The 55,868-nt window shown below is 73.6% G+C and carries 55 protein-coding genes, 2 pseudogenes and 2 riboswitches (2 of these 59 cut by a window edge); of the genes and pseudogenes, 24 read left to right on the forward strand and 33 right to left on the reverse strand.

Features of this window, described 5'->3' with window-relative positions:
• On the reverse strand, window positions 1-98 hold the 5' end (the start) of the coding sequence (locus OP18_RS38165) for an ABC transporter ATP-binding protein (RefSeq protein WP_033364030.1). Its footprint begins 835 nt before the window's first position; the window shows 98 of its 933 coding nt (coding positions 1-98); the start codon lies at window positions 96-98; its stop codon lies beyond the left edge, outside the window.
• A 90-nt stretch (window positions 99-188) separates the two neighbouring features.
• On the opposite strand from OP18_RS38165, the gene mptB reads away from it, so the two are divergent.
• Complete coding sequence (gene mptB / locus OP18_RS53635) at window positions 189-1,847, forward strand: polyprenol phosphomannose-dependent alpha 1,6 mannosyltransferase MptB (protein ID WP_052387946.1); 1,659 nt, start codon at window positions 189-191, stop codon at window positions 1,845-1,847.
• Window positions 1,848-2,387: 540 nt separating this feature from the next.
• Here the strand turns inward: mptB and OP18_RS38175 are convergent.
• Both OP18_RS38175 and dnaG read right to left on the reverse strand, forming a co-directional pair.
• Window positions 2,388-2,927, reverse strand: a complete 540-nt coding sequence (locus tag OP18_RS38175; RefSeq protein WP_211273800.1) for a hypothetical protein — start codon at window positions 2,925-2,927, stop codon at window positions 2,388-2,390.
• A gap of 151 nt (window positions 2,928-3,078) precedes the next feature.
• Window positions 3,079-4,926 carry a DNA primase gene (gene dnaG / locus OP18_RS38180; RefSeq protein WP_033364031.1) on the reverse strand — a complete coding sequence of 616 codons (1,848 nt, stop codon included), beginning with the start codon at window positions 4,924-4,926 and terminating at the stop codon, window positions 3,079-3,081.
• Window positions 4,927-5,047: 121 nt separating this feature from the next.
• Here dnaG and OP18_RS38185 point away from each other — a divergent pair, with 121 nt between their 5' ends.
• Together OP18_RS38185 and OP18_RS61200 are read left to right on the forward strand one after the other, a co-directional pair.
• Window positions 5,048-6,034, forward strand: a complete 987-nt coding sequence (locus OP18_RS38185) for a SanA/YdcF family protein (RefSeq protein WP_245635665.1) — start codon at window positions 5,048-5,050, stop codon at window positions 6,032-6,034.
• A gap of 156 nt (window positions 6,035-6,190) precedes the next feature.
• Window positions 6,191-7,663 (forward strand): polyprenyl synthetase family protein, encoded by a 1,473-nt coding sequence (locus OP18_RS61200; protein WP_052387947.1) that lies wholly within the window; start codon window positions 6,191-6,193, stop codon window positions 7,661-7,663.
• Window positions 7,664-7,683: 20 nt separating this feature from the next.
• Here OP18_RS61200 and OP18_RS53645 read toward each other — a convergent pair whose 3' ends face one another.
• Window positions 7,684-8,394 (reverse strand): hypothetical protein, encoded by a 711-nt coding sequence (locus OP18_RS53645; RefSeq protein ID WP_052387948.1) that lies wholly within the window; start codon window positions 8,392-8,394, stop codon window positions 7,684-7,686.
• A gap of 128 nt (window positions 8,395-8,522) precedes the next feature.
• Window positions 8,523-8,665, reverse strand: a riboswitch (cyclic di-AMP (ydaO/yuaA leader).
• Between the two features lie 46 nt (window positions 8,666-8,711).
• The gene (locus tag OP18_RS38205) at window positions 8,712-10,232 is read right to left on the reverse strand and encodes a diguanylate cyclase (RefSeq protein ID WP_081971457.1); all 1,521 of its coding nucleotides are present in this window, start codon (window positions 10,230-10,232) and stop codon (window positions 8,712-8,714) included.
• Window positions 10,233-10,427: 195 nt separating this feature from the next.
• Between OP18_RS38205 and OP18_RS55965 the strand changes: the two are divergent.
• Together OP18_RS55965 and OP18_RS38215 are read left to right on the forward strand one after the other, a co-directional pair.
• Window positions 10,428-10,619: pseudogene (locus tag OP18_RS55965) on the forward strand (response regulator); the annotation flags it as partial.
• An 88-nt stretch (window positions 10,620-10,707) separates the two neighbouring features.
• The gene (locus tag OP18_RS38215) at window positions 10,708-11,358 is read left to right on the forward strand and encodes a sensor histidine kinase (protein ID WP_052387950.1); all 651 of its coding nucleotides are present in this window, start codon (window positions 10,708-10,710) and stop codon (window positions 11,356-11,358) included.
• On the opposite strand, the gene OP18_RS38220 is transcribed toward OP18_RS38215, so the two are convergent.
• Both OP18_RS38220 and OP18_RS38225 read right to left on the reverse strand, forming a co-directional pair.
• Entirely contained in the window at window positions 11,316-11,978 is a 663-nt protein-coding gene (locus tag OP18_RS38220; protein ID WP_033364033.1) for a hypothetical protein, read from the reverse strand. The two genes, OP18_RS38215 and OP18_RS38220, sit on opposite strands and share 43 nt — an antisense overlap.
• 120 nt (window positions 11,979-12,098) lie before the next feature.
• Window positions 12,099-12,449 (reverse strand): winged helix-turn-helix transcriptional regulator, encoded by a 351-nt coding sequence (locus OP18_RS38225; RefSeq protein ID WP_211273801.1) that lies wholly within the window; start codon window positions 12,447-12,449, stop codon window positions 12,099-12,101.
• 65 nt (window positions 12,450-12,514) lie between these two features.
• On the opposite strand from OP18_RS38225, the gene OP18_RS53650 reads away from it, so the two are divergent.
• A complete protein-coding gene (locus OP18_RS53650) occupies window positions 12,515-13,018 on the forward strand; it encodes a hemerythrin domain-containing protein (protein ID WP_052387951.1) in 504 nt (167 codons plus the stop codon).
• Between the two features lie 55 nt (window positions 13,019-13,073).
• On the opposite strand, the gene OP18_RS38235 is transcribed toward OP18_RS53650, so the two are convergent.
• The 4 genes from OP18_RS38235 to OP18_RS38250 form a co-directional block, all read right to left on the reverse strand.
• Entirely contained in the window at window positions 13,074-14,318 is a 1,245-nt protein-coding gene (locus tag OP18_RS38235) for an NAD(P)/FAD-dependent oxidoreductase (protein ID WP_033364035.1), read from the reverse strand.
• Between the two features lie 40 nt (window positions 14,319-14,358).
• Window positions 14,359-15,612 carry a deoxyguanosinetriphosphate triphosphohydrolase gene (locus tag OP18_RS38240; RefSeq protein WP_033364036.1) on the reverse strand — a complete coding sequence of 418 codons (1,254 nt, stop codon included), beginning with the start codon at window positions 15,610-15,612 and terminating at the stop codon, window positions 14,359-14,361.
• Window positions 15,609-16,766: an AI-2E family transporter gene (locus OP18_RS38245; protein WP_063745704.1), complete on the reverse strand. Its 1,158-nt coding sequence runs from the start codon at window positions 16,764-16,766 to the stop codon at window positions 15,609-15,611. Before OP18_RS38245 ends, OP18_RS38240 begins: the two co-directional genes overlap by 4 nt.
• A 185-nt stretch (window positions 16,767-16,951) precedes the next feature.
• The gene (locus OP18_RS38250) at window positions 16,952-17,305 is read right to left on the reverse strand and encodes a VOC family protein (protein ID WP_033364037.1); all 354 of its coding nucleotides are present in this window, start codon (window positions 17,303-17,305) and stop codon (window positions 16,952-16,954) included.
• A gap of 323 nt (window positions 17,306-17,628) precedes the next feature.
• On the opposite strand from OP18_RS38250, the gene OP18_RS38255 reads away from it, so the two are divergent.
• The 4 genes from OP18_RS38255 (at window position 17,629) to OP18_RS38270 (ending at window position 19,929) form a co-directional block, all read left to right on the forward strand.
• A complete protein-coding gene (locus tag OP18_RS38255; protein ID WP_245635666.1) occupies window positions 17,629-17,982 on the forward strand; it encodes a hypothetical protein in 354 nt (117 codons plus the stop codon).
• Window positions 17,979-18,998 carry a hypothetical protein gene (locus OP18_RS38260; RefSeq protein WP_052387952.1) on the forward strand — a complete coding sequence of 340 codons (1,020 nt, stop codon included), beginning with the start codon at window positions 17,979-17,981 and terminating at the stop codon, window positions 18,996-18,998. The genes OP18_RS38255 and OP18_RS38260 overlap by 4 nt, the downstream gene beginning before the upstream one ends.
• Before the next feature lie 32 nt (window positions 18,999-19,030).
• Complete coding sequence (locus tag OP18_RS38265) at window positions 19,031-19,456, forward strand: roadblock/LC7 domain-containing protein (protein ID WP_052387953.1); 426 nt, start codon at window positions 19,031-19,033, stop codon at window positions 19,454-19,456.
• Window positions 19,457-19,557: 101 nt separating this feature from the next.
• The gene (locus OP18_RS38270) at window positions 19,558-19,929 is read left to right on the forward strand and encodes a hypothetical protein (protein WP_033364039.1); all 372 of its coding nucleotides are present in this window, start codon (window positions 19,558-19,560) and stop codon (window positions 19,927-19,929) included.
• 48 nt (window positions 19,930-19,977) lie between these two features.
• On the opposite strand, the pseudogene OP18_RS51595 reads toward OP18_RS38270, so the two are convergent.
• Window positions 19,978-22,194 (reverse strand): annotated as a pseudogene (locus OP18_RS51595) (putative PEP-binding protein).
• A 327-nt stretch (window positions 22,195-22,521) separates the two neighbouring features.
• Here OP18_RS51595 and dusB point away from each other — a divergent pair.
• On the forward strand, window positions 22,522-23,637 hold the full coding sequence (gene dusB, locus OP18_RS38280) for a tRNA dihydrouridine synthase DusB (RefSeq protein ID WP_033364040.1): 1,116 nt from the start codon (window positions 22,522-22,524) through the stop codon (window positions 23,635-23,637).
• Between the two features lie 103 nt (window positions 23,638-23,740).
• Here dusB and OP18_RS38285 read toward each other — a convergent pair whose 3' ends face one another.
• The 8 genes from OP18_RS38285 to OP18_RS38320 all read right to left on the reverse strand — a co-directional run bounded on the left by OP18_RS38285 (window position 23,741) and on the right by OP18_RS38320 (window position 30,215).
• Window positions 23,741-24,076 (reverse strand): XRE family transcriptional regulator, encoded by a 336-nt coding sequence (locus OP18_RS38285; RefSeq protein ID WP_033364160.1) that lies wholly within the window; start codon window positions 24,074-24,076, stop codon window positions 23,741-23,743.
• Window positions 24,076-24,453, reverse strand: coding sequence for a type II toxin-antitoxin system RelE/ParE family toxin (locus OP18_RS38290; protein WP_033364041.1), 378 nt, complete (start codon window positions 24,451-24,453; stop codon window positions 24,076-24,078). The genes OP18_RS38285 and OP18_RS38290 overlap by 1 nt, the downstream gene beginning before the upstream one ends.
• 424 nt (window positions 24,454-24,877) lie before the next feature.
• Complete coding sequence (locus OP18_RS38295; RefSeq protein WP_033364042.1) at window positions 24,878-25,783, reverse strand: NmrA family NAD(P)-binding protein; 906 nt, start codon at window positions 25,781-25,783, stop codon at window positions 24,878-24,880.
• A 61-nt stretch (window positions 25,784-25,844) separates the two neighbouring features.
• The gene (locus OP18_RS38300; protein WP_052387954.1) at window positions 25,845-26,627 is read right to left on the reverse strand and encodes a metallophosphoesterase family protein; all 783 of its coding nucleotides are present in this window, start codon (window positions 26,625-26,627) and stop codon (window positions 25,845-25,847) included.
• Complete coding sequence (locus tag OP18_RS38305; RefSeq protein ID WP_033364043.1) at window positions 26,624-27,421, reverse strand: SAM-dependent methyltransferase; 798 nt, start codon at window positions 27,419-27,421, stop codon at window positions 26,624-26,626. Before OP18_RS38305 ends, OP18_RS38300 begins: the two co-directional genes overlap by 4 nt.
• A gap of 71 nt (window positions 27,422-27,492) precedes the next feature.
• Entirely contained in the window at window positions 27,493-28,530 is a 1,038-nt protein-coding gene (locus tag OP18_RS38310) for a CU044_5270 family protein (RefSeq protein ID WP_245635673.1), read from the reverse strand.
• 5 nt (window positions 28,531-28,535) lie between these two features.
• On the reverse strand, window positions 28,536-29,114 hold the full coding sequence (locus OP18_RS38315) for an RNA polymerase sigma factor (RefSeq protein ID WP_033364045.1): 579 nt from the start codon (window positions 29,112-29,114) through the stop codon (window positions 28,536-28,538).
• Between the two features lie 96 nt (window positions 29,115-29,210).
• Window positions 29,211-30,215 carry an aldo/keto reductase gene (locus OP18_RS38320; protein ID WP_033364046.1) on the reverse strand — a complete coding sequence of 335 codons (1,005 nt, stop codon included), beginning with the start codon at window positions 30,213-30,215 and terminating at the stop codon, window positions 29,211-29,213.
• 92 nt (window positions 30,216-30,307) lie between these two features.
• Here OP18_RS38320 and OP18_RS38325 point away from each other — a divergent pair, with 92 nt between their 5' ends.
• Window positions 30,308-31,138: a zf-HC2 domain-containing protein gene (locus OP18_RS38325; RefSeq protein ID WP_052387956.1), complete on the forward strand. Its 831-nt coding sequence runs from the start codon at window positions 30,308-30,310 to the stop codon at window positions 31,136-31,138.
• Between the two features lie 7 nt (window positions 31,139-31,145).
• Here OP18_RS38325 and cobF read toward each other — a convergent pair whose 3' ends face one another.
• Entirely contained in the window at window positions 31,146-31,901 is a 756-nt protein-coding gene (gene cobF / locus OP18_RS38330; RefSeq protein ID WP_033364048.1) for a precorrin-6A synthase (deacetylating), read from the reverse strand.
• 63 nt (window positions 31,902-31,964) lie between these two features.
• On the opposite strand from cobF, the gene OP18_RS59975 reads away from it, so the two are divergent.
• Window positions 31,965-33,050, forward strand: a complete 1,086-nt coding sequence (locus OP18_RS59975) for a methyltransferase domain-containing protein (RefSeq protein ID WP_245635667.1) — start codon at window positions 31,965-31,967, stop codon at window positions 33,048-33,050.
• A gap of 58 nt (window positions 33,051-33,108) precedes the next feature.
• Here the strand turns inward: OP18_RS59975 and OP18_RS38340 are convergent, their stop codons facing one another.
• From OP18_RS38340 to OP18_RS38355, 4 genes are all read right to left on the reverse strand, one after another.
• Window positions 33,109-33,603: a YcxB family protein gene (locus OP18_RS38340; RefSeq protein ID WP_033364049.1), complete on the reverse strand. Its 495-nt coding sequence runs from the start codon at window positions 33,601-33,603 to the stop codon at window positions 33,109-33,111.
• Between the two features lie 360 nt (window positions 33,604-33,963).
• The gene (locus OP18_RS38345) at window positions 33,964-34,695 is read right to left on the reverse strand and encodes a histidine phosphatase family protein (RefSeq protein ID WP_081971460.1); all 732 of its coding nucleotides are present in this window, start codon (window positions 34,693-34,695) and stop codon (window positions 33,964-33,966) included.
• Complete coding sequence (locus OP18_RS38350) at window positions 34,696-35,652, reverse strand: TIGR03943 family putative permease subunit (protein WP_033364051.1); 957 nt, start codon at window positions 35,650-35,652, stop codon at window positions 34,696-34,698.
• Window positions 35,649-36,644, reverse strand: a complete 996-nt coding sequence (locus tag OP18_RS38355; protein ID WP_033364052.1) for a permease — start codon at window positions 36,642-36,644, stop codon at window positions 35,649-35,651. The genes OP18_RS38350 and OP18_RS38355 overlap by 4 nt, the downstream gene beginning before the upstream one ends.
• Window positions 36,645-36,686: 42 nt before the next feature.
• Here OP18_RS38355 and OP18_RS38360 point away from each other — a divergent pair, with 42 nt between their 5' ends.
• Window positions 36,687-37,157: an XdhC family protein gene (locus OP18_RS38360; protein WP_033364053.1), complete on the forward strand. Its 471-nt coding sequence runs from the start codon at window positions 36,687-36,689 to the stop codon at window positions 37,155-37,157.
• 28 nt (window positions 37,158-37,185) lie between these two features.
• On the opposite strand, the gene OP18_RS38365 is transcribed toward OP18_RS38360, so the two are convergent.
• The 3 genes from OP18_RS38365 to OP18_RS38375 form a co-directional block, all read right to left on the reverse strand.
• On the reverse strand, window positions 37,186-38,568 hold the full coding sequence (locus OP18_RS38365) for a glycine--tRNA ligase (RefSeq protein WP_033364054.1): 1,383 nt from the start codon (window positions 38,566-38,568) through the stop codon (window positions 37,186-37,188).
• Window positions 38,569-38,724: 156 nt separating this feature from the next.
• Complete coding sequence (locus tag OP18_RS38370) at window positions 38,725-39,219, reverse strand: Rv0361 family membrane protein (RefSeq protein WP_052387957.1); 495 nt, start codon at window positions 39,217-39,219, stop codon at window positions 38,725-38,727.
• Between the two features lie 18 nt (window positions 39,220-39,237).
• Complete coding sequence (locus OP18_RS38375) at window positions 39,238-39,561, reverse strand: antibiotic biosynthesis monooxygenase family protein (RefSeq protein ID WP_033364055.1); 324 nt, start codon at window positions 39,559-39,561, stop codon at window positions 39,238-39,240.
• Window positions 39,562-39,596: 35 nt separating this feature from the next.
• On the opposite strand from OP18_RS38375, the gene OP18_RS38380 reads away from it, so the two are divergent.
• The 5 genes from OP18_RS38380 to OP18_RS38400 all read left to right on the forward strand — a co-directional run bounded on the left by OP18_RS38380 (window position 39,597) and on the right by OP18_RS38400 (window position 42,680).
• Window positions 39,597-39,845, forward strand: a complete 249-nt coding sequence (locus OP18_RS38380) for a DUF6703 family protein (protein WP_033364056.1) — start codon at window positions 39,597-39,599, stop codon at window positions 39,843-39,845.
• A 39-nt stretch (window positions 39,846-39,884) separates the two neighbouring features.
• Window positions 39,885-40,640 carry a metal ABC transporter ATP-binding protein gene (locus OP18_RS38385; RefSeq protein WP_033364057.1) on the forward strand — a complete coding sequence of 252 codons (756 nt, stop codon included), beginning with the start codon at window positions 39,885-39,887 and terminating at the stop codon, window positions 40,638-40,640.
• Window positions 40,641-40,814: 174 nt separating this feature from the next.
• Window positions 40,815-41,708 (forward strand): metal ABC transporter permease, encoded by an 894-nt coding sequence (locus OP18_RS38390; RefSeq protein ID WP_033364058.1) that lies wholly within the window; start codon window positions 40,815-40,817, stop codon window positions 41,706-41,708.
• 20 nt (window positions 41,709-41,728) lie between these two features.
• Window positions 41,729-42,025: an ArsR/SmtB family transcription factor gene (locus OP18_RS38395; protein WP_033364059.1), complete on the forward strand. Its 297-nt coding sequence runs from the start codon at window positions 41,729-41,731 to the stop codon at window positions 42,023-42,025.
• 58 nt (window positions 42,026-42,083) lie between these two features.
• The gene (locus OP18_RS38400; protein ID WP_033364060.1) at window positions 42,084-42,680 is read left to right on the forward strand and encodes a hypothetical protein; all 597 of its coding nucleotides are present in this window, start codon (window positions 42,084-42,086) and stop codon (window positions 42,678-42,680) included.
• 90 nt (window positions 42,681-42,770) lie between these two features.
• On the opposite strand, the gene OP18_RS38405 is transcribed toward OP18_RS38400, so the two are convergent.
• On the reverse strand, window positions 42,771-44,723 hold the full coding sequence (locus tag OP18_RS38405; protein WP_033364061.1) for an acyl-CoA dehydrogenase family protein: 1,953 nt from the start codon (window positions 44,721-44,723) through the stop codon (window positions 42,771-42,773).
• 151 nt (window positions 44,724-44,874) lie between these two features.
• Window positions 44,875-44,984: riboswitch (TPP riboswitch) on the forward strand.
• Between the two features lie 75 nt (window positions 44,985-45,059).
• Between OP18_RS38405 and OP18_RS38410 the strand changes: the two genes are divergently transcribed.
• The 5 genes from OP18_RS38410 (at window position 45,060) to OP18_RS38430 (ending at window position 49,886) form a co-directional block, all read left to right on the forward strand.
• Complete coding sequence (locus OP18_RS38410; protein ID WP_033364062.1) at window positions 45,060-45,626, forward strand: ECF transporter S component; 567 nt, start codon at window positions 45,060-45,062, stop codon at window positions 45,624-45,626.
• A 6-nt stretch (window positions 45,627-45,632) separates the two neighbouring features.
• Window positions 45,633-46,934, forward strand: coding sequence for an ABC transporter ATP-binding protein (locus OP18_RS38415; protein WP_033364063.1), 1,302 nt, complete (start codon window positions 45,633-45,635; stop codon window positions 46,932-46,934).
• Window positions 46,931-47,725: an energy-coupling factor transporter transmembrane component T family protein gene (locus OP18_RS38420; protein ID WP_081971462.1), complete on the forward strand. Its 795-nt coding sequence runs from the start codon at window positions 46,931-46,933 to the stop codon at window positions 47,723-47,725. Before OP18_RS38415 ends, OP18_RS38420 begins: the two co-directional genes overlap by 4 nt.
• A 74-nt stretch (window positions 47,726-47,799) precedes the next feature.
• Window positions 47,800-49,506 (forward strand): PHP domain-containing protein, encoded by a 1,707-nt coding sequence (locus tag OP18_RS38425; RefSeq protein ID WP_033364064.1) that lies wholly within the window; start codon window positions 47,800-47,802, stop codon window positions 49,504-49,506.
• A complete protein-coding gene (locus tag OP18_RS38430; protein WP_052387958.1) occupies window positions 49,503-49,886 on the forward strand; it encodes a hypothetical protein in 384 nt (127 codons plus the stop codon). Before OP18_RS38425 ends, OP18_RS38430 begins: the two co-directional genes overlap by 4 nt.
• A gap of 492 nt (window positions 49,887-50,378) precedes the next feature.
• Here the strand turns inward: OP18_RS38430 and OP18_RS38435 are convergent, their stop codons facing one another.
• The 4 genes in view from OP18_RS38435 to OP18_RS38450 are tightly spaced (at most 15 nt apart) and all read right to left on the reverse strand, a layout consistent with a single transcriptional unit that may run on beyond the window.
• Complete coding sequence (locus OP18_RS38435) at window positions 50,379-51,173, reverse strand: isoprenyl transferase (RefSeq protein ID WP_033364065.1); 795 nt, start codon at window positions 51,171-51,173, stop codon at window positions 50,379-50,381.
• Window positions 51,170-51,952, reverse strand: a complete 783-nt coding sequence (recO, locus tag OP18_RS38440; protein ID WP_033364066.1) for a DNA repair protein RecO — start codon at window positions 51,950-51,952, stop codon at window positions 51,170-51,172. The genes OP18_RS38435 and recO overlap by 4 nt, the downstream gene beginning before the upstream one ends.
• A gap of 11 nt (window positions 51,953-51,963) precedes the next feature.
• Entirely contained in the window at window positions 51,964-52,848 is an 885-nt protein-coding gene (gene era / locus OP18_RS38445) for a GTPase Era (RefSeq protein WP_033364067.1), read from the reverse strand.
• A gap of 15 nt (window positions 52,849-52,863) precedes the next feature.
• Window positions 52,864-55,868 carry the 3' portion of a type VII secretion EssC family protein gene (locus tag OP18_RS38450; protein WP_033364068.1) on the reverse strand. Its footprint extends 337 nt past the window's final position, so the window shows 3,005 of its 3,342 coding nt (coding positions 338-3,342); the start codon falls outside the window, past its right edge; its stop codon occupies window positions 52,864-52,866.

Raw genomic sequence — 55,868 nt, forward strand, 5'->3', positions numbered from 1 at the left:
CCCGCCCGCACCCGCACGTCGATGCCATTGACCGCAGTGAATTCGCCGAACTGTTTGACCAGTGCGGTCGCCGCGATCAATGCTTCGTTTTCTGCCACGGTGCGACACTAACGCGGGGGTACGACACTTTCCGCGGACACGACCGGGCCGGTTTGCGGTCGCCGGTCGGCGGTTGGCACCATGTGCGGGTGAGCGTCAACCCGCGCTGGCTCGGGCTGGCCGCCACCGTCCTGCTCGCCGCCAGCGGTTTCCTGGCCGGCAAGCCACAGCCGCGCGACGGCGCGTGGCTGCTCGGGCTCCTCGTGTGGTTCGTCGCCCTCGCGCTGCTGATCCGTGCCTGGTGGGCGCTGCGGGAGGACACCCGCCAGCGCAGTGTCCTGGTCACGGCCGCGATCTGGAGCGTGCCGCTGCTGTTCGCGCCCTCACTCGGCAGCCACGACGTCTATGCGTACGCCTGCCAGGGCCAGCTCTTCAACGCCGGCCTCAACCTCTACGAGGTCGGCCCGGCGGCGCTGCCCTGCACGTGGCTGTCCGACGTGCCGGAGCTGTGGCGGGACACCCCGACGCCATACGGTCCACTGTGGATCGCCGTGGAGGGCGCCGCCGCCTGGCTCGCACACGGCAGCCTGCCTGTCGCCGTACTGCTGCTGCGCGTCGCCGCCATCCTCGGCCTGCTGCTGTGCGTGGCCGCCGTGCGGCACCTCTCCCGCGGCAACGCGCTGCTGGCCGCGAGCCCGCTCGTGCTGGTCCACGTCGTATCGGGCGCCCACAACGACGTCGTGCTGGCGGGGCTGCTGCTGGCCGGGTTCGTCGCCGCCCGCCGCCCGGGCCCCGCGGCCGGCGCCGCGTCCGGGATCGCCGTCGGCCTCGCCGTCGCGGTGAAGGTGACCGCTCTGGTCGCCGCCCCGTTCGCGGTGTTGTTGCTCTTCTTCGCCGGTACGCCCAGATCCCGCTGGACCGCCCCACTCGCGTTCACCGGGGCGATCGGCGCGACGTACGCCATCCTCGCCCTGCTCACCGGGCACGGCCTCGGCTTCCTGCACGCCCTCGGCTCGACCAGCACGATGGTGCAGTGGCTGTCCATCCCCACCGGCGTCGGCATGGCGGTTGATTACGTGCTGCGCGTTGCCGGCCACTCGGAGTGGGGTTCGACGACGGTCGCGGTCGCGCGGGCCGTGGGGCTGCTAGCGTTGGCCGTGGTGCTGCTGGTGCTGTGGTGGCGGGCCGCGAGGACGTTGGCCGCCCTCGCCCGCGGCGGCGCGCAGGACGCTGACCTGCACACCGACCGCGCGGCACAGGGTGCGGTCGCGACGGGCCACGACGGCCACGACACCGGCGCGGCCCGGGACGCCGCGCCGCTGGCGCGAGCCGGGCAGGGCGGCAGCGTGGCAGACGGCGTTGCGGGCCGTGGTCTCGCGGGCCTTGGTCTGGCGGGCGGCGGCCTGGCGGGCGGCGGTCTGCTGGAAGACGGCATGGTCGGCCGCCGTGGGCAGGATGTCGTGCTCACCGCCGCCGGGTGCGGGATGCTGGCCGCGGCGGTGCTCGGGCCGGTCTTCTACGCCTGGTACGCGCTCGCCGGCATCGCCCTGCTGGCCGGCACCACGCTCAGCGGCCGGCTGCGCACCGTCGTGCACGTCGCCGCGGCCGGGTTGCCGCTGCTCACGTTGCCCGACAGCCTCGGCCTGGCCACGAAGACGAAGGCCCCTGGCGCGTTCCTCGACGTCGCCCTCGTCACGGCCGCCGCCGTCCACCTCGTCCGCCGCCGGCGCCGGGCCCGGTCAGCGCTTCCTGCGGCACCCGCACCGGCCACCAGCGGCAGCCTCGACGACGGCAACACCCACGCCTGACCGGCCCGATCAGCGCCTCCTGCGGCACCGCCACCACCACCGGCAAACCACCGGGCATCAGCCACCACCCGCACCCGCAACCACCGGGCATCAGCCACCACCGGCACCGCCACCGTCACCACCACCCGGCATCACCACCCGGCATCAGCCACCACCCGCACCGCCACCGGGCATCGGCCGCCACCGGCACCGCCACCGGGCATCAGCCACCACCGGCACCGCCACCGTCACCGCCACCGGGCATCAGCCACCACCGGCACCGCCACCAGCTACCACCGGCACCGGCACCGGCACCCGGCAGCCTCGGCTACGGCAACACCCGTGCCTGACCGACGGGATGGCCGCACGCCCTGCTCGACGGACGCCGTGTGGGCGGCCGGCTGAGGTGCCGCCCCGAGGCTCGTCGCGCCGACCGCTGACCCGCCGACCGCCGCGGACCGCGTCGCACCACGCATCATCGCGTCGCACCGTGCATCAAGGGCGGCGGCGCGGCGCGGCGGTCACCGGAGGCTGTGACGACCGGGGAGCGCGGCGGACCCGTCAAGCCGTGGCCGGGGTGCCCATCGACTGGCGGGCCTGCTCGACCAGGGCGGCCGTCTCCTCCGCCACGCCGGGGTACGTCCGGTCGGCGCCTTCGTCGTAGCGGACCGTCCACCGCAGGCCGTCGACGCCGCTGACGCGGCGGGCCACCACGCGGACGCCGAAGCCGCCCGGCAGGGCGTGGTGGGAGGTGTGCGCGATCGACTTGTTGACGCGGGTGCGGACCTGCTCGGGCACCCGGTCGGGGTCGAGCAGCGTGAGCACCAGCGGCGGCAGGTCCTCCATGACGGTGTAGTCGCCGGGGGTGTCGGCGGGCAGCTCGCGGGCGGCGACGAGGGCCAGCTGCCGGCCGGACCACGTGGCCTTGTGGATCTCGTGCCAGCCGAGGCGTTCACCGGCGCCGGGGAGCCAGAGGCCGAGGTTGGTGACGACCACGACGTTGTCGCCGGTCGAGCCCGCCCAGGACAGGACCCGCTCGTCGGCGGCGAGGGCGGGCCGCTTGCCGGCCGGCAGGCGGCGCTTCTTCAGGAAGCCGAACACGACAACGCACTCCTTCTGATCGGACCGGAAGCGACCGGCCCGGAAGCGACCGGCCCGGAAGCGACCGGCCCCGAACCGCCCGGACCGGAACCGCCCGGCCCCGAACCGCCCGGACCGGAAGCGACCGGCCCCGAACCGCCGCCCATCGTCGTCACCACCGGCTGGCGCCGCGGTCGCGCAGGGCCCTGGCGTGCTGCTCCAGGGACACCAGCTCGCTGAACAGGCGCAGGTACTCGTCGGCGTTGGTGACCGGGTTGATGCGCTGCTGCTTGGACTTCAGGTCGGCGATGCGCCGGTTGAGCGCGGGCAGCTGCAGCCGCACCACGGTCGCCTCGACGTAGCGCGGGTCGGGCTCGCCGTCGAGGCGCAGCGGCTCGACGGCCAGCTCGGTGACGAGGGCGGCGGCGGCCGGGTCGGTGCAGGTCTCGCGGACCCGCTCGATCCAGACGACGCCGCCGGACGCGGTGGAGGCGCCGCCCGCGTCGGCGATCGCGGCGCGCAGGGCCGCATACGTGGGGTGTGCGTAGACCTCGGCGCCGACGGCGTCGAACATGGGGCCGGCCAGGGCGGGCTGCTGCAGCGCCAGCTTCAGGGCCTCCCGCTCGACGAGGGCCTCGGCGCTGTCGGGTGCCAGGATCTTGCGGGCCGGGGCGGGGGGTGGCTCGACGACGCCCTTCGCGGCGGCGCCGACCGCGCGCTGGACCGTCTCGAGCTCCATGCCGAGGTCGCCGGCGAGCTTGCGCGCGTACTCCGGCCGCAGGGTGCGGTCCTTGATCTTCGCGACGAGCGGGGCGGTGGCCTTGAGGGCGCCGACGCGGCCCTCGGCGGTGTCGAGGTTGAAGCGCTGGATGACGGAGCGCAGCGCGAAGTCGAGCAGCGGCTGCCGGTCGGCGACGAGGTCGCGCACCGCGACCGGGCCCTTCGCCATGCGCAGCTCGCAGGGGTCCATGCCGTCGGGGCCGACGGCGATGAACGTCTGCGCCACGAAGCGCTGGTCGTCCTCGAACGCCCGCAGCGCCGCCTTCTGCCCGGCGGCGTCGCCGTCGAACGTGAAGATGATCTCCCCGCCGTAGCCGTCGGCGTCGAGCAGGAGCCGGCGCAGCACCGCGATGTGGTCCGCGCCGAACGCGGTGCCGCAGGTGGCGACCGCGACGGGCACGTCGGACAGGTGGCAGGCCATGACGTCGGTGTACCCCTCGACGATGACCACCTTGCTCTGCTTCGCGATCTCCCGTTTGGCCTGGTCGACCCCGTACAGGACGTGGGACTTCTTGTAGAGCGGGGTCTCCGGGGTGTTCAGGTACTTGGGGCCGTCGTCGTCGTCGAACAGCTTGCGCGCGCCGAACCCGATCACGTCGCCGGAGATGTCCTTGATCGGCCACAGCAGGCGGCGGCGGAACCGGTCGATGAGGCTGCCGGAGCGCGCCTCCCGCGACAGCCCGGCGGTGATCAGCTCCTGCGCCGTGAACCCCTTGAGCCGCAGGTGTTTGCTCAGCGGGTCCCAGCCCTCGGGCGCGAAACCACAGCCGTAGCGCTCCGCCTCCTCGCGGCCGAAGCCGCGCTGGGCGAGGAACTCGCGGGCCAGGCGGGCGCCGGGCGAGCCGAGCTGCTCGGCGTAGAACCGGGCGGCCTCGGCGTGCGCGGCGATGAGCCGCTGCTTCTGCCCGGTCTGGCGGACCGGCGCGCTGCCCGCCTCGACATACTGCAGCTGCAGGCCGGCCCGGCCGGCGAGCCGCTCGACCGACTCGACGAACGTCAGGTGGTCGTGGTCCATCAGGAACTTGATGGCGTCGCCGCCGGCGCCGCAGCCGTGGCAGAAATACACGTTGCGCGCGGGCGACACGTTGAACGAGGCGGTCTTCTCGTCGTGGAACGGGCACAGACCCTTGAGGTTGCCACCGCCGGCCGACTTGAGCGTCACGTGCTCGGAGATCACGTCCGCGATCGCGGTGCGCTCGCGCACCAGGGCGATGTCCTCGTCCTTGATCTTGCCGGCCAACCGAAGCCACCTCCCCTACCCGAGGGATACATCCTGCCTCGCGCCACCGACAATTTACGACTTCACACTTCCCACATCACATGCGCACCACCACATCACCACGCCGTGCGATGCTGCCGCCATGCCGAAACTGCGTGACGAGCGCGTCGCCTGGCTCGCCGTACAGGACCGGTTGCGCCGTCGCAGCCAGCGCCTGGGGCCGCTGGGGTGGCTGATGACCATCGCCACGCTGGGCGCGTGGGCGGTGCTGCGCTCGCGGGGGCGGGGCGCGGCGCGCATGGCGGCGTACTCGGTCGCCGTGGACCACGTCGCCGGCTACCTCGACGACGACGAGCGCGAGACGCTGCGCAGCCACCGGCGGGTGCCGCCGTGGTTCCTGTTCGAGGTCGAGCGGGCCAGGTGGGCGGCGCGCGCCGGGCAGCGGCTGCCGGCCGGGCGGGAGACGCGGCTGGAGCGTCGCCGGCGGATCCTGCTGCGCGTCGTGCTCACCGGCTCCGTCACCGCCGCGCTGGTACTGGCACCGACGGCCTGGGTGCGGGCCGGCTCCATGGGTCGCATCGGACCGGCCGCCGGGGCGCCCGCCGCCGACGTGGCGATCGTGTTCGGCGCGCAGGTCGCGCCGGGCGGGCAGGTGCCGATGCCGTTCCTCAAGGGCCGGCTGGACACCGCCGCCCGGCTGCTGGCCACCCGCAAGGTCAAGGCGCTGCTCATCTCCGGCGACGCGCAGGGCGGCTCCGGCGACGAGGTCCGGGTCATGCGCGACTACCTCGCCGGGCAGGGCGTCGACCCGGCCAGGATGGTCGTCGACCCGTACGGCCTCGACACCTACGACACGTGCCGCCGCGCCCACGACGTGTACGGCGTGACCCGGGCCCTCCTGGTGAGCCAGGAGCTGCACCTGCACCGCGCGGTCACGCTGTGCCGGCGGCTGGGGGTCGACGCGTACGGCGTACCGGCGCTGTGCGAGGGCTGCCAGCGGGTGACGATCTGGTACAACACGGCCAGGGACGTCGCCGCGGGCCCGAAGGCGGCATGGGAGGCGCTGCGGCACCGGCCGGCCGCGGTGGTCTCACCACCGGACCGTTCGCTGCTGGAGGCGACGCGCTGACCCGCCCACCATCGTGGGGTTTTGGGCGTGTCCGACGGGCACCGGCGGCATACTTGACCAGTCCACGGCGCCGGCACCGATCGGCGCCTGTCCATGCTCGGATCCGATGGGTGGTGCGTTTCCGGTGAGTGTCGTGTGCCTGGCGGTGTCCGGCTGATGGTCACCGTGCTGCGCTCCGTCGACGACGTCCTCGCCTGGGCCGGCCTGCTGGTCGAGCCGCCGCTGCGCACCGCCGTCGGGCGCCTGCCGGCACCGTCGCGCGACGTGGCGGAGCTGCAGCTGGGCGGCCTCGACGAGGACCCGCCGGGGGTGCGCACGCGGGCCGCCCTCAGCCTCGTCTGCGCCGGCGCGGTCGGCGGCGACCCGCACGACGCGGTGCCCGGCGCCGTCGCGGTCGAGCTGGTGCACCACTGGGCGGCGCTGCAACGAGACCTGTTCGACGGCGACCTGACCCGCCGGCACCGCCCGACCGCGTGGAGCGTGGTCGGCCCGCACCCGGCGACCCTGGGCGGGGAGGCGATGCTGGCGCTCGCGTTCGACGTGGCCGCCACCGGCGACCCGACCCGGCGGGTGCCGCGCCCGCTGCGCCAGGCGAGCCGCGACCGCCAGCCCACGATCGGCACCGCGACCGCCACCGGCATCAGCCCCGCGACCGGCCGGAACACCGCGACCGGCACCAGCACCGCGACCGGCCAGAGCACCGCGACCGGCCAGAGCACCACGACCGGAGCCGCGACCGGCCAGCGCACCGCAACCGGCACCAGCACCACGACCCGCCAGAGCACCACGACCGGCACCACGACCGGCACCACGACCGGCACCAGCACCACGACCGGCAACAACGCCCCGACCCGCGGCAACACCCCGACCGGTAACGGCGCCGCGGCCGGCGGCCGGCACGCCGGCGTGCCCGGGTACGCCCACCGCGCCGACCCGGCCACCCGCGACAGGTTCGTCGAGCGGGACGGCCCCGGCGACCCGTGCGGCGACGGCGGCCGGCGGCCGGCCGCGGCGCCCGTGGACCGGGCCGGGGTGCGCATCCTCGGCGACACCGTCCAGCAGCTGCTGCACGGCCAGTACACCGTGCTCGGCGCGACCCTCGGCCCGGACGCCACCGGACGCTCCGGCAGCGACCTGCTGCGCGACTGCATCACCGCGGTCGAGCGGCGCAGCGGCGCCCTGCTCGGCTGCGCGTGCGCGCTCGGCGCGGTCGCGGGCGGCGGCGACCCGGGGACGGTGGAGCAGCTGCGGCTGTTCGGCGTGCGCCTCGGCCTGGCCGTGCAGTTCGCCGAGGACCTGCTCGGCATCTGGGGCGACCCGGCGGTCACGGGCCGCCCGACGTTCCCGGACCTGCGCCGCCGGCGGTGGTCGCTGCCGGTCGCCGCGGCGCTCGCGGCGGGCGCCGACGAGCTGGCGGACCTGCTGCGCCGCGAGGGCCGGCTCAGCGACGCCGAGCTCGAACGCGCCGCCAAGGTCATCGAACGCTCCGGTGCCCGCGCCTGGTGCGTCCAGCAGGGCGAGGACCTGCTGGCCCAGGCGCTGCTCGCGCTCGACCTGGCGATCCCCGAGCCGGCGGCGGTCGCCGAGCTCGTGGCCCTGGCCCGCTGGGCCACCCGCCACCCCGCCTGAGCCGCCCACCGGGGCGCCGGTCAGGTCAGCGCGGCGACCACCTGCTCCGCGCGCGCGGCGTGCTTCTGGTACGCCCCCGGGAACGCCGAGCGCTGCACCGCCTGCGCGGCGGCGGTGACGCTCATCCGCTGCCAGCCCTGCACCCGCGACAGCGCGGAGTAGAACAGCATCGCGGCGTGCGACGGGTCCATCAGGTCCGCCACGGTGCCCCAGCCCTGGCTGGCCCGCTGCTGGAAGAGCCCGACCGAGTCGTGGTCGGACCCGACGCCCTGGTGCGGCAGCCGCAGCGAGGACGGCACGGCCGGGCTGGCGATGTTGTACAGGTCGCTCTCCTGCATGGCGGTCGCGACCGCGATGACCAGGGCCTGGTCGGGCATGCCCTGCGCCCGGCCCTGCTTGACGATCAGCGCGGCGTTGTCCATCTGCGTCTGGTCGAGCCCGGCGACGGGCCGCACGACCGGCGGCAAGGGCGGCACCGGCGGCGCGACCGGCACCGCGACGGCGAGCGGCACCGGCAGCGCGGCGACCGCAGGTGCGGCGGCGGGGGGCACGGCGGCCGCGACGGCGCCCGGCTCGGCATACGCGGAACCGACGAACACCGACGTCGGCGAGTCCGCCGGCACGGTGGCCAGCAGCGTCGCGGACAGCACGGCGACCGAGACGGTGCCGGGCCGGCCGCCGAACGCGGGACGGCGATGTCGTGGGTGGAACTGGCGTGGCAACGGCTTCACTACTGAGCAGTCCTTCGTGACAGGCAGCAGACGGCATGCGGCATCGGCACGGCGCCGGGCGGCGGCGTGCTGGAAGGGGGAATCAGTGGTGAGGCGCTACGACGGCGAGCGGGCGGCCATCATCGGCAGACTCCTTCCGGTGCCGCCTACCGGGTTAGCTGACGGGTTCGGGCGGGAAGTTTCGCCCTACCGTGGCTCGGCCACGGATACACCCCAGAGGACGACGTGGGTCCCCGGCTCGCGAAGTCTCGCGACTCGACGGCGCCTGCCCGGCAGCGCCGATGCGGCGCAGGTCGACCGGAGCAGACATCCCGACACTACTGGGCGGCTTCCGGGCGGGCCAACCGCAGCACCGGCATACCACCCGGAGCACCCGAACGATCACCGAACGCTGTCACCCGTCTGGTCACCTCGCCGGCGTGGCGGTTGCCCTTGACCAGGTACATCTCCCGATCGGCGGCCCGCAGCGCGGCGCCCGCGTCCTCGATCGTGTCATCGATCACGGCCACGCCGACGCTGACCCGTACCCGCATGATGTGGCCGTCGTGCGGGACCGGCATGGAGATCGACCGTTCGAGCCGGTCGACGAGCGCGCCGAGGTCGGGGACGCTCACGTTGCCGGTCAGGACGACGAACTCGTCGCCGCCGAGCCGCGCGACGGTGTCGGTGGGGCGGACCAGCGACTGCAGGCGGTGCGCGGCGGCGACGAGGACCGCGTCGCCGGCGTCGTGGCCGAGGGTGTCGTTGACCACCTTGAAGTCGTCGAGGTCGCAGAACAGCAGCGCGCTGAGCACGCCCTCGGTGCGGGCGAGCCGGATCGCGGCGGTGAGCGCCTCGGTGAACGCCTCGCGGTTGACCAGGCCGGTCAGCGGGTCCCGGGAGGCCCGGCGGACCAGGTCGGCCTCGGTCGCCTTGCGGCCGGTGATGTCCTGCACCTGCGTGATCGCGAACGAGGGCGAGCCGGCGACCACGGACATGGTGGCGGAGACCCAGATCGTCTCGCCGTCGCCGCGCACGCAGCGGACCTCGTAGTCGCGGATGGATCCGGTGCCGCCGGCGAAGATCTCCCGGCTGTGGTCGAGGTCGTCGGGGTGGATGACGTCGCCGAAGCGCATCGAGACGAGCACGTCGGCGTCCCGGCCGAGCAGCTCGCACATGGCGGGGTTGACCCGCACGATGCGGGCCAGGTCGGCGCCCTCCAGGCCGATCATGCACATGCCGGTGCCGGCGCCGTTGAACGCGAGCCGGAATGCAGCCTCGCTGGCCGCCAGGTGCTGGCGCTCCCGGCGCAGCGCCTCGACCAGGTTGGCATTGTTGATCGCGATGCCGGCCTGCGCGGCGAGCATCTCCAGCAGCTCCCGCTGGAACGCGCCGGGCCGCCTGCCGTCCGCGGGCAGGTCGACGCTGAGCACCCCGACGAGCGAGCCGTCGGGCGCGCGCAGCGGCGCGAACAATGCGTCGAGGGGGTGCCACCGCTCCCCGTCGGGGACGCCGTCGGGAAGGTCGGCGGCGTCGGGGACCCAGGACTGGATGCCGGCGTTGTGCCGCTCGTGCGGCAGGTACAGCAGCTGCCCCCACCGGTCGGCGGCGGCGAGGTGCGCGTCGAACTCGGCCGCCGGGTACCGCGCACCGAGCAGCTCGGCGCGGGCCTCCTCGGAGCCGGCGATGGCGACGGCCTCGTACACGCCGTCGGGGTGCAGGTAGTTGACCACGGCGGCACCGAAGCCGACGCCCTCGACGACGGCCTCCGCGATGCGGTCGAGGGTCTCGGTCACGGTGTCGCCGGTGTTGATCCGCCCCGTGATGGTGTAGACGGAGCGGATCGCGGCCATTGCCATGTCCCGGTCACGATCCACGGCTCGCCTACCCCGCTCCGGCCGACCCTGCACCTCTACATCGACGCATCAGCTCCGATCCTAAGCAAACGTGCGCTGCCGCACGACCAAGAACCGCAACCCTGGCCCCGTCGCGGCGGTGGCTATCCTGCATGCATGTCAGAGCAGGTCAGGCTGCTGATCGCCGATGACCAGGCGATGATCCGGGCCGGCCTGCGGCTGGTCCTGGAGACCGCGGCGGCCGGATCCGTCACCGTCGTCGGGGAGGCGGCCGACGGGGTGGAGGCGGTCGCGGCCGCCCGCCGGCTGCGGCCCGACGTGCTCGTCATGGACATCGCCATGCCGCGGCTGGACGGTCTCGGCGCGGCCCGGCAGCTGCTCGCCGACCCGCGGCCGCCGAAGATCGTGCTGCTCACCATGTTCGACACCGACGAGCACCGGCATCCTGCTGCACCGCCAGACGCAGCGCACGATCCGGATGGCCGAGCGCGCCGCGGTCGCCGCCGCCGAGGAACGCACCCGCATCGCCCGCGAGCTGCACGACGTCATCTCCCACCACGTCAGCCTGATGACGTTGCAGGCCGCCGGGGTACGGCTGCTGCTGGCCGACGACCCCGCCCGCGAGCGGGAGCGCGACCTGCTGCACGGCGTCGAACGGGCCGGCCGCGACACGGTCGAGGAGCTGCGGATGCTGCTCGGCGTGCTGCGCGACGGGCGGGCCCCGGCCGGCCTGGACAGCCTGGAGGACCTGGCCGCGCCGCTGCGGGCGGCGGGGCTCGACGTGCGGGTCGCCACCACGGGCACGCCTCGCCCGCTGCCGCCGGCGCTGGGCCTGGCGGTGTACCGGGTCGTGCAGGAGGCGCTCACCAACACCCTCAAGCACGCGGGGGCGGCGGGCGTCGAGGTCGCGGTCGGCTGGACGGCGCACGCCGTCACCGTCGAGGTGCGCGACGACGGCCGGGCCGGCGCGGCACCCGACCCGGCCGGCGACGGGAACCGGGCGGCCGGGCACGGGCTGGCCGGCATGCGGGAGCGCGTCGCGCAGCACGGCGGCACCCTGCGCACCGGGGCCGGCCCGGGCGGCGGCTACACGGTCGCGGCGACGTTCCCGCTGGGCGCGGGCGCCTGAGCCCAGTCGGCGTCGCTCATCCGCAGCATCCGTACGCCGATGACGCCCGCACCGGCCAGGTACAGCAGGCTCCCGACGACCATGCCGATCGGGTACACCGGCGCGGCGAGCATCCCGGCCACCATCGCGGGCGGCGCCCACCACGGGACCTGCCGGTCGTACGCGAGCGCCAGGCCGAGCAGGAGCACCCCGAGCAGCCCGAGGAACCCGGGCACCTGGAACCCCCACACCGCCCCGCCCGCGCCGAGCGACGCGTCGGCGAGCCGGTCGCCCTCCGCGGTGCCCAGGTCGGCCTCCAGCCGGGCGTAGAAGAAGTCGCCGAGCATGAGCGAGGAGAAGTTGACCACGCCGAGCAGCGCGACCGCGCCGGCGATGTGCCCGAACAGCACCGCCCGCCGCCGGACCAGGTGGATCATCCCGAGGATGCCGGGCACCAGCAGCACCCAGCTCCAGTGCAGCAGCGCGGCGCTCACCGACACCTGCCCGGGGTGCCGGCCGTAGGCGCCGTCGGCGGCGTCCCCGGCGCGCAGGGCAGGGTCGACGACCAGCCCGGCCACGTAGACCAGCGGCGCGGCGACCAGGCAGGCCCCGGCCAGGAGACGTCGAAGCGTGTGTGGCATGACGACCTTTCGGCTCGAACGGATGTGTCGAGCCGGAACCGTAGGCCGGGACCCGCCGCGGCGTCGTCAGCCGCGGCACCGACCGGGGTCAGCGTCGCGGCTGACCCGGCGCGGGCCCGCTCAGCCGACCTCGGGGTGGCGCATCGACCACGCGATGAGCGGCTCGAGCGTGGCGACCAGCTCGGCGGCCGCGGCCGTCGGCGCGTAGAGCACCTGCACCGGGGTGCTCGGGATCACGGACCGCTCGATCAGGCCCCGCTGCTCGAGCTCCTTGAGCCGCTGCGCCAGCACCCGGTCGGAGATGCCGTCGGCGAACGCCCGGTAGTGCCCGAAGCGGCGGGCGCCGCGCAGGCCGGCGAGCAGGATCATGCCGATCCAGCGGCGGCCGACGAACTCCAGCGTCGGCTGGAACGCCCGGCAGGCGGCGTCGCTGGGGGTCCGGTCGAGCGGGGCGGGCACCACGGCAGTCACTTACCAAAGGTTAGTAGCTAACCCCGTGATTGCCCAGCGCGGCGGCGCTGCGGAGGGTGGAGGGCATGACGCAGACACAGGCCGCCCACAACCCGCTCCTCGCGGAGCTGCGCTGGGTGCACGACATGGTCCGCCGCGACCTCGCCACGGTGCGCAGGCTCGCCGCCGACGCCGCGCGGGGCGCGCCGGCACCGGCGATCGAGGAGGGGCTGCGCGGGCTGCGCACCCAGGGCGGGCTCTTCCAGCTGCGGGTCAACTGCCTGCGGTACTGCCGCTTCGTCCACGAGCACCACACGAACGAGGACGTGGCGCTGTTCCCCGCGGTGCGCCGCGCGGCGCCGCAGCTCGCCGCGACCGTCGACCGCCTGGAGGCCGACCACCGCGCCGTCGCCGGCCTGCTCGACGAGATCGAAGCGGCGGCCGGTGACCTCGCCGCGGCGGGCGCCCGCACCCGCCTGGTCGAGGCCCTCGACACGCTGTCGGCGCACCTGCTGGCGCACCTCGCCTTCGAGGAGGAGGCCCTCGCCCCGGTCCTCGCCACCTGGACGGCGTGGCCGTTCCACGGCTGAGCCTCCGCCGGCGGGCAGGGGCTCAGTGTGAGCGCTCGGTGTGAGGGACCGGCGGTCAGCCGAGCAGCTCGCCCAGCGGCGCCTTCGGGTCGGCGAGGCGGTCCAGGTCCACGGTGGTGCCCGCCCAGCCGGCGCGGACCAGGGCCTGGATGTCGTCGGTGACGTCCCAGACGTTGACGTTCATGCCGGCCAGGACCCGGCCGTCCTTGACCCAGAAGGCGACGAACCCGTCCGGCACCGACGTGCCGCCGCGGAACACGACGCGGTCGTAGCCGCCGGGCTCGGCCAGGCCGGAGTACTCCATGCCCAGGTCGTACTGGTCGGAGAAGAAGTACGGCACCCGGTCGTACACGGCCTCACCGAGCAGCGACTTCGCCGCGACCTTGCCGCCGTTGAGGGCGTTGGTCCAGTGCTCGACGCGGACCCGGCGGCGCAGGCCCGGGTGCTCGAGGTTGACCACGTCGCCGGCGGCGTAGATGTCGGGGTCGGAGGTGCGCAGGGCGGCGTCCACGACGATGCCGTTGTCGACCTCGAGGCCCGCGTCGACGGCCAGCTCGGTGTTGGGCTGGATGCCGACGCCGACGACGGCGACGTCCGCGGGCAGCTGCGTGCCGTCGGCGAGCACGACGCCGGTCAGCTTGCCGTCCGTGCCGCGGAACTCGGCGACGGACGCGCCGAAGCGGAACTCGACGCCGTTGGCCCGGTGCAGGTCGGCGAAGATCGTCGCGACCTCGTCGCCGAGGACGCGCTGCAGGGGCAGGCCGGCGACCTCGACGACGGTGACGCTCGCGCCGTGCTTGCGGGCCGCGGCGGCGGTCTCCAGGCCGATCCAGCCGGCCCCGACGACGACCACGTGCGCGGCGGTGCGCAGGTGCGCCAGCAGCGCGTCGGACTCGTCGACGGTGCGCAGGTAGCGCACTCCGGTCAGGTCGGCGCCGGGCACGTCGAGGGTCCGCACCCGCGAGCCGGTGGTGAGCAGCAGCTTGTCGTAGCGCAGCTCGTCGACGCCGTCGAGGGTGACGGTGTGCGCGGCCGGGTCGACGCGGGTGACCCGGGTGGCGAGGCGCAGGTCGACGTCGTGCTCGGAGTACCAGCCCTCGGGGTGGACGAAGGCCTTGCCGCGGGCGTCCTCGTCACCCTGCAGGTAGCCCTTGGACAGCGGGGGCCGCTCGTACGGCCGCTCCGTCTCCTCGCCGATCAGCACGATCCGGCCGGTGAAGCCCTCGGCGCGCAGCGTCTCCGCCGCCTTCGCCCCGGCGAGGCTCGCGCCCACGATCACAAATGTCCGCTCGTCAGCCATAGGTTCCAGCCTTCCCTACCGGTCCGCGATCTGCCACAGGTCAGACACCCGCGGTGGCCGCCGGGTGCAGTCGCTGGTGCCAGGCCGTCGCGGACAGGTCGGTGAGGCTGGCGACCTGGTCGATGACGACCCGCAGCCGGGCCGCGTCGTCGGGGGCGGCCCGCCACATCGGGGCGAAGACCGCGTCGAGGCCGTCGGGGGCGCGGTCGGCGAGCGCCGCGACGAGCTCCGTCAGGATGGTGATCTCCTGCGCGTAGCGCTGTTCCGAGCCCGGGCGGCGCATCACGTACCGCAGCGCCATGCCCTTCAGCAGCGCGCACTGCGCCCGCACGGCCGGCGGGACGAGCAGGTCCGCCGCGTAGCGCCGCACGGGCGCGCCGCCGTGCACGGCCCGGGTCGCGGACACGGCCGCCGCGGCGAACCGGCCGGTGAGCACGCTCGTCACCCGCTTCAGGGCGACCTGCGCGGCGTGGCTGCCGTCGTAGTGGTCCAGCGGCGCCAGGACCGGGTCGGCGAGCAGGTCGAGCAGCACCGCCTCCAGGTCGGCGGCGGACTCGGTGGAGTAGGCGGCGGCGACGTCCCGGCACAGCGCGGCCCGCTCGCCGGCGTCGGCGCGCAGCGCGGCCAGGTGCACGTAGCCGCCGTGGATGCCGTCCTCGACGTCGTGCACGGAGTACGCCACGTCGTCGGCCCAGTCCATGACCTGCGCCTCCAGGCACCGCGCGTCGTCGGCGCGCCCGTCGCGCAGCCAGGCGAAGACGGCGGCGTCGTCGTCGTACACGCCGAACTTGCGGCTGCCGGCGCGGCGCGGCCAGGGGTACTTCGACACGGCGTCCAGCGACGCGCGGGTGAGGTTGAGCCCGGCGGAGGTGCCGTCCTCCGCCAGGACCTTCGCCTCCAGCCGGGTCAGCACCCGCAGGGTCTGCGCGTTGCCCTCGAAGCCGCCGCACGGCTGGGCGACCGCGTCGAGCGCGTCCTCGCCGTTGTGCCCGAACGGCGGGTGGCCGAGGTCGTGGGCGAGCCCGGCGGTGTCCACGACGTCGGGGTCGCAGCCGAGGCGGGCGCCCATCTCCCGGCTGAGCTGCGCCACCTCCAGCGAGTGGGTGAGCCGGGTGCGCAGGAACGCGTCGGCGCCGGCGGTGTGCACCTGGGTCTTGGCGGCCAGGCGGCGGAAACCGGCGGAGTGCAGGACCCGGGCCCGGTCGCGCTGGAACGGGGTGCGGCCGTTGTCGGCGGTGGTCGTGGTGCGGTCCTTCTGCGGCTCGTGCACGAAGCGTTCCGCGTCCGGGTTCACGCTTCGAGCTTAGAGGTCTCGCCCGGCTCCAGATCCCGTGGCGCGGGAAGATCCCGCGCCGCGGGCGGGATCGGCACCGGCGGCTCGGCGGGCGGGTCCCGCTCCGCGGGTGGCTCGTTGAGCGCCTCGACCATCGGGGTCATGAGCACCTTGACCGCCGCCACGACCGGGATCGCCATGAGCGCGCCGACGACGCCGAGGATCGCGCCGCCGACGAGCGCGGCGAGCAGCACCGCGATCGAGGACAGGTCGACGGTGTTGCGCAGCACGCGCGGGGCGATCAGGTAGTTCTCCAGCTGCTGGTACAGCAGGAAGAACACGGCCACGACGACGGCGGTGGGCCACAGGTCGCCGGTCACCAGCGCCACGACGGTGCAGCCGACCGCGCCGACGGTCGCGCCGATGAGCGGGATGAGGTCGGTGACCGCGACGAAGAACGCCAGCGGCAGCGCGAACGGCACGTCCAGCAGGAAGAGGCAGACGAACGACGACACGCCGGCGAACAGCGAGATGATCAGGTTGCCGATCATGTACCCGCCGACCTTGTCGACGACCACGTTGATCGCCTGCGCGGCGCGGGGCCGGCCCTGGCGGGGCACCAGCCGCACGATGCCGCGGCGGACGCGGGGCAGGTCCGCCATGAAGTAGATCGTGAGCACGGTGACCAGCAGGACGTTGAGCAAGGCGCTGAAGATGCCGGTGAGGACGCCGAGCGCGCCGCCACCGACCTTGGCCGGCAGGGTCTTGGCGTACTCGGTGAGCTTCTCCGTCAGCCCGTAGCGGTCGGCCACCTCGCGGTAGGTCTGCGAGCGTTCGGGCAGCTCCTGCAGGTACTGCGGGATGTTGCGCAGCAGGTCGCCGCCCTGGCCGACCAGCGGCGGGACCATCGACCAGACGAACCCGGCGAGCACCAGCAGGGCGAGGACCACGATCACGGCGACCGCGACCGAACGGCGCACCCCGCGGCGGATCAGCAGCCGCACCGCGGGGTCGAGGCTGACCGCGACGAAGACGGCGATGATCACCTGCACGAGGATCTGCCGGACGGTGTACAGCGCGAACGCGCCGGCGGCGACGGTGAGCAGGCCCAGCCCGGCGGCGACGGCCCACCGGTACGCCCGCCCGAAGTCGGTGCCACCCCCCGGACTGGTCATGCCGTCGCCTCCGCTGCGCTCCGGCGCCGTCCTGACCTGAACCCTGCGCCCATGATGACCGGCCCTCCGCTGCGCTCCGGACCGGTCATGCCGTCGCCTCCGCTGCGCTCCGGCGCCGTCCCGACCTGAACCCTGCGCCCATGATGACCGGCCCTCCGCTGCGCTCCGGACCGGTCATGCCGGCGTCATTCGCGGGTCCGCAGGATGCAGAACTCGTTGCCCTCCGGGTCGGCGAGGACGACCCAGGCGGCGTCGTCAGGCTGGCCGACGTCCACGTGGCGGGCGCCCATGTTGACCAGACGCTCCAGCTCGGCGTCCAGGTCGTCGGGGCGCAGGTCGAGGTGGAGGCGGTTCTTGGCGTGCTTGGCGTCGGCGTGGCGCAGGAAGATCAGCCGCGGCTGACCCTCGAGGCCGGAGCCGACCACGACCTCCTGCGGCGACACGCGCTCCACCCGGTGGTCGAGCACCTCCGCCCACCACCGGCCGAGCCGCTCGGGGTCGAGCGCGTCGACGATCAAGGCATCCCACCGGCTCCCCATGCGTACCTCCGTGGTCGGCGTGGGGACTCACCATACGCCGCGTCGTCAGGCGTCGCACCGCGCCGACGCGCGAGGGGACGCCACCCTAGCGCTTCTCCAGCGCCACCGTGCCGTAAACGTGCATTTTGCAAAAACCGCTGACTGATCAGCTTCTTGTTATCACCCGAACGCACGGAGTAGCTGATCAAGAGGCGCGGGGTAATTTGCCCCAAGCGCATCGTTACGGCCGCTCCCCCACGTCTGGCCGTCGTGTGCCACTTCTCCGTGCCCGCCCGCGAACGGGAGACTCAGTGCCTGCGATCGATGACTGCCTGCGGCGTGCCATGACCATTCGCGGTGCCATCGGCGCAAGCCTCATCGACTACACGACGGGGCAGTCCCTGGGCCTGCAGGGCGGCCGGGAGTCGGTGGCGCCGCACGCGGACGCGACCGCGGCGGCGCTGGGCACCGCGAGCGTCGTGCACGCCGCGATGCAGACCGCCGCGTACGCCCCGGCGGTCCCCGGCGACACGGTCGAGGACGTCATCATCAGCACCTCGGCGGCGTACCACCTGATCCGCCCCGTGCGCACCGGCTTCGACTCGCGGCTGGTGCTCTACGTGTGGCTCGACCGCGCCGAGGGCAACCTGGCGATCGCCCGGCGCCGGATCCGCTCGCTCGCCGAAGACCTCGCGTGAACAGCGGCACGCGGCACCCCGGCAAGTCCACCCGGCAGCAACCGAAGTTCGGCAAGGGCGTCACCCCGGCGAAGGCCCTCGAGCAGCTCGCCGCGCTCGGCGCGACCGGCGCGCTGACCGTGCTCGGCGAGCCCGGCGGCGTCATCTTCCTGCGCGACGGGCTGGTCAACGGCGTCGAGTCGCCGGCCGCGCCGAGCGTCGACCGGCTGCTCACCGCCGCCGGCGTGGTCGAGGAGCGGGTGTGGGAGACCATCCCGTCCCGGCCGGCCCGGGCCCTGGTCGAGGGCGGGCACGTCACCGCCGCCCAGATCGAGCTGTGCGCGCTCAACGCCCTGTACGACGCCGCGTTCTTCGTCCTGTCGACCGGGCGGGCCGAGCTGCGCTTCGCCCCGGACATCGAGCACTGGCTCGGCGCCGACTGCACCGTGACGGCGGACCAGGTGTGCGACCACGTCGCCCGGCAACGGCGCATCCTCGACGAGGTGCACCCTTCTGACGTCACAGACACCGCCCCGGTCAGGCCTGTCCTGCGGCCGGGCCTCGACCGTGTGCTGGTGTCGGGGCTGCAGTGGGAGATCGTGCTGCACGCCGACGGCGAGCGGACCCCGCAGGAGCTGGCCGGCCTGCTGGGGCGGTCCGCGTACGCGGTGACCCTCGACGTGCGGCGGCTCGCGGCGGCGGGACTGATCGAGTCGCCGCCCGCGCCGGCGCCCGCCCCGCCCGAGGCCGCCCCGGCCGACGCCGAACCGGCCGACGCCGAACCGGCCGCGGAACACCCGGACCCCGCTCCGGAACCGGACCCGCACCCGGTGGCGGCGAACGGCACCGTACCGGCGACGGAGCTGCTGCCGCAGCGGGTGCCGGGGACGTTCACGTTCGAGGACCCGCCGGCCGACACCCGGCGGCACCTGCCGGCGGGCGTCAGCGCCCTCGCCGTGCTGCCGGGCGCGATCGACAAGGTGCCGGACGACTCGCTGCTCAAACGCATCCGCTCGGCGCTGCAGTCCCTGCGGTGAGACCCGCCGGAGGAAAGGGAGGTAAAACACCGATGACCACCGACACGCAACTGCGCGGCGAACTGCTCGCGGAGCTGCACCGGCTGCGCCGGACCGTGCCGGAGCTCACCGGCTGCCTGGTCGCCAGCACGGACGGGCTGCTCATCGTGGACGACGCCGACATGGTCGTCGCCGAGGGGGTCGCCGCCCTCGCCGCCGCGTGCCTGGGGGTCAGCCAGCGCATCGCCGACAGCGCCGGCCACCAGGACTTCCAGGAGGTGCTGATCAGCAGTACCGGTGGCCACGTCGCCATGTACATGGCCGGCAACGGCGCCGTGCTGGTCCTGCTCGCCGACCACCGGGCGAACGTCGCGCGGCTGCACCACGAGGCGCGCCGGGCGATCACGGTGGTGGCCCGGGTCGTGGCCGCCGCCGCGCTCACCTTCTCCCAGGCGATCCCGGAGCCGGCCCGATGGTAGGCCGCAACGGCGGGGTCCACCGCAGGCCGAGACGAACGAACGACCCTGCCCCGAAACCCAGCAGTGACACTCCCCCCACCCACCAGCTCACGGAGGTAGCCATGGCGGACATGGAAACGGCGCTCAAGGAACTCATGACCATCGACGGCGCGGTCGGCGTCGCGCTGGTGGACTACAACAGCGGGATGGCGCTCGGCGTCCTCGGCGGTTCGAAGGACCTGGACCTCACCGTGGCGGCGGCCGGCAACACCGACGTGGTCCGCGCCAAGATGCGCACCATCGAGATGCTCAACCTCAAGGACGGCATCGAGGACATCCTGATCACGCTGAACAACCAGTACCACCTGATCCGGCCGGTCACGGGCCGCTCCGGCAAGGGCCTGTTCCTCTACCTGGCGCTGCTGCGGTCCCGGGCCAACCTGGCGCTGGCCCGGCACCACCTGTCCCGCATCGAGGAGGACCTGGACGTCTGATCCTCCTGACGGGCGTCCTGTCGGACGGACGCCCGTCAGGGACACCGCCTAACGGGTGTCGGAGGTCGACTGCTCGGCCACGGCCGCGCGGCCGGCCTCCAACCGTGCCACGGGCACGCGGAACGGTGAGCACGACACGTAGTCCAGGCCCACCTCGTGGAAGAAGTGCACCGACTCCGGGTCGCCGCCGTGCTCGCCGCAGACGCCGAAGTGCAGCTCCGGCCGGGCCGCCCGGCCCTCGTCCACCGCGATGCGCACCAGCCGGCCGACGCCGTCCCGGTCGATGGACTCGAACGGCGACACGCCGAAGATGCCCAGCTCCAGGTACCGCCAGAAGAACGCCCCCTCGACGTCGTCGCGGGAGAAACCCCAGCCCATCTGGGTCAGGTCGTTGGTCCCGAACGAGAAGAAGTCGGCGGCCTGGGCGATGTCGCCCGCGGTGAGCGCCGCCCGGGGCACCTCGATCATCGTGCCGATCTTCACGTCCACGTCGTGCTCGCCGATGATCTTCTCCGCCTCCGCGCGGATCGTCTCCAGCTCCTGCACCGCGCCGACGAGCGGCACCATGATCTCCGGCCGCGCGCCGTCGACCTGCGCCGCGGCCTCCACGATCGCCCGTACCTGCATCGCGAACAGCCCGGGGATGACCAGCCCGAGGCGCACCCCGCGCAGGCCCAGCATCGGGTTCTCCTCGTGCATGCGGCGCACCGCGTCCAGCAGGTCCTTGTCGTGGCCCGGGTCCTGCCCGCGCTCCTCGGCGACGGCGACCTTCACCGCGAGGTCCTCCAGCGGCGGCAGGAACTCGTGCAGCGGCGGGTCGATCAGCCGTACGGTCACCGGCAGGTCCCGCATCTGGCGGAACAGCTCGACGAAGTCGTCCCGCTGCAGGGGCAGCAGCTCGGCCAGGGCCGCGTCGCGCTCCTGCGGGGTGCCGGCCAGGATCAGCCGCTCGACCAGGGCGCGGCGCTCGCCGAGGAACATGTGCTCGGTGCGGCACAGCCCGATGCCCTGCGCGCCGAACCGGCGGGCCCGCGCCGCGTCCTCGCCGGTGTCGGCGTTGGTGCGGACCTTCAGCCGCCGGGTGGCGTCGGCGTGGGTGAGGATCCGGTGCACCGCCGACACGAGCGGGTCCGCCGCCGCGTCGAGGGTGCCCTCGAAGTACTGCACGACCGGCGACGGCTGGACGGGCACCGCGCCGAGGTACACCCGGCCGGTGGTGCCGTCGACGGAGATGACATCGCCCTCGGACACCACGTGGCCGTCCACCGTGAACTGCCCCTTGTGGAGGTTCACGTCGAGGTCGTCGGCGCCGCACACGCACGTCTTGCCCATGCCGCGGGCGACCACGGCGGCGTGCGAGGTCTTGCCGCCGCGGCTGGTCAGGATGCCCTGCGCGGCGATCGCGACGCGCCGACACCCCGGGTCAGCTGCTCGGGCTCCTGCGACAGGTCGAACGTCGGGAACATCAGCTGCGCCAGCTGTGCGCCGTTGACCCGCCGCAGCGCCTCGTCCAGGTCGATGACGCCCTCGTCGACGAGGTGCGTGGCGATGACGAACGCGGCCGCCGCGGTCCGCTTGCCGACCCGGGTCTGCAGCATCCACAGCTTGCCGCGCTCGATGGTGAACTCGATGTCGCACAGGTCCGAGCTGCTCGCGCGGGTCCTGCGGGAAGTCGCGGCCCGTGTGCTCGCGGAAGATCTCCTTGTACCGGCCGACGAGGCCCCGCAGCGCGGCCGCGTCGAGCCCCAGGTCGTCCCGGGTGCCCGCGGCGAGCTTCGCGTCGTCGAGCGCGTGCTCGAACTCCTCGCCGGGCACGTCGCACACGGTCTTGCCGAACATCTGGATCAGCCGGCGGTAGGAGTCCCAGGCGAACCGCTCGTCGCCGCCGGCCTGCGCGGCGAGGCCGGCGACGCTGCTGTCGGTGAGCCCGACGTTGAGCACCGTCTCCATCATGCCCGGCATCGAGAACTTGGCCCCCGACCGGACGGACACGAGCAGCGGGTCGCCGCTGTCGCCGAGCCGGCGGCCCATCTTGGCCTCCAGCGTGGCCAGGTGCTCGCCGACCTGCCGGTCCAGGCCACCTGGCAGTTCGCCGGTGCGCAGGTACTCCCGGCACGCGTCGGTGGTGATGGTGAACCCGGGCGGCACCGGCAGGCCGAGGTTGGTCATCTCGGCGAGGTTGGCTCCCTTACCCCCGAGGAGGTCCTTGAGATCCCGGTTTCCCTCTTCGAAGTCATAGACGAACTTTCCCACTGACGCCTCCACTACCCTTACCTGGTGCGGGCTTAGCCATCGTTAGGGTTCCCGTGTGCGGCACACCGTAAAGCGGTGCACTGCCCTTTGGCAGCGCGATATGACAAGTCGCACAAGGAACGGCACAAGTGGCTCGTACGGGTGCATTTGGGAGCGCTCCACCAAGCAACTTCGCGCATCGTTCCGTATCGCGCCCGGTTTGCCGCATTTCCGTTCCCGCACTTCGGGATGCGTGTACCTGCATTCAGTCGATACTTTTCGAGCACCAGCGAGCATCGTTTCTGCGCGCTGTTGATCGCCGCGTCAGCCTTCGCGACGCCGGCATGGCATGCTTTTTGCGTGACCCTGAAGCTCGGCCCCTACGTCGTCGACCCGCCCGTCGTGCTCGCCCCGATGGCCGGGATCACCAACGTGGCGTACCGGCAGCTGTGCCGCGAACAGGGCGCCGGCCTCTACGTCTGCGAGATGATCACCACCCGCGCCCTGGTCGAGCGCAACCCGAAGACCATGAGCATGATCCAGTTCGGCGCCGACGAGAAGCCGCGCAGCCTGCAGCTGTACGGCGTCGACCCCGCCACCATCCGCAAGGCCGTCGAGATGGTGGTCGAGCAGGACCTCGCGGACCACATCGACATGAACTTCGGCTGCTCGGTGCCGAAGGTGACCCGCCGCGGCGGCGGCTCGGCCCTGCCGTGGAAGCGCCGCCTGTTCCGGGACATCGTCACGTCCGCGGTGCAGGGCGCCCAAGGGCTCCCGGTCACCGTCAAGATGCGCATCGGCATCGACGAGGACCACCAGACCATGCTGGACGCCGGCCGCATCGCCCAGGACGCGGGCGTGGCCTGGGTCGCCCTGCACGCCCGCACCGCCGCCCAACGCTACTCAGGGACGGCCTCCTGGGACGCCATCGCCCACCTGAAGTCCACATTGGACATCCCGGTCCTCGGCAACGGCGACATCTGGGAAGCCGAGGACGCCCTGCGCATGATGGCCTCGACCGGCTGCGACGGCGTCGTCATCGGCCGCGGCTGCCTCGGCCGCCCCTGGCTCTTCGCCGACCTCGCCGCCGCCTTCGCCGGCTCCTCCGCCCGCGCCCTGCCCACCCTGGGCGAGGTCGCCACCCTCATGCACCGCCACGCCACGCTGCTGGTCGAGTGGTGGGGCAAGGAGAAGGAAGGCGTGACGGACTTCCGCAAGCACGTCGCCTGGTACCTCAAGGGCTTCCCCGTCGGCGGCGAGCTGCGCGCCGCCATGGCCACCTCGTCGTCGCTGGCCGAGCTCGGCGCCCTCCTCGCCCAGCTCGACCCGTCCGTGCCCTTCCCCCGCGAGATCCTCGGCCAGCCCCGCGGCCGCACCGGCACCCCGGCCAAGGTCGTCCTCCCGCAGAACTGGCTCGACGACCGCGACGACGACACCATCCCCGAGGGCGCCGAGCTCGACGACAGCGGCGGCTGACGGCGGAGGGGTCATGCTCAATACAGCCGTCCGGAAGCCATGACCGGAAGGCCAAGGATCGGACCAAGTCACCTCAACCACGGAGCCGCACGGCGAACAGGTCTCAGCCGAGTACGTACGACTCGTCGCCGAAGTCAGCGATGATCTTCAGCTTTCCACCAAGGGCCTGGACGTAGGCGGCAAGCGTGTCCACCTCGCTGCGCGAGATCTCACCCTTTTCGATCCGGGAGACTCGCGCTTGCGTCACTCCCATCACCTTGGCGATGTCGGTCTGCGTCGCGTGTTGGCGGCGGCGGACCTCGGCCAAGCGGTAGGCACGCGCCTGGGCGATCAACTCTTGCGCGCCCATCCGGATCTCGTCGCGCTCGGCGTCAGTGAAGCCGAGCTCGGCCTTCATGTCATCCCAAGCAATGGCCTGCGGATCCTTGAGGTGGTCCATCACTGCTCACCGTCCTTCTCTTGCAGCCGCCGCAGATGCTCGGCATACGCCGTCTCAGCGATCGGTATCGCCGTCCTGTACCAACCCTGCCAGTTGCCGGCCTTGTCACCGCCGACCAGCAGCACCGCCTGCCGGACCGGATCGAACACGAACAACAACCGCACCTCGCTGGAGCCCGCCGAGCCGGGTCGCGACTCCTTCAGGTTCGCCAGCTTCGAACCCCGCACCGTATCGACCAGCGGTCTGCCCAGCGCGGGTCCCTCCGCCGCGAGCGCATCGACCGCCGCGCTGATCAGCACCAAGGTGCGCCGATCGGAATGTCGCAGATCATGCAGCCACGAGCGCACCGGCTCGACAATCACGATCGTCCACGCCACGTCGCGCCTCCGAACATGCCGCTGACAGCATATGTCACGAGTGTTATGTCGGCCAGATATTACGATCAGTAGCCGCTGGATCGCAAAGTCGGGCAGCTCGGCCCCTGCCCTGGAAGCCGCGACATCGTCACGTCCGCGGCGCTCGGGCGCTCAGGGATGCCGGTCACTGTCAAATATGCGCATCAACTTCGACCACGTGACCATGCTCGATCCGGCCCGCGCCGCCCGGGACGCGGGTGTGCGTAGGTCGCCGTACACTCCCCACCGCTGCCCAACGCTATTCCCGCACTGCATGCTCGGGCAGGCTCGCGCCCCGAAGTCCAGGTTGAACCTTTGTATTCGGCAACGGCGACGTCCGGGGAGAAGCCTCAGCTGACCGTGCTCTTCCCTGGCGAGATCCTCGGCCAGCCGCGAGCTCGTGGGCTCACCGTGGTGTCATGGCCGCCGCGACGAAGTCGCGCACGCTGGTGGGCGGGTGGCCGGTGACGGTCTCGACGTCGTGGGTGAGGCGGTCGTAGCGGCCCTCGCGGTGCAGGCGGGCCATCGTGGCGAGGTGGTCGCGCAGGTGCTCGGGCAGGCCGAGTGGGGCGAGGTCCTCGTCGAGCCACTGGCGCAGGGGCACGTCGACGTACGTGATCGGCCGGCCCAGGGCGGCGGAGAACTCGGCCGCCGTGGCGGTCATGTCCTGCGAGCGGGGGCCGGTGAGCTCGTACACCTTGCCGAGGTGCGGGGCCGGGTCGGTGAGCACCGCGGCGACCACGCCAGCGACGTCGCGGGCCGCGACCGGGGCGGTGCGGCCGGAGCCGAACGGCAGCCGGATCGTGCCGTCGGCGGCGATCGACCCGGCGGCGAACGTCGTGAAGATCGGGTTGTCGAGGAAGATCGTCGGCCGTACGTGCACGACCGGCAGGCCGGACCAGTTCAGGACCTGTTCGCTGAGCCAGTGCAGGCGGTGCTGCTTCGACTCGGTGGTGCTGGTGAGCGTCATCTGCGACACCGTCATCTGTGACATGTTGACCACCACCGCGAGGTCGGCCTGCGACCGGGCGGCGGCTGCGACGGTGACGGTCGCCTGCAGGTACCGCGACGACACGCTCATGCCGAAGTACATGCGGCCGCAGCCGTCCAGGGCGCGCACGACGTCGCCGGCCTCGGTGAGGTCCCCGGCCACGACCTCGGCGCCGGTGGCGCGCAGCGCGTCGGCCCGGTCGTCGTCGTGGTGGACGAGGGCCCGCACCGGCACATCCTGCCGCCGCAGCAGCTCCACGACGGTACGGCCGACCGACCCTACGCCGCCCGCCGCACCGGTCACCAGCACAGGCGCCGCCATGGCCGCAATCCTCGCCCGCGGCGGACACCGCCTGCCCCACCCGGTCCGGGGGACGCGGCGGTCAGTCGGAGAACTCCAGGCCCTCCGCGTGCGCGGTCAGCCCGGCCACCGACGGCGGGCTGGTGAGCAGGTCCGTGATCGTGTCGGCCTTCGGGTCGCCCGCGTCGGCGGTGGCGGCGAGGGCCAGGCGCACGTCGTACCGGCTGCGACGCAACGACACGTCCGGGCCCAGCAGTGCCCAGTAGGCGGTGCCCGGGGCGCCGTCGTGGTAGGGCAGGCCGACGCTGCCCGGGTTGACGCTGCGCAGGCCGCCGACGGTGCGATCGAACTGCAGGTGGGTGTGGCCGCCGACCAGGATCCGCTCGGGGACGCCGGCGCTCAGGGCGGCCATCCGCGCGGCGGGCGTGGCGGGGGTGACGAGCTCGGTGTCCGCACGGGGCGAACCGTGGCAGCAGCGCACCGGACCGAGGCCGGCGACCTCGACGACGACGCCGAAGTGGAAGCCGGCGAGGAACGCGACCGCGTCGACAGGGTGCCGGGCGAGCATCCACGCCTCGCGCGGGGTAGCGGCGGCGCGGTCGCCGGCGGCGAGCTCCAGCACGGCGCGGTCGGCGTTTCCGCGGACGAAGACGGCGCGCGGGCCCAGAGCGCGGACCAGCTCGACGGTGCGGACCGGTTCGGGACCCCAGGTCAGGTCGCCGCAGAAGAGGACAAGGTCGGCGGCGTGGACGTCGGGCTCGGCGAGGACGGCTTCCAGCGCCGGTACGTTGGCGTGCACGTCGGACAGCACGGCGAGCCGTTCGACGGGTTCACCGATGCGCAGGACCGAACCCCGGACGGTCACGGCTTGCGGCCGACGGCGGCGTACATCGCCACGTCCGCCGGGGTGGCCTCCGGGTACGACCCGCGCCAGTCGCAGACCGCCACGATCCCCGGCGGCACCAGGTCCAGGCCGTCGAAGAAGGCGCCGAACTGGGCGGCGGTGCGGGCGTACCCGTCGGTGCGGCCGGCGGCGAACATCGCCCGGTACGCGGCGGCGCCCGCCTCGTCGGTGAAGTCGACGGTCGCGTTCGTGGCGACCAGGTAGCTGCCGGACGGCAGCGCCGACAGCAGGGTCCGCACGACCGGCAGCGCGGCCTCGTCGGTGTGGATGAAGTGCAGGATCGCCACGAGCAGCAGGGCGACGGGGCGGTCCAGGTCGAGGGTGGCGCGCAGCTCGGGGTGGTCCAGGATGGCGGCCGGATCGCGCAGGTCGGCCTCCAGGTAGGCGGTCCTGCCCTCGGGTGTACCGGTGAGCAGTGCCCGCGCGTGGGTGAGCACGATGGGGTCGTTGTCGACGTAGACGACGCGGGACGTGGGGTCGGCGCGCTGCGCGAGCTCGTGGGTGTTGTCCGGGACCGGCAGGCCGGTGCCTATGTCGAGGAACTGGCGCACACCGGCCTCCTCGGCGAGGTACCGCACCGCCCGGCGCAGGAACGCGCGGTTGGCCAGGACGGCCGTGCGCACCGTCGGGAACGCCGCGGCGATCTCGTCGCCGGACGCCCGGTCGGCGGCGAAGTGGTCCTTGCCGCCGAGCCAGTAGTTGTAGCGGCGGGCCGGGTGCGCCACCGACGTGTCGATCCGGTCCTGTGCGGCCACGCCCGACTCCCCTCACCTGGTGACGTTCAGGCTAGTCGATGCGTTGCCGCCACCCGTGCCCGCCGCTGCCGCTACGCGCAGGCCTGCTGTTTCGGGGCGAGCGCCGCCGCCGGCGCGTCCGCCGCCACGGTCACCGACAGCTGCGCGCTCGCCGCGACCTCGGCGCCGCCGGCGGTGACGGTCCGGGAGCCGAGGTACGCGAACGTGACCGGGTCGAAGATCAGGTCACGGCGCGAGCCGTCGCGGGCGTCGCGGTACCCGACGGCGGTGCCGGGGCGGCCGGCGGCGTCCGTCACGTCCCCGACGAGCTGGGCGCCAGGGATGCGCTTGAGCGCCTGGAACACCGCCGCGCGCTGCGCCTGGGGCATCGGCGCGGCGGCCAGCTCCGTGCCGGCCTTCCACAGGTAGGAGTTCTTGTCGGCGCCGCCGCCGGGGAACCTCGCGAAATACGCCAGCATGCCCTGCGCGTCGGTGGGCAGGGTGGCGTTGAACGCGTAGTCCTGCCGGGCCGCGCCGCCCTTCACCGGGCAGAGCACGCGCACCTCGACGGTGCCGCCGGCGGGCGCGTCCGCCGGGACGGGCTCGCCCGGGTAGGGCCGCGGCGCCAGCTGCTCGGTCCGTACCGCGCCCGGCCTGGAGTTGTCCGAGGAGCTCCAGGTGGTGCGCTTCATCCGGTACAGGTAGCGGCCGCCGGCACCGAGCTCCGCCACGTCGGAGACGAGCGACTCGGTGACGACGAACTGCCCCGGCGCCGGGGTGAGCGCGCCGGGCGCCGCCGCGGCGAGGTCGAGCACCTCGGCGACGGAGACCGGCCGCAGCGTCGGCGCGGCGGCGGACGCGGAACCGGGCGCGGAGCCGGGCGCCGTCCTGCCCGTCGTGGTGGTCGGCGCGCCGCCCGGCGTGGTGCCGGTGCTCAGCAGCACCGCGACGGCCACGCCGGCCGCCGCCGTGGCGAGCCCGGCCGCGGCCAGCAGCGGGCGCCGCGACGTGCGACGGCCGGGTGCCGGGCGCTCCTGGCGCAGCATGGTCACGAAGGACCGTTCGGCCTCCGTCAGTGCTGGGCCGGACAGCTCTGGCAGCTCGCCGCGGAACTCGCGGAGTTGTCGCATGTCGTTCACAGGTCCTCCTGGATGGACGTCGGGTCCGCCCCGCCGAGTGCCGCGCGCATCCTGCTTCGAGCCCGGTTCACCCGGGACCGCACCGTTCCCACGGGCACACCGAGTGCGACCGCGATCTCCTCGTACGTGAGGTCGCCCCACGCGACGAGCAGCAGCGCGTCGCGGTACCCGGGACGCAGCCCGGCGAGGGCCGCGGCGAGCCGCCGGTTGACGGCCTCCGCGCCCAGCCGGGCGTCGCTGCCGGCCTCGAACCCCTCCGTCACCGGGTCGACCCCGGTGCGTTCGAGGGCCTTCAGCGCCCGGACCTCGGCGCGGCGCTGCCGGCCGACGAGGTTGGTGGCGATGCCGAACAACCACGGCCGGGCGTCGAGCCGGTCGGGTGCGTAGCGGTGCCGCTGCCGGAACGCCGCGAGGAACACCTCGGCGCACACGTCCTCGGCGACGGACACGCCGAGGCGGCGGGACACGTACCGGTGGATCACCGGCGCGTGCCGGCGGAAGATCAGGGCGAAGAGCTCGGGCTCATCCAGGGACCGCGCGATGATCGCGGCGTCGCCCACCGGTTCGGTGGCCACCGCTGTCCCGTTCGGTCTGGTCATCGGGCATCAGGCCTCTCGGCTGTCGGTCAGTACACCCGGTACTTGCCCGACCGCCGCGGCGCGGTTCCCGGTTCAGTCGGTGGCGGTCGCGGCGGCGCCGAACACCCACGGCGTGGTCTGCTCGATGAAGTCCGTCGGGAAGCCGGCCTTGAACGCCGTCGCCTCCTCCAGCCGCGCGACCAGCTCCGCGGGCAGCTCGACGGCGAGCGCGCCGAGGTTGTCGGTGAGCTGGTCGAGGGAGCGCGCGCCGACGATCGGGTGCACGGCCCGCGACCGGACCCTGGTCCACGCGAGCGCGACCTGCGCCGGGGTCACGCCGAGCTCGTCGGCGACGCCCTGCACCGCCCGGGCCACGGCCAGGTCGTGCTCGGAGATCGACGCCGGGTCGAGCCGCCGGGTCGGTGAGCTGCCACCGGTGTACTTGCCGGAGAGGACCCCGTTGCCGAGCGGGCTCCACGCGGCGACGGTCATCCCGAACGCCTCCGCCATCGGCAGCAGCTCCCGCTCGATGTCGCGGTTGAGCAGGCTGTACGGCACCTGCAGCCCGGCGAACGCGGTCCAGCCGCGCCACTGCGCGAGCGTGTTGGCCCGCGACACCACCCACGCCGGCGCGTCGGAGATGCCGATGTGCAGCACCTTGCCGGAGCGCACCGCGTCGTCGAGGGCCCGCATCGTCTCCTCGACCGGGGTGTGCCGGTCCCAGATGTGCACCCAGTACACGTCGAGGTGGTCGGTGCGCAGCCGGCGCAGGCTCGTCTCCAGCGACAGCCGCAGGTTCTTGCGGTGGTTGCCGCCGCCGTTGGGGTCGGCCGCGTCGCGGGTCACGCTGTACTTCGTGGCCAGCACGAACCGGTCCCGCCGGCCCTGCAGCAGCTCGCCGAGGATCTCCTCGCTGGCGCCGCCGCGGTAGTTGATCGCGGTGTCGAGCACGTTGCCGCCGGCGTCGGCGTACGCGTCGAGGATCCTGGCGCACTCCTGCAGCGGCGCGCCGACACCGCCCTGCTCACCGAATGTCATCGCGCCCAGGAACAGCTCTGACACGCGCAGCCCCGTCTGCCCCAGCGTGCGGTACCGCATCCCGACCCCCGTGATCTCGACCGATGTCCGGCGCAATCGTAGCCACACGGGAACTTCCCCGGCCGCGGCGGCGACTACCCGTCGTGGAGTGCATGCGGTACCGGGAGGCGCTGTCCGCCCGGATGGACGGCGAGGACGAGCCGGTCGCGCCGGCACTGGTCGACGCGCACCTGGCGCAGTGCGCGGCGTGCCGGCAGTGGCAGGAGCGGGCGGTCGCGGCGACGCGGATGGTCCGGCTGTGGCCGCTGCACCATGCGCCGCTGCCGGCCGAACGCCTCCTGGCCGGCTTCTCCCCGGCGACCGAAGCTCCCATCGCGGACGGCGCCGCCCCGGCGGTCTCCGGCGCCGCTTCGGCGGCTTCCCGGGCTGCGGGCGGGCGGGTCGGCAGGGCGTGGCCGGGCCGGGGACGGCTGAGCCGCGCCCGGCTGGTGCTCGGGCTGCGGGTGCTGCTCGGTGGGTTCGGCCTGGCGCAGTTCGTGCTCGGCATCGCCCAGGCGGCGAACGCCGCGACCGCCCACGTGCACCCGGCCGGGCACGTGTTCCACGAGTCGGCCGCGTGGAACGTGGCGATCGGCGCCGGGTTCGCCTGGATCGCGACCCGGCGGGCCACCCCGGCGGGCGCGCTGCCGATGCTGACGGCGTTCGTGGCGCTGCTCGCCCTGTTGTCCGCCAACGACCTGCTGGCCGGGGCGGTGGAGACGGCACGGCTGGTGAGCCACGGGTTCGTCCTGGCCGGGTACGCGATCGTCGTCGCCCTGTCCCGCCCCGCGCTCGACCCCGGCGGCCCGCCCGCCGACCGGCGGCGCCCGCCGCGCCGGTGGGGCCGCCCGCCGGGCCTCGACCTCGATCCCGCCGCCGACCCGCCTCCCCCGGCGCCGCTGCGCCTGATCCAGGGCCACGCGCGGGCGAAGCGGGCCGCCTGACCGCCGTTCAGACCCTGCGCAGCAGGTACGTGTCCATGATCCAGCCCTTGCGGGCGCGGGCGTCGCGGCGCACCGCCTCGATCTCGTCGATGACCTTGCCCAGCCGGCCGGCGATGAGCAGCTCGTCCGGGGTGCCGAGGTACGCGCCCCAGTAGATGTCGACGTCCTCGTCGCGGTACGCGCGGCAGGCCAGGTCCGCGTCGAGCATGACCACGACGTCGTCGCAGCCCTCGGGCCAGCCGGCGGCGAGGCGGCGCCCGGTCGTGATGTGGACCGGCCCCGCGACCCGGTTCAGCATGATCCGGTGCCGGGCGGTGAGCGCCTGCACGCTCGTGATGCCGGGGATCACCTCGTACGTGACCGGGACCGCGCCGCGGGCCGCGATCGTGTCGAGGATGCGGATGGTGCCGTCGTACAGCGCCGGGTCGCCCCAGGCGAGGATGCCGCCGACGCCGTCCTCGCCCAGCTCCGCGAGCAGCGCCTCCTCGATCAGCCGGGCCCGCTCGTCGCGCCAGTCCCGCACGGCGCCCGCGTAGTCGGCGGCGGCCCGGTCCCGGGGGGGGTCGGCGATGACCACCGTCCGGAACGGCCGCCGCGTGGCGAACCGCTCGCAGATCGCCCGGCGCGCCTCGGTCAGGTCCGCGGTGGTGTCCCCCTTGTCCAGGACGAAGAACACGTCGACCGCGTTCATGGCGTTGACCGCCTGCACGGTGACATGCTCCGGGTCACCCGCGCCGATTCCGATGATCAGTACCTTTCGCACCGGCCCATGATGGCAGGCGGGGCGGTGCCGGCGGACCGGCGGACGCTTGCGCATGATGGAGCGATGACACAGGACCGGTGGAGCGAGGTCATGCGCCTGCTCGTCGAGGCGATCCCGTCGGGCGCGGCGGGCGCGGCGGGCGCGGCGGGCGCGGCGGGCGCGGCGGGCGCGTCGGGCGCGGCGATTCCGGCGGGCGTGGCGACGGTGGTGGTGGACGGCACCGATGAGCGGACCGGCCAGGTGGCCGACCGCCTGGCGGCCGCGCTGGACGCCGCCGGCCGTCCCTGCACCCGGCTGCCGTCGCCCACCGGTGACGTGCCCGACACCGGCGCGGTCCTGTCCGGCGGTGCGGTGGTGGTGGCCGACGGGCCGACCGCGCGTGAGCGGCCGCCGGCGGGCGGCTGGGACGTCGTGGTGTGGTTGCGCACGTCGCGCCGGCAGCACGCCGCCGACGGTGCCCGGGGCGACACCGCGGACGTCGTCGTGGACCTGCACGACCCCGAGTGGCCGGTGATCCGCCACGTCGCCCCGCGGCTGCTGCCGCACGAGCGCTGGCACCTGGCCGAGTCCCGCGCGTTCTTCGGCGTCCGCGCCGACACCTGGGACGCGAAGTTCGGCGACGACCTTCCCGCGTACGCCGCCGCCGTCGAGGCCGCCGCCCTCCCACCCGGCGGCGTGGTCGTCGACGTCGGCTGCGGCACCGGCCGCGCCCTGCCCGCCCTGCGTGCCGCCGTCGGGCCCACCGGCACGGTGATCGGGCTGGACCACACGCCGCAGATGCTCGCCAAGGCCCGCGAGAAGGGCAACGGCGGTCTCGTCCTCGCCGACGCGGGCCGGCTGCCGTTCGCCGACGGCAGCGTCGACGCGGTGTTCGCCGCCGGCCTCGTCATGCACCTGCCGGACCCCGCCGACGGCCTGCGCGAGCTCGCCCGGGTCACCCGCCCCGGCGGCCGGCTCGTGCTCTTCCACCCCACCGGCCGCGCCACGCTCGCCGCCCGCCACGGCCGGGTCCTGCGCGCCGACGAGCCCCTCGCCGAGGGCCCGCTGACCGCGACGACCGCCGCTTCGGGCTGGCGGCTCACCACGTACGACGACGGCGCCGACCGCTTCCTCGCGCTCGCCGACCGCACCGCCCACCCGGCCCTCTGACCCCGCCGCGGCGGCCCGCCGCGGTGACACGGCTGGACGGTGACGTGGCCGGGCGGCCTCAGATGCCCAGGGCCGACTGGCGCCCGGCGGGCAGCAGCCCCCGCCCCACCAGGAACGCCCGCACCTCGGCGGCGTCGGCGGCCGGCAGCTGCTTCCACGGCACGGCGAGGGGGTTGATCCCGGCCACCGTCAGCACCCAGAACTCGGGCGTCTCCCGCACCGCCTGGACCGACTCCCAGCGGTACCCGACGTTCAGGCTCCTGGTGTGCGCCTGCACGTCGGCGTCGGTCAGCTCGTACGTGACCGTCTCCCCGAGCATCCCGGTCCTCGCCTGCGCGGCGGCCCGCGACACCAGCCACGGGAAGCACAGCAGCCCCGCCCCCAGCGCCACCGGCGCGGCCCCGGACGGGATGTGGTTGACGGACATCACCACGCCGACCCCGGCGACGACCGCCCCGAGGATGTACAGCCGCAACAGCTTCCCACCCATCGTGGTGCGGATGGCTCGACGGGCACGCGCCGGGTCCGGCTCGACCGTGAAGCTGATGTGCATCGCTCTCCCCCATCGACGCGCACACCGTACACCTCGCCGCCGCTTCCCACGGGGCACGGTCGACGCCCACGACCTATGGCCCTCGGCCCGGCGAAACCACCGCAACGCACGGCAACGCGAGACCACGCACGGCAACGCAAGGCAACGCGAGACAACGCACGGCAACGCGAGACCGCGCACGGCAACCGGGTGCGGCCCGCGGCCCTGGGCGCAGCCGACGCCCCGCGTGCGACCCCCGCCCCACGTCCGACCCCGCCCCACGTCCGACCCCGCCCCACGCGCGACCGCGCCCCACGCGCGACCGCGCCCCACGCGCGACCGCGCCCCGGGCGCAGCCGAGCGGGCCGGGCCCCGGCCGGGTCAGATGCCGTCGGTGGCGGAGCCGACCGTCCAGTACACCCGGTTGTAGTCCTCCAGCTCGAGCTGCTCACCCGACGCGGCCAGCCGATACGTCGTCACGCCGCAGTTGGCGGGGGTCTGTCCCGCGGGCCAGCGCTGCGCCCGCTGGTAGTCCCAGCGCTCCAGCAGGAACCTGAAGCAGCGCAGGGTGCCGCCGTGCGTGACGACCATGATCTTCTGGCCGGGCCGGTCGCGGAAGAGCGTGTCGAGGAACGTGTGGACGCGGCCGGTCACGTCGGCGAGGCTCTCACCGCCGGGCGGGCGGGCCATGAAGCCGCCGAACGTCTGCCAGTACTCGTTCAGCCAGGGGAAGGCCGCCTCCGCCTCGGCGGTGGTCATGTCGTAGGCGAACCCGGGGTCACGCTCACGCACGAAGATGTTGGTGCGCAGCCGCATCTGCTCGCGCTCCTGCGGCGTATACGCCCCGAGGATCCCCTCGGCGGTCTGCACCGTGCGCGCGTAGCCGCTGGTGTAGACGTAGTCGAACACCCCGAAGCGGTCGCGGATCGCGTGGCCGGTCTGCGCCGCCTGCTTGTGCCCGTCGGCGGTCAGGTCGATGAGGTGGTCGGGCACGCCACGGACCACCTGGCGGGCGGCGTCGTCGGCGAAGTAGACGCTGCCCTTCTTCGCCTGGTTGCGCGCCGACTCGGCGTGCCGGACGAGCACGAGCAGCGCTGGACGTCTGGGCTCCATCTACGACTCGTACTGCTCGGCGGGGGCCTCGATCAACGTGATCTCGGCAACCTCGATGAACGGGATGGTCTCGCCGTTGACGGTGTCCTTCACCTGCCGGCCCGTGTAGCTGCCGGTGACCCGCAGCCACTGCTCGTCGGCGAGACCGTCGGGCAGCTGCCCCGCCAGGGCGACCTTGACCGGCCGGGCGTCGGCGGCGCAGCAGCTGACCATCATGCGCGCCATCAGCCAGGTGTCCTCGGGCCCGCGCATCGCGAACCCGGTCAGCTCGACCCGGCGCTGCCCGAGCGACGTCCCGCGGTCGAACACCGCCCGCGACGCGTAGTCCAGCATGGTCAGCTTCACCGGGTCGCCGGCCGGCAGCGGCGCGAAGTCCGACTTCTCGACCAGCGCCGACCCGGCCCGCCCGGCCGCATACGACCCGAGCGCCGGCGGCGCCACCAGCAGCAGCCCGAACACCGGCGCGAGCAGCAGCCACGCCACCCTCGGCCCGCCGGCCCCGTGCCCGTGCCCGTCGTCGTCCGCGCCCGCGTGCCCGTGCCCGTCGTCGCCGCCGGCGGCCCCGTGCCCGTGCCCGTCGTCGCCCCCGCCGGCATGCCCGTGCCCGTCGCCCCCGGCCGCGTGCGCGAGCGCTCCGGCCGGCAGGAGCTCCCGCCCGTCCCGCGCCCCGTCACCGTCGACCGGTCCACCGTCGACCGGTCCACCGTCGACCGACCCACCGTCGACCGACCCACCGCCGACCGTGCCACCGGTCACACCACCGGTCGCGGCCGGTCGGGCCGGGCGCAGCTCGAACCACAACGAGAACAGCCCCGCGACCACCAGAATCGCCCCGGACAGGATCAGATACGGCTGCAACCCCGGCTTGACGTAGTTGAGGTACTGGTCGGTGAGGCTGGCCCGCAGGACCGCGCCACCGACGAGCAGGAGGATGACCGCCTGCGCCTGCCTGTTCACAACAGCACCGTCCCGACCACTGCGGACACCCCGATCGCGAGCACGAACGTCGCCGGCGCGAACCGCAGCGCGAACCCGCGCCCGAAGATGCCGGCCTGCATGGCGAAGAGCTTGAGGTCGATCATCGGACCGACGACCATGAACGCGAGCCGGGCGGTCATGGAGAACTGGGTCAGCGACGCGGCGACGAACGCGTCGGCCTCGGAGCAGATCGACAGCAGCACCGCGAGCAGGCCGAGCACCACGATCGCGACGAACGGGTCGGCGGCGAGGTGCGCCAGCCACGTCTTCGGCACGACCACGGCGATGACGGCCGCCGACGCGGCGCCGATGACCAGGAACCCGCCGGCGTGCAGCACGTCGTGGCGGACACTGGCCCAGAACGCCGGCCACTTGTCCATCCCGTCGAGGTGCGCCCGCGACGGCATCCTCAGCCAGCTGCCCTTGCCGAACGCCTGCCACAGCCACCCCATGAGGCAGGCGACGACGAGGCTGGCGAGGGCCCGGGCGATCACGACCCGCGGCTGGCCGGGGAACGCGACGGCGGTCGAGACCAGCACGATCGGGTTGACCGCCGGCGAGGCGAGCAGGAACGCGAACGCGGCCGCAGGGGTCACGCCGCGGCGGACGAGGGCACCGGCGACCGGCACCGACGCGCACTCGCAGCCGGGCAGCACGACCCCGGCGACGCCCGCGGTCGGCACGGCCAGCGCCGGGTGCTTCGGCAGCGCCCTGGCGAAGAACGACGGCGGCACGAACACCGCGATGACCGCCGACAGCACCACCCCGAACACGAGGAACGGGATCGCCTGGGTCATCACGGACACGAACACCGTCAACCAGGTCTGCAGCGCCGGCGCCGACAGCGACTCCGTCAGCGGCCCGCGGAACAGCACCACCAGGACGAGCACCGCGGCGAGCACCTCGACGGAGCCGATGCGCCGCCGCGGCTTCTCGGCGACCGGCGGGTCCGACTGCTGAGTCAACGTCACGCCTGGAGGCTACCGTCCTGGTATGACAGAACGGCCAATGCCATGAGTACGGAATCCGAGGCGTGCGCGCTCGCGCACGGCACCGTCCAGCCGGCCGGCGACGGGCGGGCGCTGGTGGCGGTGTTCGACTCGCCGGTGGCCGCGCACCTGCTGCACTTCGCGGCCACCCTCGGCTACCGGGTGGCGCTGGCCGACCCGGACCTGAGCCGGACGCCGATCGACGCGCAGACCGACGTGGTGGTCACCGACCATGACCGGCCTGAGCTGGGTCCGGTCCTGCGCGACGCGCTCGCCTCACCGGCCCGCTGGATCGGCGTGATGGGCAGCCCGCGGCACGCCGGCCCGCACGTGGAGGCGCTGCGCGCCCTGGGCGTCGCGGACGGCGAGATCGCCCGCGTGCACCGCCCGATCGGCCTGAACATCGGCTCGAAGACACCGGCGGAGATCGCGCTCGCGACCCTCGCCGGCCTCCTCGCCGACCGCAACGGCCGACCGGGCGGAACGACGTTCTAGGACCCGGCAGAAACCCGGGACGACCCGGTCAGCAGCCCGGCAGCCGCTCGATCAGGTAGGTCTCCACCTGGTCGAGCGACACCCGCTCCTGCGTCATCGTGTCGCGGTCGCGCACCGTCACCGCGTTGTCGTTGAGCGTCTCGAAGTCGACCGTGAGACAGAACGGCGTGCCGATCTCGTCCTGCCGGCGGTACCGGCGGCCGATGCCCTGCGCGTCGTCGAAGTCGACGGTCCACCGCTTGCGCAGCTGCTTGGCCAGGTCACGCGCCTTCGGCGACAGGTCCGCGTTGCGCGACAGGGGCAGCACGGCCGCCTTGACCGGCGCCAGCCGCTTGTCGAAGCGCATGACCGTGCGCTTGTCGACGCTGCCGCTGGTGTTCGGCGCCTCGTCCTCGTCGTACGCCTCGAGCAGGAACGCCAGGACCGCGCGGGTCAGGCCGGCGGCGGGCTCGATGACGTAGGGGACCCAGCGCTCCTTCTTCTCCTGGTCGAAGTAGGAAAGGTCGACGCCGGAGTGCTTGGAGTGCGTGGTCAGGTCGAAGTCGGTGCGGTTGGCGATGCCTTCGAGCTCGGAGAACTCCTGGCCACCGAAGCGGAAGCGGTACTCGATGTCGACGGTGCGCTTCGAGTAGTGCGACAGCTTCTCCTTCGGGTGCTCGTAGAAGCGCATGTTGTCGGCGGACAGGCCGAGGTCCAGGTACCAGTTCCAGCGCTCCTGGAGCCAGTACTCGTGGGCCTCCTCGTCCTTGCCCGGCTCGACGAAGTACTCCATCTCCATCTGCTCGAACTCGCGGGTGCGGAAGATGAAGTTGCCGGGGGTGATCTCGTTGCGGAAGCTCTTGCCGACCTGCGCGATACCGAACGGCGGCTTCTTGCGGGCCGCGCCCTCGATGTTCTTGTAGTTGATGAAGATGCCCTGCGCCGTCTCGGGCCGCAGGTAGTGCAGGCCCTCGTCGTTCTCGACCGCGCCGAGGTAGGTCTTCATGAGGCCGTTGAACATCCGCGGCTCGCTGAACGTGCCCTTGTTGCCGCAGTTCGGGCAGTTGATCTCACCGAGGACGAAGGGCTTGTCGGTGCCGTGCTTCTCGACGAACGCCTCTTCGAGGTGGTCGGCGCGGAACCGCTTGTGGCACGAGGCGCACTCGGTCAGCGGGTCGACGAACGCGTCGACGTGGCCGGAGGCAACCCACACGTCGCGGGACAGGATGACGGCCGAGTCCAGGCCGACGATGTCGTCGCGCTGCTGGACCATGGTGCGCCACCACTGCCGGCGGACGTTGTCCTTGAGCTCGACGCCGAGGGGGCCGTAGTCCCAGGCGGAGCGGGTGCCCCCGTAGATCTCGCTGGACGGGAAGACAAAGCCGCGGCGCTTCGCGAGGCTGACGACGGAATCGATGCGATCGGCGGCCATGGTTCCTCCTCGGCCTCACGGCGACTGGCTGTCGGCAAGGCGGGTTTCGGGTGCTGGAATGTCGGTCAAGACGGGCAAACCGTCAACGTCCACATCGACGGTACGGTTACGCCCGGGCGAGCCGCACCAGATTATCCGCAGTGCCCGCGGGCGGGATCAGTCGACCCCTCCGCAGATCACCCACCGGGTCGTCTGCTGCAGCATGGTGAAGGTCATCAGCGACTCGCCCTGCCCCCGCCGGGTGACCTCCGCCGGGACCTGCAGGAGGTTCACGTCGACCCGGTCCTCCTGCACGGTGAAGGCGGTGACCTCGGACCGGCTGTACTCGCGCTCGTACCAGGCGACGGTGTGCGTGCGCTGCTGCTCCGGGCACAGCTGCCCGCGGGCCGTCGCGTAGTCGGCGGCCCGCAGCGCGGTCAGGTAGTCGTCGACGACGCTGGCCAGCTGGGAGCGGGCGACGCCCTCCAGGCCGGTGAGCAGGAACCCGCCGCCGAGCGCGCCGCCGACGCAGCACAGCGCCAGCACGAGCCCGCCGACGCCGAGGCCGATCCACAGGCCACGCATGTCCCGGTCGCGCGGCGGCGCCGCGAACGGCGTCACCACGCCGGGGCCCGGCGGCGGCGCCGGCACCTCGGTCGGCGGGGGCATCATGCCCCCAACAGTAGCCAACTACGCCCGGTCGCTCGCGGTGACCGTGAGCGCACCGCCGGGCGCGACCTCGGCGAGCTCCTCGAACGCCGACGGCTCGTCGAGGGACTGGGCGAGCAGCGGGGTGGCGTGCATCTTCACGTCGAAGGCCGACAATGCCCGCCGGTACGCGCCCACGGACTGCCACTCCGTGACGATGCTCCAGTGCGCGGGGTCGTCGAACGCGCGGGCGAGGCGGCCGCGGAGATACCCTGGGCAGGCCGCGAGCGCACCGAGCGCGGCGTGCGCGCGTTCCACGAAGCTTTCGTCGGCGTCGTCCAGCACGAACCGTGTCACCACCAGCATGCCGCGAGCATACGGACCCGAGGAGCCCGACCGAGATGACCCAGCGTGTTCTGACCCGGCTGGGACGGGTCAACCCGACGGCGGCGTTCCTCGGCGTCGGCGTGCTCGTGTTCGTGGCGCTGGTCCTGCCGGGGGTGGTGGGTGCCGTGGTGCTGCTCGCCCTGGCGGCGGGTGCCGGGTGGCTGCTGGCCCAGACATGGCGGGTGCACCCGCCGCGGGCGCGCGTGATGCGGCTGGTGATCCTGGGGCTGGTCGTGCTGCTGGCGGTCGCCAAGCTCACCTGAAGTTGACAACGATTCCCATTATCGGGCACGCTCGGCGGCGTGGTACTTGAGGTGGACCGGGCCGTCGTCGCCTACGACGGCCGCCCCGTGCTCGACGGCGTGTCGCTGCGCGTCGACCCGGCGGAGGTCGTGGCGATCCTCGGCGCGAACGGGTCCGGCAAGTCCACCCTGGTGAAGTCCGCGCTGGGTCTGGTACCCCTCGCGCAGGGCGAGGTCCGGCTCTTCGGCACCCCCTTGCGACGCTTCCGCGCCTGGCACCGGCTCGGCTACGTCCCGCAGCGCGTCGGCGCCGGCAGCGGCGTGCCCGCCACGGTCGGCGAGGTCGTGGCCGAGGGCCGGCTCGCCCGCCGGGGGTTCCTGCGCCTGCCGTCGAGCGCCGACCGGCGCGCGGTCGAGGAGGCGCTCACCGCCGTCGGCCTCGCCGACCGGGCCCGCGAGCCGGTGTCGGTGCTGTCCGGCGGGCAGCAGCAGCGGGTCCTCATCGCCCGCGCCCTCGCCGGCGCGCCCGAGCTGCTGGTCCTCGACGAGCCGACGGCCGGCGTGGACGCCGCGAGCCAGGAGGCGTTCGCCGGGTGCCTGGGCCGGTTCGTCGGCCAGGGCGGCACCGTGGTCTTCGTCGCGCACGAGCTGGGCCCGCTGCGCCCCCTGATCACCCGCGCGGTCGTCGTGCACCACGGCGAGATCATCCACGACGGCGCGCCCCCGGAGCCGGCCGGCCACCACGCCGAGCCGGACCACGACCACGTCCACCCCCACGCCGCCGTCGAGGCGCCCGGCCTCCTGGGCAACGCATGAGCGGCCCGCAGCGGAGCGAGGAGCCGCGAATCAGCAGCTCAGGGTGGAGCTCAGGCCGGCGCCGCAGCGCAGCGGAGGTGACGGCATGAGCGGCCCGCAGCACAGCGGAGGGCTGCGAATCGACAGCTCAGGGTGGAGCTCAGGCCGGCGCCGGAGCGCAGCGGAGGTGACGGCATGAGCTTATTTACGTACGACTTCATGATCCGGGCCCTGATCGGGGCGCTGATCACCGGCGCGTCGGCGCCCGCCATCGGCATCTACCTGGTGCAGCGCCGGCTGTCGCTGATCGGTGACGGTCTCGGTCACGTGGCGCTCACCGGTGTCGGCTTCGGCCTGCTGCTGCACCAGTCGCCGGTGTTCATGGCGGTCATCGCCGCCGCGCTCGGCGCCGTCGTCATCGAGCTGGTCCGCGAGCGCGGCAGGACCTCCGGCGACGTCGCCCTCGCCATGCTGTTCTACGGCGGCATCTCCGGCGGCGTGGTCCTGGTCAACCTGTCCGACGAGCAGAGCAACCGCAGTCTCGTCACGTACCTGTTCGGCTCGCCGCTCACGACGAGCCGGCAGGACCTGACGGTGATGCTCATCCTCGGCTGCGCGGTGCTCGCGGTGGCGGTCCTGCTCCGCCCGTGGCTCTTCGCGGTCTGCCACGACGAGGAGTACGCGCGCGTCTCCGGCCTGCCGGTCCGCGCCCTCAACCTCGTCCTCGCCGTGACGACCGCGGTCACGGTCACGGTCGCCATGCGGGCCGTCGGCCTGCTGCTGGTCAGCGCCCTGATGGTGGTGCCGGTCGCGACCGCGCAGCAGATCACCCGCGGCTTCCGCACCACGATGCTGGTCGCGGTGCTGCTCGGGCTGGCCGCCTCCGGCGGCGGCATCTGGGTCTCGACCGCCGCCGACACCGGCCCGGGCGCGACCGTGGTCCTGCTCGCCATCGGCGGCTTCTTCGCCGTCACCGTCGGCGTCTCGGCGTGGAAGGCGGTGCGGCGCCGCCGTACCGGACCACCACCGCCGGTCGCGGACCGCACTACGCCCGAGGTGGTGCTCGACCGTGTGGACCATGGTTACTGACAACGGTTACCGTTGCGCATATGTCGAGCATTGAGGGTTACGAGGCGGCCGGCGAGCTGTTGCGTGCCCTCGCCGCCCCGCTGCGCATCCGCATCGTGACCGAGCTGGCCGGCGGTCCCCGCTGCGTGCACGAGCTCGTCGACACGCTCGGCGCCCCGCAGCCGCTCGTGTCGCAGCACCTGCGTGTCCTGCGCGGCGCCGGTGTGGTGCGCGGCTCCCGGCGGGGGCGGGAGATCGCGTACGCGCTCACCGACGACCACATCGCGCACATCGTCGCCGACGCCGTCTCCCACGCCCGCGAGGCCGGCGGCTCCTGAGCGCACCCTGGCGCATGGTCACAGTGCGGCCACAGCGTCGGTACGTCAGGCTTGACTCGTGAAGCTCTATGCCGACCGTGCCCCCACCGCCCTGCGGCAGTTCCTCACCGACGTGTTCGTGGTCGTCTGGATCTACGTATGGATCAGGCTGGGCATGACGCTGTTCGATCTCATTCAGAAGCTGGCGGCGCCCGGCAGGAAGCTCGAAGGCGCCGGCACGGGCCTCGCGGACAACCTCCAGGGCGCCGGCGACAAGATCAATGGCGTGCCGGGTGTACCGGACTCGGTCGCCGCCCCCTTCACCAACGCGGCGAACGCGGCCCGTTCCCTCGCCGACGCCGGCCGCGAGCAGCAGGAGATCGTCAACGACCTCGCCTGGATCATGTCGGTGCTGGTGATCGCGGTGCCGGTCGCCCTGGTCGTGCTGCTGTGGCTGCCGCTGCGGATCCGGTGGATGCGCCGGGCCGGGTCGGCGGCGCGCCTGCGCGGCGCGACGGCCGGCCGTGACCTGCTCGCCCTGCGGGCCCTGGCGACCCAGCCGCTCGGCCGGCTGGTGAAGATCGACCCCGACATCGCGGCGCTGTGGCGCAAGGGCGACAAACAGGCGGTCGAGGCCCTCGCCACCCTGGAGCTGCGCAGCCTCGGCCTGCGCTGACCCACCGCCACGGGCCGGAGATCGGCTCGACAAGCCGGCGGCCGCCGGCACGGATGCCGGCGGCCGCGGAAGGTGCGGACGGTGCGGTGCTCAGAAGCGGCGCCGGACGTCCTCGGCGGTCGACTCGCCCGGCTCCCACGTGGCCAGCCACGGCCCCGACGCGGCCGGCGGGATGATGCCCTCCTCCAGCGACAGGTACCGGCCGGCGATGACCCGCTTCGCGGCGGCGGCCTCGACCGCGTCGGCGTTGTCCCACAGGTCGCGGAACAGCGCCTCGGCGCGCAGCGTCGCCTGGCGGCAGAACAGGTCCGCCAGCTCGATGCCCTCGGGGCGTCCGGCCCGCTCGCTGTTGGCCTTGACGCAGGCGGCGGACATCGCGAACAGCTCGGCGCCGATGTCGACGATCCGGCCGAGGAACCCCTGCTTGTGCTCGAGCCGGCCCTGCCAGCGGGCCATGCCGTAGAAGGTTTCCCGGGCCAGCCGGCGCGAGGCGCGCTCGACGTAGCGCAGGTGCTGCGCGAGCGGGCCGAAGTCGCTGAAGCCGGACGGGAGCTGGCCCTTGCCGGCGACCAGGGTCGGCAGCCACCTGGCGTAGAACCCGCCGGCCTTGCCGGCCGCCTTGGCCTTCGCGCCGAGCCCGGCGTCGGGGTCGATGATGTCGCCGGCGACGGACAGGTGCGCGTCGACCGCCTCACGGGCGATCGCCAGGTGCATGATCTCGGTCGAGCCCTCGAAGATGCGGTTGATCCGCAGGTCGCGCAGGATCTGCTCGGCGGGGATCGGGCGTTCACCGCGGGCGGCGAGGGAGTCGGCGGTCTCGTAGCCGCGGCCGCCGCGGATCTGGATCAGCTCGTCGGCGACCTTCCAGGCCAGCTCGCTGGCGTACAACTTGACGAGCGCCGCCTCGATGCGGATGTCGTTGCGGTCGTCGTCGGCGAGGCGGCACGACAGCTCCACCATCGCCTCCATGCCGTACGTGGAGCCCGCGATGAACGCGATCTTCTTCGCGATGGCCTCGTACGAGCCGATCGGGCGGCCCATCTGGACGCGTTCGGCGGCCCATTCGCGGGCCACGTTGAGGCACCACTTGCCGGCGCCGACGCACATCGCGGGCAGCGACAGCCGGCCGGTGTTGAGGGTGCTCAGCGCGATGCGCAGGCCCTGGCCCTCGCCGCCGATGACGTTCGCGGCGGGCACCCGCACGTCGTGGAAGCGGGTCACGCTGTTCTCCAGGCCGCGCAGGCCCATGAACGCGTTGCGCCGCTCGATCGTCACGCCCGGCGCGTCGCCCTCGACCACGAACGCGGTGATGCCGCCGCGGTGGCCCTCACTCTTCGGTACCAGCGCCATCACCACGAACAGGGTGGCCAGGGTGCCGTTCGTGGCCCACAGCTTGACGCCGTTGAGCAGGTAGTCGCCGTCCTCGGTGGGCACGGCGGAGGTGCGCAGGTTCGCCGGGTACGAGCCGACCTCCGGCTCGGTGAGCAGGAACGCGGACACCTCCCCGCCGGCCAGCCGGGGCAGGAACCGCTGCTTCTGCTCATCGGTGCCGACGAGCTTCAGCGGCTGCGGCACGCCGATCGACTGGTGCGCCGACAGCAGCGCGCCGATCGACGGGTTGACCGACCCGACGAGCGCGAGGGCCCGGCAGTAGTCGAGGTTGGACAGGCCGAGCCCGCCGTACTTCGTGTCGATCTTCATCCCGAACGCGCCGAGGCTGCCCAGGTCGCGGAGCACGTCGTCGGGGATCCGGGCGTCGCGCTCGATCTGCTGGCCGTCGACGCCGCTGATGTACGCCCGCAGCTTGGCGAGGAACTCCTGCCCGGCCTCGGCCTCCTTGTCGGCCGGCGGCGGGTCGATCAGGTCGAGGCGGAAGCGGCCCAGGAACAGCTCCTTGCCGAAGCTCGGTTTGCGCCACTCCGTCTCGCGGCTGGCCTCGATGACCTTCCGCGCCTGCCGCTCGGTGTGCGTGTTCGCTGTTTCGCTCGTGGTCGTGGCCGTGCTCGCGTCCGTGTGCGCTGCGCTGTCGGCGACCTGCGTCATTGCGGCACCCCCAGGTGTCAGTCCTGTACCGACCAGGCTATTACCCGCGAGTAGCGAAGGCCATGCCCCGCGGAGAAGGATCAAGCGCCGTGATTTTGGCGACCGGAACTTCGACCGTGGTCCGTTCGCTGTTACCGTCGGGAAACAACTGCACATCCGACAGGGGAGCGCACAGCGCTGAGAGTGCGGCGGCCGGGCCGACGCAGACCCTCGAACCTGATCTGGGTAATGCCAGCGCAGGGAGCTCGGTCACCTCACGCCACGCGCCGCGTCCGGACCCCCCGGGCGTGGCGTCGCGTCTCCTTCTGGCTCACCCCCGAACCAGGAGGCACTGCAATGGAAACCCGTTGGCGGACCGTCGACATCATCGTCGCCTCGGTCATCGCGGTGGCGTTCGCCGCCGTGTTCTACGCGTGGAACAACCTGTGGAACGCGATGGAGAGCGTCGCGCTGCCGTGGCGCGCGTTCATCTACGGCGTCTGGCTCGTCCCTGGCGTGCTCGGCCCGCTGGTGATCCGCAAGCCGGGCGCCGGGCTCTACACCGAGTTCGTCGCGGCGCTGGTCTCGGCCCTGTTCGGCTCGACCTGGGGCCTCGGCGTGCTGCTGTCCGGCCTGGTGCAGGGGGTCGGCGGCGAGTTCGGGTTCGCGCTCACCGGGTACCGCAGCTTCAAGCTCGGCAACGCGCTCGTCGCCGGGGCCCTCGCCGGTGGCGGTGCGGCCCTGCTGGACCTCAACCTGTACTACGGCGCGTTCAGCAACACCGACAAGGCCCTGTACGCGGCGATCGTCATGGCGAGCGGCGCGGTCGTCGCCGGCGCCGGCTCGTGGGCGCTGCAGCGCTCCCTCGCCACCACCGGCGTCCTCGACCGCTTCCCGTCGGGGCGCGAACGGGCCGCCGTCTAACTATCCGTGAGCGTTGTCGAGTTCCGAGGGTTCGGGTGGCGGCACGCCGGGCGCAAGGCCTGGGCGGTCCGCCACTTCGACCTGCGGATCGAGCACGGCGAGCGGGTGCTGCTCGCGGGCGCTTCCGGCGCCGGCAAGAGCACCCTGCTCGCCGCGCTGGCCGGCCTGCTCGCCGAGGACTCCGGCGAGCAGGAGGGTGAGGTCCTCGTCGACGGCCGGCCCGCGCGGCAGCACCGGGCCGGCACGGGCATCGTGTTCCAGGACCCGCAGACGCAGCTGGTGATGAGCCGCAGCGGCGACGACGTCGCGTTCGGCCTGGAGAACCGGGGGGTGCCGCGCGCCGAGATCTGGCCGCAGGTGGACGCCGCCCTGGCCGCCGTCGGGTTCCCGTACGGCCGGGACCGCGACACCGCCGCCCTGTCCGGCGGTGAGCAGCAGCGGCTCGCGATCGCCGGCGTGCTCGTGTCGCGGCCGGGGCTGCTGCTGCTCGACGAGCCGACCGCGAACCTGGATCCCGAGGGTGCGCAGCTGGTACGTGCGGCGCTGGGCAAGGCGCTGCACGACGTCGACGCCACGATGATCCTGGTCGAGCACCGGTTCGGGGAGGCGCTGACCCTGGTCGACCGGGTGGTGACCCTCGGCGGGGCGCAGCCGCCGCTGGTCGTGCCGGACCGCCGGGCCCGCACCGCCCCCGGCGACGTCCTGCTGACCGCGCAGCGGCTCGCCCTGCGGCACACCGGCAACGTGGTCGACGAGGTCGTCCGCGCCGGTGAGGCGCTCGCGGTCGAGGGCCCGAACGGCGCCGGAAAGTCGACCCTGGCGCTGCTGCTGGGCGGCCTGACGAAGCCGGCGGCGCCGGGCCGGGTCGTCGCGCGCGGCGAGCCCCGGCCGCCGCACCGGTGGCGGGCGGCGAAGCTCGCGGGCCGGATCGGCTCGGTGTTCCAGAACCCGGAGCACCAGTTCGTCACCGCGACCGTCCGTGACGAGCTGCTTCTCGGCGGGCGCGACCCGAAGGTCGTCGACGAGCTGCTGACCCGGCTGCGCCTGGACCGGTTGGCGCTGGCCAACCCGTACACCTTGAGCGGCGGTGAACAGCGGAGACTGAGCGTGGCGACGGCCCTGGCGGCCGCCCCTGAGCTGCTGATCCTCGACGAGCCGACGTTCGGCCAGGACCCGCTGACCTGGCGGGAGCTGGTCGAGCTGCTCGCGGACCTGCGCGACGAGGGGCGCGGCCTGGTGATCGTCACCCACGACGCGCAGCTCGTGGAGGCGCTCGCCGACCGCCGGCTGAGGCTGGAGCGGCGATGAGCGTCTCCGGCGGCCTTTCCGGCGCGCGTCCGCGCGGGCTCTTCGGCGGGCGGGTCACCGGCTGGGTGCGGGACCGGGACGCGACCGCGAAGCTGCTCGCCGCGGCGCTGCTCACCGCCGCCGTGCTCAGCACCGTCGACCCGTTCGTCACCGCCGTCGCGATCGCCGTGGAGCTGGCGCTGCTGCCGCTGACCGGCCTGAGCGGGCCGGCCCTGTGGCGGCGCGGCTGGCCGCTGCTGCTGTCCGCGGCCGTGGTGCTGGTCTTCACGGTGCTGCTCGGCGCGAAGGAGGGGCCGGTCGTCGGCACCGTCGCCGGGTTCGAGGTGCACGAGCCGGCACTCGGGTACGCGCTGCGTCTCATCGCGATCGGCCTGCCCGGGTTCGTGGTGTTCGCGACGATCGACCCGACGGACCTCGCCGACTCGCTCATCGCGCACCTGAAGGTGCCGCCCCGGTTCGCGATCGGCGCGCTCGCCGCGTTCCGGCTGGTGCCGCTGCTCACCGAGGAGTACCGGCTGATCCGGCTCGCCCGCCGGGCCCGCGGCATCGACGGCGGCTGGAACCCGGCCCGCCACGTGCGGCTGGCCGTGTCCGCGACGTTCGGGCTGCTGGTCGGCGCGATCCGGCGCGGGATCCGGCTGGCGACCGCGATGGAGGCCCGCGGGTTCGACCGGGGCCTGCCCCGCACCAGCGCCCGCGAGACCCGTTTCGGCTGGTCCGACGGGTTGGTGGTGGCCACCGGCGCGATCCTCGCGGCGGCATTGATCTTGCTGAAGTTCGTGCACACATAGCCACGTCGCTACCTGATGTTCGTTCGGGCGGTCGAGATTCCGAAGTGAGGACCATCGACCCGAACGGAGCCCCCATGGGCCACGGCCACCACCATCACCACCACGAGGACATGCCGCAGGGCACCGGCGACGTGCCCGCCGTCTTCGACGCCTCGATCCCCGACACCGAGCTGTCCCCCGGCGACGTCTCCCGCCGCGGCTTCCTGCGCCGCGCCGGCCTCCTCGGCGCCGCGGCGGCCGCCGGCGGCGCCCTAGCCAACGCCGGTGCCGCGCACGCGCACGACGACGAGCACGCCGGCTTCGACAGCCACGGCCGCCCCGTCGGCAACGGTTACAAGTGGCTCGCCGGTGACCACCACATCCACACGCAGTTCTCCAGCGACGGCATGTACCGCGTCGGCGACCACGTGAAGCACGCGTCCGCCTACGGCCTGGACTGGATGGTCATCACCGACCACGGCAGCGTCCAGCACGCGAAGATCGGCGTCGAGAAGGTCAACCCGGCGATCCGGGACGCCCGCGACGACTACAAGGACATGCTGGTCTTCCAGGGCCTGGAGTGGAACATCCCGGCCGCCGAGCACGGCACCGTCTTCGTGCACCCCGGCGCCAACGAGGTCGCGGTGCTCAAGGAGTTCGAGCACAGCTTCGACGGCTCGGCCGTCGGCGCCGTCGACCCGTCCCTGGTCACCGAGGCCCTCGCCATCGCCGGCGTCAAGTTCCTCGGCGAGCAGGTCACGAAGCGCCGGGTCCAGGACGCCCTGTTCCTGGCCAACCACCCGGCCCGCAACGGCATCGACTCGCCGCACGAGATCCGCGGCTGGCGTGACGCCGACCCGCGCATCGCGATCGGGTTCGAGGGTGCCCCCGGCCACCAGGCGGCCGGCATCGCGAAGCCGAACGGCGGCGGCTCCGCCCGCGGCTTCTACGGCAACGCGCCCGGCGCCAGCTCCTTCGCCGGGTACCCGCCGGAGAGCTACCGCACCTGGGGCGGCTTCGACTGGATGACCTCCACCGTCGGCGGCCTCTGGGACAGCCTCCTCGCCGAGGGCAAGGCGTGGTGGATCACCGCGAACTCCGACTCGCACGTCGTGTACGAGGAGACCGCGAAGCGCCCCGACAACACGGACTTCAACGCCAACGGGTTCCACTTCGACCCCGTCTACGGGCAGCCGACCAGCCTCACCCCCGGCGACTTCTGGCCCGGGTACTACAGCCGCACCCACGTCGGCTCGCGCAACTTCAGCTATGCGGCGGTGATGGAGGGCCTGCGCGCCGGCCGGATCTGGGTCGACCACGGCGGCCTGATCAGCGGGCTCGACGTGCAGGTGCGGGCCAAGGGCGCCTACGGCGGCGTCACCCTCGGTGACTCGCTCGTCCTGCGCCGCGGCCAGCGCGCCGAGCTCGTCATCCGGATCGACCTCGCGAACACCCCGAACTGGGCGAACTTCGTGCCGACCCTCGCCCGCGTCGACGTGATCAAGGGCGACGTGACCGGTGCCGTGTCCGACAAGGACGCGTTCAAGGCCCCGAACACGAAGGTCGTCAAGTCCTTCGAGGTGAACAAGTCGACCGGCACGGTCTCCTTCACCTACGACCTCGGCCCCGCCGACCAGCCGTTCTACGTCCGCCTCCGCGGCACCGACGGCAACCGCACCGCCCCCGGCTACCACGGCGCCGCGGTCGACCCGGCGGGCCCCGCGATCGACGTGGTCGGCGACGCCGACCCGTGGAAGGACCTCTGGTTCTACGCCAACCCGATCTGGGTCCTGCCCCGGTGACGGTGTTCCCCGACGTCCAGACGGCCGACCATCACATCCTGGTGGCCGGCCGCCCGGCGTTCACCTGGTTCGAGTCCGGCCAGGTCCACGTCGGCTCCGAAGGCGTCCCACCGGAAGGCGCCCGCGCCGTGCTCTTCCCCGGCTCCGACAAGCTCACCGGCGTGATCCCCGTGTCGGCGGTACTGTCGGAGTCGGCGATCGAGCAGGTGGTCATCCTGGGCGGCCTGACCGCCGTCCCCGAGATGTTGATCGACACCGGCGACTTCGTCCGCCCGATCTGGCGCGCCGGCACACTCACCCTGGTCACCCAGTTCGCCCGCGGCGGCGTCCTGGTCCCCTTCGAGTCAGCCGCTCAGATCCCCTGCTGCGGCAGCCACTAGCAGTTCTCGCTTCGGCGGCTGTCGCCGCGGCGGCCGGGGGGTTCCCACCCCGGAGCCCCCCATGCTCGCTGGCGCTCGCACTGCCATGCGCTGCGCGCGGCAGCCTCACCCGCATGCGCGCCGCATCCCGGTGGCCGGGCGCCGCCCGGCCCGCCCGCCGATCTCGCCCACTAACCCGCTCGATCGCAGCAACCCGACCACCGATCAACACGACGCGGCGACGATCCGTTCACCATCAGCACCAGCGGGCGCCGGCAGCCGACCAACCCGCCGCTGCTCGTTGACCTTGGACACTTTGACCGGCCCTGGGCGGCAAAAGTGTCCAAGGTCAACCGGGCCGGACTCGTCGACCCGAGCACAAGCGCCGCCAGCGCGCTCCCGCCTGGCGGGTCCGTCGCCGCCAGGCAGTCCCCGGTACGACGCCCGGCTCGGTCGCCGGAGTCCTCTTCGGTCAGCGGGCCCGGACGGCGTCCCGCCGAGGCGTCCAGAGCATCAGGTGGTCAGGGTCGGCACGACCGGGTTGGGGATCGCCCCGCCGAAGCGGCGGTCGCGCTTCGCGTACACCTCGCAGGCGTACCACAGGTGGCGGCGGTCGAAGTCGGGCCACAGCGTGTCGACCGAGACGAACTCAGCGTAGGCCGCCTGCCAGATCATGAAGTTGCTGGTCCGCATCTCGCCCGAGCTGCGGATCAGCAGGTCGACGTCGGGCAGGTCGGGTTCGTCGAGGTACCGGGCGAACGTCTTCTCCGTGATCCGGTCCGGCTTGAGGCGCCCGGCCTGCACGTCGGCGGCGATGCGGGCGGCCGCGTCGGCGACCTCGGCCCGGCCGCCGTAGTTGACGCACATGGTGAAGGTGAGCTTGTCGTTGCGCCTGGTGAGCTGCTCGGCGTACTCGAGCTCGTTGATGACGCTGCGCCACAGGCGGGGGCGGCGGCCGGCCCAGCGGACGCGGATGCCCATCTCGTGGAACTCGTCGCGGCGGCGGTGGATGGTGTCGCGGTTGAAGTTCATGAGGAAGCGGACCTCGTCGGGGGAACGCTTCCAGTTCTCGGTGGAGAAGGCGTAGGCGCTGACGTACTTGACGCCGAGCTCGAGCGCGCCTTCGATCACGTCGAAGAGGGCGGCCTCGCCGGCGGTGTGCCCGGCGGTGCGGGGCAGGCCACGCTGCTTCGCCCAGCGGCCGTTGCCGTCCATGATGATCGCCACGTGCTGCGGCACGGCCTCCTTCGGCAGTGCCGGCGGACGGGCGCCGGTGGGGTGCTGCGACGGCGGACGGAAGTTGCTCACGAGCTTTCCTTTCGGCCCCGGGCGGTGTCGTCCCGGTCTACGAGCGGGAGCGAGCGTAGCGCCCGCTCCATGTGCCACTGCAGATGCGCCGCGACCAGCCCGCTGGCCTCGCGCCGATGGTTGGGTTCGCTGGCGTCGGCGACCACCCAGTCCGATTCCGCGAGCGCCACCATGAGCTCGATCGTCGCAGGCGCCGGGTGCGACGCGCCGGGCGGGCGGCAGTCGGGGCAGACCACGCCGCCGGCGGCGAGGGAGAAGCCGCGGTGCGGTCCGGGGGTGCCGCAGACCGCGCACTCGCGCAGCGCGAGGGCGAGGCCGGAGACGCCCATCGCCCGCAGCAGGTACGCGTCGAGGATGAGGCTGCTGGCGTGCTCGCCGTTGGCGAGGGCGCGCATGCCGCCGAGGGTGAGGTGGAACAGCCGCAGCGCCGGTTCCTCCTCGATCGGGGTCAGCCGGATCGCGGTCTCCGCGATGGCGGACGCGACCGTGTACCGGGGGTAGTCGTCGAGGAACCGGCGGCCGTACAGCTCGATGCCCTCGACCTGGCTGACGACGTCGAGGGTGCGCCCTTCCAGCAGCTGCACGTCGACGTGGCCGAACGGTTCGAGGCGGGCGCCGAACTTGGACATGGTGCGCCGGACACCCTTCGCGACCGCGCGGACGCGGCCGTGCCGGCGGGTGAACAGGGTGATGATCCGGTCGGACTCGCCCAGTTTCTGCACCTGCAGCACGACCGCGTCGTCGCGGTACAGCTTGCCCTTGAACCCGACGCCGGACATGTCGCAGCCCCTCAGAAGCCCAGGCGGCGCAGCTGCTTCGGGTCGCGCTGCCAGTCCTTGGCGACGCGGACGTGCAGGTCGAGGTAGACGCGGCCGCCGACGAGGTCCTCGATCTCGCGGCGGGCGCGGGTGCCGACGTCCTTGAGGCGGCTCGCCTGGTGTCCGATGACGATCGCCTTCTGGCTGGGGCGCTCGACGTAGATGTCGGCGAAGACCCTGGTCAGGCCGTCCTCGGGGATGACCTCCTCGACGAGGACGGCGATCGAGTGCGGCAGCTCGTCGCGGACGCCTTCGAGGGCGGCCTCGCGGATCAGCTCGGCCATCAGGACGTGCTCGGGCTCGTCGGTGAGCATGCCGTCGGGGTACAGCTGCGGCGACTCCGGCAGGTGGCTGATCATGACGTCGACGAGGGTCTGGACCTGCGCGCCGGACACGGCGCTGACGGGCACGATGTCGGCGAACTCGCCGAGGTCCTGCACGGCGAGGAGCCGCTCGGCGAGCTTGCCGCGGTCGACGAGGTCGGTCTTGGTGACCACGGCGACGACGGTGGCCTTCAGCGCGGCGATCTCGCCGGTGATGAACCGGTCACCGCGCCCGATCTCCTCGTCGGCGGGCAGGCACAGCCCGATGACGTCGACCTCGCTCCAGGTGGCGCGAACCAGGTCGTTGAGCCGCTCGCCGAGCAGGGTCCGCGGCCGGTGCAGCCCCGGGGTGTCGACCAGGACGAGCTGCGCGTCCGGCCGGTGCACGACACCGCGCACGGTGTGCCGGGTGGTCTGCGGCTTCGCCGACGTGATCGCGATCTTCTGCCCGACGATCGCGTTGGTGAGCGTCGACTTGCCCGCGTTGGGCCGGCCGACGAAACACGCGAAGCCTGCGTGGTAGTTGTGCTGCACGGTGGTTCAGCGTACTCAGACCTCGAGCTGCAACTGGCGGGGGCGTTGTGCAGGAGTTGTGTGCACCGGCGCGCTGAGGGCGACCTGCAGCTCGATCGTGCCCTCGACGAGGCCCCGGCCGGCGTTGCGCAGCACGATCCGGCCCGGCATGAGCCGGGACAGGGCGGTCGGCACGGCGCTGCGCTGCTCGGTGGCGAGCACCACGTGGACGCCGACGGCCTTGCCGCCGCCGGCCAGGCGGATCAGCGGTTCGTTGAGGCGCGGGTCGTGGCCGTCGACGAGGACGAGGACGCGGGCGCCGTCGTGCTCGGCGAGGGCGGCGCGCTCCACGACGATCTTCTCGATGGTGGCGAGCAGCGCCTCGGCGGCCTCCACGGCGGTGCCGTCGACGCGGTACACGCGCAGCCGGGTGCCGTCGAAGCGGGCGCCGAACGACGCGGCGACCGTGTCGAGCAGGGTGCTCTTGCCGGCGCCGGTCGGGCCGAAGACCAGCAGGTGGCCGAGCTCGTCGAGGTCGAGCTGCCAGACCTGGCGGGCCTGCGAGTTGGGCAGGTCGACCATGCCGATGGCGGCGGCGAACGCGGCCGTCTCCGGCTGGGTCAGCTCCTGCAGCTGGTACGTCGCGGTGAGCGGCGGCTGCCACGGCCGGGGCTGGTCGGGGACGCGGGCCTCGCGGTGCGCGGCGGTGACCGCCTCGACGAGGCGCTGCAGGTCGGTGGGGGCGGAGTCGTCGCCGCCGACGGGGGCGTCGAGCGCCTCCCGGTCGACGAGCCCGGACTCGAAGCGGACCTCGGTGACGGTGGTCGGGGTGGCCCGGCGGCCGGCCGGGGACCGGAACCCGCCGTAGGCGACCTGGACGGCCTGGAAGCCGCCGTCGACGGTCCGCACGAACGCCCGGCCGGCCAGCAGCGGCGACAGGTGCGCCGCGTCGGGCCGTTCGAGGACCTCGAGGCTGTCGGCCTCCTCCTCGACCCGCAGGGCGATGCGCAGGTCGGTCTCGGCGCGCAGGTCGTCGTCGACGGCGCCGTGCGGTTTGGCGGTGGCGAGCAGCAGGTGCACGCCGGCGTGCCGGCCGCGGCGGGCCAGCTCACGCAGGCCCGGTACGAAGTCCGCGGGGGCGTCGACGAACTCGGCGACGACGATGAGCAGGTTCGCCGGCGCCGCCGCCGGGAACTTGCGCTCCATCTCCACGATGTCCTTCACCGAGTGCCGGCGCAGGACGGCCTCGCGGCGGCGCACCTCGGCGTTGAGCGAGACGAGGAATCGCCGGACCTGGTGCGGGTCGGTGTCGCTGAACACCCCGAGGGTGTGCGGCAGCGCGGCGCACTCGGCGAACGTGCCCGCCGCCGGCGCCCCGAAGTCCACCAGGACGAACGTGAGGCGGTTCGCCGGGTACGTCGCGGCCAGCGCGGCCAGGTACGACCGCAGCAGCCACGACCGGCCGGAGCCGCCGACCCCGGCGATGAGCCCGTGCGGCCCGTCGCGGCGCAGGTCGACGGTGACGGGCCCGACCCCGCCGGGGGCCATGCCGCCGAGGCCGATGGGCGCGGCGAGGCCCCGGTCGCGGGTCGCGGGCACCCAGCGTTTCACGATCGCGCTGGGGCTCAGGTCGGTGAGGTTCAGCACCTCGGCGAGGGGGGCGACCCGCGGCGCGGCGCCGCCGGCGGCGTCCGGGGTGGCGGCGAGCGCGTGCGCGACCCGGGACGCGACGTCGGCGGCGAGCGGCTCGCCGTCCTGCACCGGCACGCCGGCGGGCAGCTCACCGGGGGTCCGGGCGCCGACCAGCAGGCTGATGCCGCAGCGGGGTCCTTCCTCGACGAGCCGGGCGAGCGCCGCGGGCGGCACCAGGGACGGGTCGGGCAGCACGACGACGACGTGCGGCACGAACGACTCCGCGATGGCGTGCCGGCCGCGGCGGCGCTGCCGTTGCAGCGCCTCGACGAGGGCGAGGACCTGCCCGCGGTCCTCCTCGGCGGCGGCGACGGTGCGCGCGCCGGGGGCGATGGCCGCGGTCAGTGTCCGGGTGTGCGGCAGCCAGCCGGTCCACGTCCACTGGGGCGCGTCGCTGAGCACGACGACGGCGAGGTCGGTGGGGTTGGCGAGGGTCGCGAGCTGCACCAGCCAGGAGCGCAGGACCCCGTCGGTGACCTCGGTGGGCCCGGCGACCCCGAGGGCGCCGAGGACCCGCAGGTCCGCCTCGACGGGCACGTCCCGGTCGACGGCGTGCCGCTCGCGCAGCGCGTCGGTGCGTTCGACGTGCGCGGGGTCGGCGCCGGGGCCGGCGGGCGGCTGCTCGAAGCGCAGCCGGCCCGGCAGGTCCGCGGTCCGCAGCCGCAGGGTGAGGAAGTCCCGGTCGTCGGGGCGGCGGATCCACAGGCCGCTGCCGGCGCCGGGCCCCCGCTGCTCGGCCCGGTCGGGCCGGTCGGACCGGTCGGCGTCGGTGCCCTGGGTGGTTTCGGCGGCGGCGACGGTACGGCCGGTGCGCGGCTCGGCGTCGATGTTCGCCGCGTACCGTTCGGCGGCCCGGGCGAGGTGCGCGACGCTCGGCGTGGCGGACCGGCGGGTGCGCAGGACCGCCCGGTGCTTGATCGCGGCGTCGGCCTCGGCGCGTTCGACGGCGGCGGCGAACTCGGCGACGGGGTCGACCACCGACCGGCGGAACTGCAGCCGCCGCTTCTTCGCCGGCTGCGGCACCGCCGGCAGCCACACCGCGGGCGGCGGGCCGGGTGGCGGGCCCGGCTCCGCCGGGACCTCCTCGACGGTGACGAGGGTGGCGCCGAGGCGCAGCAGCTGCCCGCCGGTGAGGGTCACGGTGCCGTGCAGCGGTTCGCCGTCGATGGTGGTGCCGGCCGGTGAGCGCAGGTCGGTGGCGGCGACCTCGTGGCTGCCGATGCCCAGGTGCAGGTGGCGGCGGCCGGCGGACGGGTCGGCGAGGCGCAGGTCGCAGGCCGGGTCGGTGCCGATGACGAACTCGCCCGCCGGCAGCGGCAGCCACCGCCCGGCGTCGGGGCCGGCGACGA

Source organism: Dactylosporangium aurantiacum (genome assembly GCF_000716715.1).
In the GTDB taxonomy this organism is placed as follows: Bacteria; Actinomycetota; Actinomycetes; order Mycobacteriales; family Micromonosporaceae; genus Dactylosporangium; species Dactylosporangium aurantiacum.

Excerpts from the sequence above, each read along its gene's own strand:
- OP18_RS38185 (WP_245635665.1), top strand. The coding sequence starts at position 5,048 with ATGCCGAAACTGCGTGACGAGCGCGTCGCCTGGCTCGCCGTACAGGAC.
- OP18_RS61200 (WP_052387947.1), top strand. The coding sequence starts at position 6,191 with ATGGTCACCGTGCTGCGCTCCGTCGACGACGTCCTCGCCTGGGCCGGC.
- OP18_RS38205 (WP_081971457.1), bottom strand. The coding sequence starts at position 10,232 with ATGGCAATGGCCGCGATCCGCTCCGTCTACACCATCACGGGGCGGATC.
- OP18_RS38215 (WP_052387950.1), top strand. The coding sequence starts at position 10,708 with ATGGCCGAGCGCGCCGCGGTCGCCGCCGCCGAGGAACGCACCCGCATC.
- OP18_RS38220 (WP_033364033.1), bottom strand. The coding sequence starts at position 11,978 with ATGCCACACACGCTTCGACGTCTCCTGGCCGGGGCCTGCCTGGTCGCC.
- OP18_RS53650 (WP_052387951.1), top strand. The coding sequence starts at position 12,515 with ATGACGCAGACACAGGCCGCCCACAACCCGCTCCTCGCGGAGCTGCGC.
- OP18_RS38235 (WP_033364035.1), bottom strand. The coding sequence starts at position 14,318 with ATGGCTGACGAGCGGACATTTGTGATCGTGGGCGCGAGCCTCGCCGGG.
- OP18_RS38245 (WP_063745704.1), bottom strand. The coding sequence starts at position 16,766 with ATGACCAGTCCGGGGGGTGGCACCGACTTCGGGCGGGCGTACCGGTGG.
- OP18_RS38250 (WP_033364037.1), bottom strand. The coding sequence starts at position 17,305 with ATGGGGAGCCGGTGGGATGCCTTGATCGTCGACGCGCTCGACCCCGAG.
- OP18_RS38255 (WP_245635666.1), top strand. The coding sequence starts at position 17,629 with ATGACCATTCGCGGTGCCATCGGCGCAAGCCTCATCGACTACACGACG.
- OP18_RS38265 (WP_052387953.1), top strand. The coding sequence starts at position 19,031 with ATGACCACCGACACGCAACTGCGCGGCGAACTGCTCGCGGAGCTGCAC.
- OP18_RS38270 (WP_033364039.1), top strand. The coding sequence starts at position 19,558 with ATGGCGGACATGGAAACGGCGCTCAAGGAACTCATGACCATCGACGGC.
- OP18_RS38285 (WP_033364160.1), bottom strand. The coding sequence starts at position 24,076 with ATGGACCACCTCAAGGATCCGCAGGCCATTGCTTGGGATGACATGAAG.
- OP18_RS38295 (WP_033364042.1), bottom strand. The coding sequence starts at position 25,783 with ATGGCGGCGCCTGTGCTGGTGACCGGTGCGGCGGGCGGCGTAGGGTCG.
- OP18_RS38310 (WP_245635673.1), bottom strand. The coding sequence starts at position 28,530 with ATGCGACAACTCCGCGAGTTCCGCGGCGAGCTGCCAGAGCTGTCCGGC.
- OP18_RS38320 (WP_033364046.1), bottom strand. The coding sequence starts at position 30,215 with ATGCGGTACCGCACGCTGGGGCAGACGGGGCTGCGCGTGTCAGAGCTG.
- OP18_RS38325 (WP_052387956.1), top strand. The coding sequence starts at position 30,308 with ATGCGGTACCGGGAGGCGCTGTCCGCCCGGATGGACGGCGAGGACGAG.
- OP18_RS59975 (WP_245635667.1), top strand. The coding sequence starts at position 31,965 with ATGACACAGGACCGGTGGAGCGAGGTCATGCGCCTGCTCGTCGAGGCG.
- OP18_RS38340 (WP_033364049.1), bottom strand. The coding sequence starts at position 33,603 with ATGCACATCAGCTTCACGGTCGAGCCGGACCCGGCGCGTGCCCGTCGA.
- OP18_RS38345 (WP_081971460.1), bottom strand. The coding sequence starts at position 34,695 with ATGGAGCCCAGACGTCCAGCGCTGCTCGTGCTCGTCCGGCACGCCGAG.
- OP18_RS38360 (WP_033364053.1), top strand. The coding sequence starts at position 36,687 with ATGAGTACGGAATCCGAGGCGTGCGCGCTCGCGCACGGCACCGTCCAG.
- OP18_RS38365 (WP_033364054.1), bottom strand. The coding sequence starts at position 38,568 with ATGGCCGCCGATCGCATCGATTCCGTCGTCAGCCTCGCGAAGCGCCGC.
- OP18_RS38370 (WP_052387957.1), bottom strand. The coding sequence starts at position 39,219 with ATGATGCCCCCGCCGACCGAGGTGCCGGCGCCGCCGCCGGGCCCCGGC.
- OP18_RS38375 (WP_033364055.1), bottom strand. The coding sequence starts at position 39,561 with ATGCTGGTGGTGACACGGTTCGTGCTGGACGACGCCGACGAAAGCTTC.
- OP18_RS38380 (WP_033364056.1), top strand. The coding sequence starts at position 39,597 with ATGACCCAGCGTGTTCTGACCCGGCTGGGACGGGTCAACCCGACGGCG.
- OP18_RS38390 (WP_033364058.1), top strand. The coding sequence starts at position 40,815 with ATGAGCTTATTTACGTACGACTTCATGATCCGGGCCCTGATCGGGGCG.
- OP18_RS38395 (WP_033364059.1), top strand. The coding sequence starts at position 41,729 with ATGTCGAGCATTGAGGGTTACGAGGCGGCCGGCGAGCTGTTGCGTGCC.
- OP18_RS38405 (WP_033364061.1), bottom strand. The coding sequence starts at position 44,723 with ATGACGCAGGTCGCCGACAGCGCAGCGCACACGGACGCGAGCACGGCC.
- OP18_RS38410 (WP_033364062.1), top strand. The coding sequence starts at position 45,060 with ATGGAAACCCGTTGGCGGACCGTCGACATCATCGTCGCCTCGGTCATC.
- OP18_RS38420 (WP_081971462.1), top strand. The coding sequence starts at position 46,931 with ATGAGCGTCTCCGGCGGCCTTTCCGGCGCGCGTCCGCGCGGGCTCTTC.
- OP18_RS38425 (WP_033364064.1), top strand. The coding sequence starts at position 47,800 with ATGGGCCACGGCCACCACCATCACCACCACGAGGACATGCCGCAGGGC.
- recO (WP_033364066.1), bottom strand. The coding sequence starts at position 51,952 with ATGTCCGGCGTCGGGTTCAAGGGCAAGCTGTACCGCGACGACGCGGTC.